A 57,671-nucleotide genomic window follows, 5' to 3' on the forward strand; every position below is an offset into this window, starting at 1 on the left:
TACAAAGACGCGCTTCGATGACCGCCCGTCTTTCCCACCATCTCAATAGCCAGACGCAAAAGCGGGCGTGGCAAGGGGAAGGCATAACAAAAACAACCAGCTAGGCGATGGGCGCTTGCGTTGGCAGGACACAGTCACTAATCTGGCCTTGCTCTAACGGGGTGCCTGCATCAACAGGCTGAGAGACTGGAACCAATCCAGTCAACCCGCGGAACCTGATCCGGTTTGTACCGGCGGAGGGATTAGATGCGGCTTCACAAGCCGGCGCACCTATCCTTTTGAAATTCAACTTTAGGAGGCGCCTATGCAGCCACTCGAATTTATGAAATTTGCCCTTGTTTCCAGCGCATTGGCATTTGGCCTTTCCAGCCCAGCAAATGCGGATGGCAAGCTGACAGTCTACACCTATGAAAGCTTTACCTCTGAATGGGGGCCAGGGCCAAAAGTCAAAGAAGCCTTTGAGAAGCAATGCACCTGTACTGTTGACTTTGTAGCAGTCGCCGATGGCGTTGCGCTGCTTAACCGTCTGAAGCTTGAAGGCGCATCGACAAAGGCGGATATTGTTCTCGGTCTGGATACGAACCTGACTTTTGAAGCTCAGCAAACCGGACTTTTTGCGCCGCATGGCATAGATACAACTGCTATCGACATTCCTGGCGGCTTCAAGGACAGCATTTTCGTTCCCTATGATTATGGCTACTTCGCTGTCATTTATGACACAGAGAAAGTCAAAGACGCACCGGTTAGTCTGAAGGATTTGGTTGATGGCGATCCGAAGCAGAAGATCGTTATTGAAGATCCTCGCACGTCTACACCGGGCCTTGGTCTCGTATTGTGGATGAAATCAGTTTACGGGGACAAGGCCAGTGAAGCCTGGGCCAAACTCAAGGATCGCGTTTTAACCGTCACGCCCGGCTGGTCAGAAGCCTATGGGCTTTTTACCAAAGGTGAAGCGCCCATGGTGCTTTCCTATACTACGTCGCCCGCTTATCATCTGATCGCGGACAAAACCGATCGGTACAAGGCAGCATCCTTCGATGAAGGACATTACCTGCAGGTCGAGGTTGCAGCGCAAACTGTAAACGGAGCCAAGAACCCGCTTGCTGCGCAGTTTTTGACATTTGTTACCGGCACGGCATTTCAGGATACTATTCCCGAAAACAATTGGATGTATCCTGCAGCTAAAACCTCAAATCCGCTCAATCCAGCCTTTGACACATTGGTAAAGCCAGCAAAGACACTGACTTTCACATCTGAAGAAGTGGCGAAAAATCGCAAAGCCTGGATCGACGAGTGGCTTGAAGCCATGAGCAAGTAGCACAGATGGCCGCCTCTTCGATGAAACCCTTGGCGGGAGGCCTCGCTCTCGCCTTTCTGGGCATATTGGCGGGCGGCTCTCTCCTCAGTCTCGCCATTGAATCTTTCCGTGGAGGCACGGAGGGCTTTGCTACTTTTGACAGCTACATTTGGCGGATTGCACGCTTCACAATCCTTCAAGCGCTCCTTTCCATGGTGCTTTCTGTCGGCTTTGCCATCCCGCTTGCCCGTGCATTGCATGCGCAGCAGAGCTTTCCGGGACGCGCAATGCTCCTGCGTCTGTTTGCCTTGCCTCTGGCGCTGCCAGCGCTCGTTGCCGTGCTCGGTGTCACCAGCATTTACGGACGAAACAGTTTGCTGGCTGCTATCCTCGGATGGCTGGGGCTTGATTTGGTTCCCGATATTTACGGGCTGACGGGCATTCTTCTCGCCCATGTATTTTTCAATTTGCCATTGGCGACACGGCTCATTCTCTCAGGTCTGGATTCCATTCCCGAAGATTATTGGAAACTCTCCTCACAACTGGGGATGAGCAACTGGACACAGTTCAAATTAATCGAATGGCCGGTCATTTTACGCAGTATATCGGGTGTGGCTGGCTTGATCTTCATGCTGTGCATTACTTCATTCACCGTGGTGCTGACACTCGGCGGAGGGCCTCGCGCCACGACACTCGAAGTTGCAATATACCAGTCGCTTCACTTCGATTTTGATATAGCCAGAGCGGTGTCCTTGACGCTTCTTCAGCTTTGCCTGACAATTATCGTGCTCGGCCTTCTATCACTCGCTGGGCGTCCGACAGAAGAAGGCTTCAGCTTGCGTATCACGACCCGCCGCTTCGACATGCCTTCATTGCCGCAAAGACTATGGAACATTGCTCTGATTATATCCGGTTTTCTGTTCGTAGCCTTGCCCATGGCAGGCACTGTCGTTTCCGGCTTGTCGGCAGATATTACCCGTCTACTGTCCGAAACGGCCGTCTGGCGCGCAATTGCCACCAGTCTTGTTCTTGGCGCAATCGCGGCCGCACTTTCACTGATAATTTCGCTTAGTCTGGTGATTGCGCGGGAGTTTTTGGCAACCCGGCGGCGCTACGCCAGAGCTGGAATATTTGAGCGCTCGCTTGATCTTGGTGCGAGCTTGATCATGGTAGTGCCGCCTATCATCATTGGTGCGGGATGGTTCATTCTTTCCCACCACTTTGTCGATCCATTCAGCCTCGCACCCTTCATGGTAATATGCGTCAATGCCGCTATGGCCATCCCTTTTGCGTTCCGGATTCTTCGACCGTCATGGGATACAGCGGCAAGCCGCCACAACAGACTGTGCGAGCAATTGGGCATTGCGGGTTGGAACCGGCTCCGAATTATCGATTGGCCAATTTTAAAACATCCGCTCGGCATAGCCTTTGCCTTTGCCATGGCTTTGTCCCTTGGTGATCTCGGAACAATTGCCCTGTTTGGCAACGACACCGTTCTGACCCTGCCCTATTTGCTGTTGCAACGCATGGGAAGCTATCGTACCGCCGACGCCGCCGGGTTGGCACTAATTCTTGCTGCGCTGTGCCTCATTCTCATGATCATCGCCGATAGAGGCGCAATTCGACTGGCCAAAAGGGACAGCAGTGCAAATGGCTAAGCCCGCAAAAACAAATGGCGTCTCTGTTCGTCTCAACGCCGTGCGTTTCGACTATGGGGACATGGCAATGCACTTTGATGTGTCCATTCAAGCCTCCACAATAACCGCCGTCATCGGCCCGAGCGGATCGGGAAAATCGACGCTGCTTAATCTCATCGCCGGGTTCGAGAAGCCTGTTGGTGGCTCGGTACTAATCAATGAGGTTGACGTCACCAGTCTTCCGCCATCGCTCCGTCCAGTCTCCATGGTGTTTCAGGACAATAATCTTTTTTCCCATCTGGATGTGATGTCCAATGTCGGATTGGGCCGCCGTTCGGATTTGAGGCTTGATGAAGTCGACAAAGTGGAAATTCAGGCAGCGATTCGGAAAGTCGGGCTTGCCGGAAAAGAGGGAAGGAAGCCCGAGGCTCTTTCCGGGGGAGAACGACAGCGCGTGGCAATCGCCCGCGCATTGGTGCGCAACCGTCCCGTATTGCTTCTGGATGAAGCTTTCGCTTCCCTTGGCCCTGCTTTGCGTCACGAAATGCTGGAACTTATTGAGAATCTTCAAAAAGAAACCGGAATGACAATTATCATGGTTACGCATCATCCGGACGACGCTTTGCGGCTGGCATCGACGCTGCTCTTCGTTGATAATGGGCACATTGCTGCTTCCGGCCCGGCCAAGGATCTGCTGTCAGACGATGGCCCTGCCCTGTTGCGAAATTACCTCGGTAGCAAAGAGTCTGGTCTTTGACATATTTTCGACGCCTTGCCCCGGTCAGGAAAACAATGAAATTCTTGCTCCGGGCCGCACATCGGGCTAGCAAGAACAAAGACATACGAGTCTCCTGGCACTTAATACAAAAAGGATATGATTCTGGGTTCGCACACGTCTCCCTTGAATACAGGATGGTTTCAAGCAGCTAAGCAGGGCAGAAAGCCGGCGCAGCTCATGCTGATGCTTGCCTTTCTCTCAGGTTGCCAAGTGCTGAATATTAGCAAGGAAGATGCGGCGCTTGGCCCGTCATCGAACCCGGTCACGGTAGACAATGTTAATAAGAACGACCGACTCGCCAAACTTAGCGCTGAGCAGCATCCCCGTATTCTCGCGACCTATGGCGGCGAGTATAAGGATGCAAAACTGGAGCGCATGGTCGCCAAAGTCGTTGGCAATCTGACAACGGTTTCGGACAACCCGACCCACACCTATCGCATAACGATTCTCAACTCGCCCAACATCAATGCCTTTGCCTTGCCGGGCGGGTATCTTTATGTCACCCGCGGCCTCCTCGCCCTTGCCAATGACAGCGCGGAACTGTCCGCCGTGATTGCTCACGAAATGGGCCACGTAATCGCCAATCACGGTATAGAGCGCCAGCAGCGCGAACAGGAAGCCGTTATTGCCGGACGCGTCGTATCGGAAGTTCTGCAGGGCGACACAGCCGGACAGGAAGCCTTGATCCGCGGCAAGCTGCGGATGGCGCAGTTTTCACGCAATCAGGAACTTCAGGCCGACGCGATCGGCATCAAGATGATTGGCGAAGCGGGTTATGATCCATTTGCTGCGCCACGTTTCCTGCAATCCATGGCTTCCTATGCTGATTTCCGAAACGTGTCCGGCGCTACCGATGCCAGCCTCGATTTCCTTGCCAGCCACCCCTCGGCACCGCAGCGAATTGAACTTGCGCGTGGGCATGCCCGCCGTATCGGTGCCCCCGGCGTTGGCACGACCGACCGCGAATCGTTCCTGCAGGGTATAGACGGCATCCTATATGGCGATACGCCGGAAGAAGGCTATGTGCGGGGCCGCAATTTCGTCCATCCACTTCTGGGCGTGAGCTTCACTGTTCCTGAAGGCTTCACCATCGACAACAGCGCCGATGCCGTTATGGCGACGGGCCCGGGAGAAGTAGCCGTCCGGTTTGATGGGACACAAATATCCGGCAATCCGTCAATGACCGACTACATGCGCAGCGGCTGGGTGACCGGGCTTGTCGACGCCAGCGTTACCGCTACGACCTTTAACGGCATGCCTGCGGCCAGCGCCAAGGCAAAGGCCGATCGCTGGGAGTTTGATATTTTTGTGATCAATGCCGGTAATCGCATTTATCGCTTCCTGACTGCGGCTCCAGCACGAAGCTCAGCGCTAATACCCGCCTCGCAAACGGTTGTTCAGAGCTTCAAGCTCCTGACGCCTGAAGAGAAAGCCGCCATAAAGCCTTTACGCATCCGCGTTGTGACAGTAAAGCCCGGCGATACTCTTTCATCACTTTCAAGTAAAATCCTGGGTACAGACCGCAAGCTTGACCTCTTTCGCCTGATCAACGCCATGCCGCCCGGCGGAACCGTATCCGTCGGCGACAAGGTGAAGCTTATCAGCGAATAATAAAAAGCCCGGCATCGCTGCCGGGCTGTGTTTTGGCGAGAAAGACAGCTCTTATGCTGCCTCTTCCTGCTCGTCTTCAGCAACTACATCTGCTTCAACTTCTGCCTCAGCATCATCGGCCTTAGCACCGCGCTTAGGACCCTTAGCGAGATTTACCTCGATAAGACGGACAGCTTCGGTTTCTGACATCTTGTTGACGGCAGAAATTTCACGAGCCATGCGATCAAGTGCTGCCTCGTAAAGCTGGCGTTCTGAATAAGACTGTTCCGGCTGATTGTCGGCACGGAATAGATCACGCACAACTTCCGAAATCGAAATCAAATCGCCTGAATTGATTTTCGCATCATATTCCTGCGCGCGGCGAGACCACATGGTGCGCTTGATACGGGCCCGTCCCTGGACGACCTTCAATGCGCGCTCTACATAATCTGTTTCAGAAAGTTTCCGCATGCCGATGGCTGTTGCTTTGGCAACTGGCACTTTCAGACGCATCTTGTCTTTCTGGAAATCAATAACAAACAGTTCAAGCTTGTGGCCCGCAACTTCCTGTTCTTCAATATTGACAATTTGACCAACGCCGTGTGCCGGATATACAATAAATTCGCCCGTTTTAAATCCAATACGCTGGGCGGCTTTTTTCTGCGGAACTACTGTCATGCGCTTCATTACTCCCTGCTGCGCCCGGCAAAACGCACCGGTTAAACCAACCACTGGAAACCGGAACCCGGTTTGTCGGTCGTCAATAGTGTCGCGCAAAAGCAATCCGGACGGATCAGTTGGGCTGAATGACAAACAAGCATACCCTGAACTGTTGCGTCCGAAAAAAATCTAGCCAAGTGGTGATTTATACTTTAGCGCCACGAAATTGACGTCCAATGATCAACATATTTCAGCACCATAACATGAAAACCGCGTAGAATCAAATTTTTGCTGCAATTGCTCAAAAAATGGGGCTCAAAGCCTTGCTTATTGCACCAACTCCAGTTTAGCCAAGTCTGATTCCTAGGCTATTAATCGCCTTCGCCAGGCTCCGGAGAAAAGAATTTCTCGAATTTGCCTGCCACACCGTCCATTTCCTTGGCATCCGACGGGGCGTCGCCCTTTGTAGAGATATTCGGCCACTTCTCGGAATACTCGGCATTCAGCTGCAACCAGCTGTCCAAACCTGGCTCAGTGTCCGGCTTGATGGCTTCCGCTGGACATTCAGGTTCACAAACACCGCAGTCAATACATTCGTCCGGGTGAATGACGAGCATGTTTTCACCTTCATAAAAACAGTCGACCGGACAGACCTCAACGCAATCCATATATTTGCAGCGGATGCAATTGTCGGTCACAACATAAGTCATTTACTGGCTCCAGAAGACACCACGATCAGCGGGGTACAATCGTGAGGTAACGATTTGCTGCCAAACTGACAAGAGGTAAGAACAAGACTGCGGCACCAGAACGCGGGCGTTGGTTTACCGGCGAGCCTTTGATCGCATTGTTCGCACCTTCAACAAGCGCAAACAAGCAATTCATTCCCGGCTAATGGTGTATTATCGGTATAGTGTACTCTACTTAGGTCAAAATCGAGCAAATTTATTTCGATTAAACGTCGGCGACATTATGAGTTGGAATCATCGTTTTTGCCCTGCATCAAACGATCAACTTGCCGGCGCTCCCTTTTTGTTGGTCGGCCGCTGCCGGCATCACGCTTTGGCAAAGCGTCCAGACGGCTAATTTCTTTCGGCATGGGCGGCGGAGACAGATCCCTGTAGAGTTTCTTCGCTTCTTCAGCTGGCCCGCGCCTTTCTCCACCCGCAACAACTTCATAAACCAGGACACGACGGTCCAAGGAAATTGTCAGCACATCGCTTACTTTGACATTCTGCGATGGCTGATCAATTTTCACTTTGTTTAGACGGACATTCCCGCTGGATACCAGCTTGGCCGCAAGTGAGCGGGATTTTACCACCCGCGCAAAGAACAGCCATTTATCAATGCGCCGTCCTTTCTTTCCTTCGTTATCGGCCTCTGCCATCATTTTATTTTTTCATTTGTTCCTTCAAAGCGAGCAGCTTGGCAAAAGGCGAGTCCATGTCGATTTTAACTGGACGTTCCTCACGCTCGGGACGCTTGGTTGGAGCCTTATGTTGTCCCTGTGGTTTTCCGCCATGTTTCGCGCCATCCTGTTTAAAGCGCTCATTGCCTGCGGGCTTGCCTTTGCCCCGGAAATGTTCCTTGCGTTCACCACGTTCATTCTGCGGCGCAGCCGGGCGGTTGGGCTGGGCAGCTCTCTGCTCAGATTGGCCGTTCCGTGCTTGCCCACCGCGCTGATGATCGCGTTTCTCGTGATTTCCACGATTATTGCGATTATCGAAACGTGCCTGACGCCACAAGAGAATTGGCTTTGGTGCTTCTTCCGGCACCGCTGGCGTTGCTGTTTCAGCAGTCGGCTGGGATGGTTTGGCTACAGCTTGCACCACTGGTGCATTTGCAAACCCTGGACCAACCGGTTCTGCAGCAGGCACTGCAGTGTCTTTCGTTGGTGCAGCACTTGCGACCGCTTCTAGCTCCGCCAATTTGGCAGCAACAATCGCAGGTTCAACGGCCTCCTGACGATAGCCAAGATTTTTGAGGATCTCCTCCATATCATCGGCAGTTGCACCGAGGATCGACATCATGGCTGGGATTACCAGAAAGCGTGATCCGTCATAGGCGCCATCGGGACGAGTGCCCGTGCCGGGCTTCCAGGCCAGCGCAGGACGGATGAGATCCGCCAGACGTTCAAGGATGTCGATGCGGACAGCTCTGCGACCAAGCAATCTATATCCTGCCAGACGATAGAATGCGGGATCAAAGCTTGCATCGGTCACCACAGAGGTTCTGCCTGCGGACAATACCTGAACGACGTCGCCATACCCGGGACGGTCCTTGGCATCTTCTTTGAGCGCCCAGAGCAGCGTCAAGAGACCGGCGGGGGCCGGTTTCAGCAGAGCCGGCAAGAATACGTGATACGCGCCGAAGCGCACGCCGAGACGGCGCAGGGCTGCTCGGGAGTCCTGATCCAACCCGCGAACTTCTTCTGCAACATCCCGGCGCTGCAAAACACCGAAGTTTTCGACCAGCCGGAAGGCAAGACCTTTCGTGATTCCAACCAGCGCATCCGCATTGGCAAGATCAACAAGCGGCTTTAACACCGTGTCTATATGGTGGTTGAGAAAGCGATCAACCCGCGCGGCAACCTTGTCGCGAGCCGGGCCAGTGAGCTGCTCATCAGCCAGCAATACGGCGCGCGGCTTGAGCGCTTGCTCTCCGGATACAACGGAAGCAATAGTCGCACCGATCCAGCGCAGCGTCCCATCTGACGCCAAAGCAAAATCGCCATTGGCGGATGCCGAAAACCGCTCAGCGCGATTTTCGAACTCTGCCGCCAGCGCTTTTTGCGCTGCAGCTTTGATCGCCTTGGCGTCCGCTCCATCATCTTGAGCATCCGCAGTGAAACGGAACCCGTCTAATCGTCCAACATGGTGCCCCTCGACAACAACGTCCCCGGCAGGGCTAATTTCGGCTTCTAGCATTGTATTCTCTCTCAGGCGCCTCATAAGCACGCTTGTCCTGCGGTCTACGAAGCGTTTCGTCAACCGTTCATGCAGTGCATCGGATAATCTGTCCTCAATTTCACGCGTCTTTTCTTGCCAATGTGCCTGATCTGCCAGCCAACCGGGTCGATGAGACACAAATGTCCACGTTCTGATCTGGGCTATACGCCGCGAAAGAGCGTCGATATCGCCATCAATGGAATCAGCCCGCCGAACCTCTTCTGCCATATAATTTTCGTTCACATGACCTTTTTCAACAAGATCAGTATATACGGACGCAATGATGTCAGCGTGTTGCGCCGGTGCAATCTTGCGATAATCCGGCAAGGCGCAGGCGTCCCATAAAAGTGCTACACGTTCGGGCGTATTTGCGAGTGGAGCAATATCGGGATCACGCGAAAGAAACTCCAAAGCTTGCTGGTCAACCGCCGGAAGAGCTCTGGTCAGACCATCAATCGGTGCCGGAGTGTCAATGGAGCGCTTCAGCGCATCGAGGCTGGAATAGTCAAAACGAGCACTCCGCCACTGCAAAATCTTCACTGCATCGAAAGCATGGGATTCAACACGTTGAACAAGCGCTTCGGAGAAACCTGACACATGGCCCGTCACGCCAAATGTTCCGTCACGCAAATGGCGTCCGGCTCGCCCGGCTATCTGACCGATTTCTGCCGGTGAAAGATCGCGGAACTGATATCCATCAAATTTCCGGTCCTGTGCAAACGCAACGTGGTCCACGTCGAGATTGAGCCCCATGCCAATGGCATCGGTTGCCACCAGATAGTCCACATCCCCGGACTGATAAAGCTCCACCTGCTTGTTTCTCGTTCGTGGGCTTAGCGTTCCCATGACCACCGCAGCGCCACCATTCTGCCGCCGGATCAATTCCGCGATTGAATAGACTTCTTCCGCCGCGAAAGCCACAATCGCCGTGCGCGGTGGCAGGCGGGTAATCTTTTTCGAACCGGAATAGGCGAGATTGGACAATCTTGGCCGTGTAACCACGGATATGCCCGGCAAAAGCTTCTCTAGAATGCCACGCATCGTTGCAGCGCCCAGGAGGATTGTTTCCTGACGCCCGCGGAGATGCAGAATGCGATCCGTGAAAATGTGGCCACGCTCAAGATCGTTGGCAAGCTGAACTTCGTCAATGGCAACAAAATCCATATCCGTATGGCGCGGCATGGCCTCTACGGTGCAAACTGAATAACGGGCGCCAGGCGGACTGATTTTTTCTTCGCCGGTAATCAGCGCGACATTGGCAATGCCTGCTCGCTCCACGACACGATTATAAACCTCGCGCGCCAAAAGCCGCAGCGGCAAACCGATCATACCGGATCGGTGCGCGAGCAGGCGCTCAATCGCAAGATGAGTCTTGCCAGTGTTTGTGGGCCCCAAAACTGCCGTAACATCGCGGCCAGTCAGTGTGAGAGGCAGTTCGGTCTTGGGCATAAGGTTCATCAACTACAATCCAGTACCGCCCAAATGAGCAAACCAAAGTTTGGCGTTCATCCAAACAGCATTCTCAGCATCTACAGAACGTAAGTGGCTCAATCCAGATAAACAATCATTAATCGATTCACGGAATATACCGTTAAGAAATAGAACGCGAGCAGAACGAATCGGCTACGAATCAGCTTTAGGCTCATATTCCCGATTTGTTCACGGCGATATATAGATTTTTTCCAAGCATAATCACTACATGCTGAATCACTCAACTTGTTGGAGGCCCACATCGCGCAAAAAAATTAACTTTTGCGCATCGCCGCGAATTATCAGTTTTTACCAAGAGTCAAGCACCTCTGCCGACTGGATTCTCCAGCCGGCAGCGCGCTTGCAGTAAAAACGGTCTTAGCTCAGATATTGTCCGCCATTGGCTGAGAGCGTTGAGCCGGTTATGAAACCGGATTCGTCTGAGGCCAGGAAAACGACACAGCGCGCCACCTCTTCAGGCTCGCCAAGACGACCGACCGGAATTTGCGGGATGATGCGCTCGTTTAAAACCTTTTCATCAATTGCACGCACCATTTCCGTTCCGATGTAACCGGGACAGATCGCATTGACAGTAATGCCAGCCCGTGCACCCTCTTGTGCCAGTGCCTTTGTAAATCCTATATCGCCCGCCTTGGCAGCCGAATAATTGACCTGTCCAGCCTGACCCTTTTGCCCGTTGATCGACGATATGTTGATGATGCGTCCAAATTTGCGGTCTCTCATCCCCGTCCAGAGCGGATGAGTCATATTAAACAGGCCATTCAGATTGGTATTGATGACATCCGTCCACTGCCCTGGTGTGAGCTTGTGAAACATAGCGTCGCGCGTGATACCGGCGTTATTTACAAGCACCGAAATGGGTCCCAGATCGGCCTCCACCTTGGCAATACCGGCTGTACATTCTTCGTAACTCGACACATCCCATTTATAGGTCGCTATACCGGTTTCATCACTGAATTTTTTTGCCGCTTCATCATTGCCTGCATAGCTTGCTGCGACTTTGTAGCCTGCATCTTTCAAAGCGATGCTGATTGCAGCACCAATACCGCGCGTACCACCGGTTACGATAGCTGTTTTTGTCATGTTTCCCCTCCCTGAAATAATCTCTCGTAAATGCAGTCAATAAATCACAAGTGTGAAGTGCACGACGCACCGCAGAAACGCCGGCCCCGCTAAGCGCAGAGCCGGCAAAATTTGGTTTAATCCTTGATGCGTTCGACGCAGAGAGCAACGCCCATACCGCCGCCAATGCAAAGTGTGGCAAGACCCTTGGTCCCGTTGCGCCGCTTCAATTCAAAAAGCAATGTATTCAACACGCGCGCACCGGAGGCACCAATTGGATGGCCTATAGCGATCGCCCCACCATTGACGTTGACGATATCCGGGTTGAAACCCAGATCCTTATTGACCGCGCAGGCTTGGGCCGCAAAGGCTTCGTTTGCTTCTACAAGATCAAGGTCTTCTGCCTTCCAGCCAGCCTTTTCCAGTGCTTTGCGTGAGGCCGGAATTGGCCCTGTTCCCATAATGGCCGGATCAACACCTGCCGTTGCCCAAGAAACAATGCGCGCCAATGGCGTGATGCCACGGCGCTTTGCCTCGTCCTCGCTCATGAGGACAACAGCCGCGGCGCCATCATTCAGCCCCGATGCATTACCGGCGGTGACTGTTCCCTCTTTATCGAAGGCCGGGCGCAGCTTCGACAGCGACTCCAGCGTTGCGCCGTGACGAATATACTCATCATCGGCAACGACCACATCGCCCTTGCGGGTCTTGATGGTGAAGGGCACGATTTCATCCTTGAATCGTCCGGCTTTTTGCGCAGCCTCAGCCTTGTGTTGAGAGGCCAAGGCGAAATTATCCTGCTCCTCCCGCGTCAACTGCCATTTCCGGGCGATGTTTTCCGCAGTAATGCCCATGTGATAGCCATGAAACGCGTCAGTCAAACCGTCCTTGATCATGGTGTCGATCATCTTGAAGTCGCCCATTTTGACGCCTCCGCGCAAATGGGCGCAATGGGGCGCCATCGACATGGATTCCTGTCCGCCAGCGACAATGATGTTGGCATCGCCGGTGGCGATTTGCTGCATGCCCAAGGCGACAGCCCGCAAACCGGAGCCACAAAGCTGGTTCAACCCCCAAGCTGTAGCCTCCTGCGGGATTCCTGCTTCCATCGCAGCCTGCCGCGCCGGATTTTGCCCTTCGCCCGCGCCAAGAACCTGACCCATGATCACTTCATCCACGTCTGCACCATCAACCCCAGCGCGGCTGAGCACCTCTTTGATAACCGCTGCCCCCAGCTCATGCGCGGGCACATTGGCAAATGCACCATTGAAAGAGCCTACCGGGGTGCGCGCTGCACTGGCGATAACGATGGATTGGGTCATAAACGTTTCCTCATTTTTTAATGCTCAATTCAAAATACTTCTGCCGAACAGAATTCCCTCCCTTCGTACATTTGACAAGGCCCAATCCAGCTAGAAGTAGATTTATCCTTCCCGCAGTGCAGCATAAGTTTGGGTGTAACCGGTTGTATGCAGTGCACAAAACACTTTGAAATGATGCGCTTTGCCCCTATCCTTTATTTCTACCGTCAAGCTGGCGCGTGAGTTCGGCAATGGGATATGCTTGGGGAGTTAAGTAATGGCAGCGAAGACCGGCGAAATCATCATCAAGAAATACGCTAATCGACGTCTCTACAACACCGGCACAAGCACTTACGTGACGCTTGAGGACCTGGCTGGCATGGTTAAGCGTAATGAGGATTTCACGGTTCAAGACGCCAAGACAGGTGAGGACATTACTCATTCTGTCCTGACCCAGATCATTTTTGAATTGGAAAACAAGGATGGGCAGAACATGCTTCCCATCCCTTTTCTTCGCCAGCTGATTGCATACTATGGCGACCAGATGCAGGTCGTACTTCCAACTTTCCTCGAACAATCCATGTCTGCCTTTGCCAAGGAACAGGAGCGCATGCGGGAACAGCTGACAACCGCTTTTGGCAAGTCGCCGATTGATATGATGAATGTCAGCACGCCGATTAAACTGGTCGAGGAGCAGGTGCGCCGGAACACTGAGATGCTGCAGCACGCGATGAAGATGTTCACCCCGTTTCCGCTCAACAAGTCCACGAATGCGGCTGAGGCGGACGAAAGTTCCGCCACTGAGAAACCGGCCGATACATCCGGGTTGAATGAACTAAAAGAGCAGATCGCAGCGATGCAGCGCAAACTGGATTCTCTCGACAAATAATTTTCAAAGCACGTGCGGGAGGAAGAATGACCGGGTCAGCCAAAGCAACCGTTTTCATCGATAATGAAAAAGTCATTGTAACCGAATATCGGTTTGACATTGGGGATAATACCGGCTGGCATCGTCATGGCCATGACTACGTTGTCGTGCCATTGATGGACGGAAAAGTGAAACTCCTCACCAAAGACGGAGAATCAATAGCCGAGATGAAGAAGGGCGTTCCCTATTTTCGATCCGAGGGCGTGGAACACGATGTTGTAAACGCCAATGAAGGCGAATACGCCTTCATTGAAATAGAGCTGAAGTAGCCGCTTCTAGCGAAAATTCACGTCGCGGCCCGCTGACCGAAGAGATACGGTGAAGCCCGCAAGAATATCAAAAAACGCCATCGCCATGAGAATGAAGAAGAGTGAGTGCGAAGCGCTTGGCACGAGCAAAAACTCTACGAGAAAAGCTACAAACACAAATGTAGAGAGCAGATGATCGACAACTGAGGCATTGCTCGTGCGCGTTGACTTCATGATCTCAAAGAACAGAAGCGCGAGCGACAAAACGATCATCAGGTCTCCGAGCGTCATGACCCAATTGCCACCTGACAGCATCTGCATTGAATAAAGCTGGGTAGCCCAAGGATCAGCGCCACCAATGCCAGCCAATCCGGCAATAACCAGATTGAAGACAATGAGCGGCACGATCATCAACGGTATATTTGAAATCACGAAGCAATCTCCCACAAAAGCCGCTGGCCCCAAAATAAAAGGACCGGCACATGGCCGGTCCTTTTAGCATGCTTTCGAAGGAAAGATCAGCCTTCTTTAGGCGTCAAAACCTGACGGCCACGATACATGCCGGTCTTTAGATCGACGTGATGCGGGCGACGCAGTTCGCCTGAATTCTTGTCTTCGACGTAAGTCGGTGCCTTCAACGCGTCAGCGGAACGGCGCATGCCGCGCTTCGACGGAGAAGTTTTTCGTTTAGGTACAGCCATTGTTCCAGCTCCAGTAATCAGTCAAAATCCGGCACTGGCCCAACTGAGCCTGTCACAATGGACAAAAATCCGGAAAGTTCGGCTGGGCTATACACCGCCAAAGAGCTTTTGACCAGCATGAGTCTCATATTTTTTGTCATGAAGCTGTTAAACGAGGCATTTGACCGCTATTGGCGCCTAACCGATGCATCCGACATAGGCTCCTGCGGCCCGCGCGCGCCGCTCATTCACCCTTGCCAGCATTTGCAAGCCACGGCCAGGTTTAGCCGGGTTTCGCATAATAGGATTAGGAAGCGTGACCGCGAGATAGGCGGCCTGACGTGCAGATAGTTTTGCGGCGCTGGTATTGAAATGGTGCTGTGCCGCAGCCTCTATTCCGTAAATCCCCGGCCCCCACTCTGCAATATTGAGGTAAATCTCCATCAAGCGCCGTTTAGGCAGTATCAGATCTGTCATGACTGCCAGCGGAACTTCCAGCCCTTTGCGAATAAATGAGCGGCTGTTCCACAAGAACAGGTTTTTCGCAGTTTGCATTGGAATGGTAGAAGCGCCTCGCGTTTGCTCCCCATCGATTGTATCGGACACGACCGAATTTAATGCGTCCCAATCAACACCGGCATGCGAGCAGAACTTGGCATCCTCGGACATCATGACTGAATTGACGAGGGTTGGCGATATATCGTCAATGGAAACCCACTGACGGTCATAACCGGAGAACGTCACGAGGTCCTTGACCATCAAGGTGGAAATCGGATGGACAAAGGGCAATCTGTACAAACACAGCAGAATTAAAGGCAGCATCACCAATACAATGCCGATCAGAATCACATAGCGCATGATGCGCCCTAAAGGCGAGCGTCCCGGATCGACAAGATATCCCCTGCCCCGCTTGTTTCTGACCAAAACCCTTGCCACGTAGACCTTCCGCTTGAATTGCCACCACGGACATAGAGCATCGGGAAGAAGAAGGGAATTCTTTCTGCAAGAATCTGCATAGCATTTGCCAATTGAGCAGAAAATTTATCTCATGCTTGACCAAAAGACCATTTATTGGTCATTGGGCAACCATGCACGATAATGATTTCTCACTTTTTCAGCTAAGTTTGCAGCAACGGGCAGCATCTGTGGAGATGTTGCTGTCAGAGCTCTTATCCGACCGTCCGCGGAGCGGTGAGATTACGCGGCCACCAAGATTGCTCGCGGCAATGAGACATGGGGTTCTCAACGGCGGAAAACGGCTTCGGCCCTTTCTGGTCATGGAAAGCGCAGCATTGTTTGGCGCCGACAATTCGGCGGCTTTGCGGGTTGCAGCAGCGCTGGAATGCATCCACAGCTATTCGCTCGTTCACGACGATCTGCCTGCTATGGACAATGATGATTTGCGCCGGGGACAGCCCACTGTTCATCGTAAATTTGATGAAGCCGCAGCGATACTTGCGGGTGACAGCCTTCTGACTTATGCCTTTGAACTCGTCGCAAGCGAGGCAACCGAAATCAGCGCTCAGGCGCGCCTCTCGCTCATAACAGAGCTGGCGCGTTCCGCAGGAATTGGCGGCATGACAGGCGGTCAGACGCTTGATTTGGAAGCTGAAAAAGTGAAGCCTGATGAGCAGGGTATCATTCGGCTTCAAGCAATGAAAACGGGAGCCCTTATCAGGTTTGCGTGTGAAGCGGGTGCCATTATTGGCAATGCTGACCAGCGCGAGCGCGAACGCCTTGCCGAATATGGCTCTGCTATCGGTCTGGCATTCCAACTTGCCGACGACCTGCTGGACGTGACTTCTGATGCTGGCAATATGGGTAAGGCGACAGGGAAGGATGTGGCAGCCGGCAAAGCCACACTTGTTTCCATTCATGGGATCGAATGGACGAAGCGCCAGCTATCAGGTCTTGTCGAGCAAGCGCAGCTTTTGCTTGAACCTTTCGGCGAGAAGGCCGGGCTTTTAAAGGAAGCGGCGCGCTTTATTGCCGAGCGGAAGAATTAGCAGCCTTGCTATTCGGCAGCCTGGCTGCTCTGTCCAAATCGATTTTCGATATAATCTGCAACCATTTTCTGGAATTCTTGAGCGATGCCTGCACCACGTAGTGTCGCAACTTTCTTGCCATCGACAAACACTGGTGCGGATGGTGTTTCACCGGTTCCGGGCAACGATATTCCAATATCAGCCATTTTGGATTCGCCAGGACCATTGACGATGCAGCCCATGACGGCCACGTTCAAAGATTCAACGCCGGGATATTTCTCGCGCCAGATCGGCATGTTTGTCCGGATATCGCTTTGAATAGACTGCGCCAGCTCCTGAAATACTGTTGACGTTGTGCGGCCGCAGCCGGGACAGGCAGCAACGATGGGAATAAACTGACGAAAACCCATGGTTTGCAGCAGTTCCTGCGCCACCTGTACTTCCCGCGTACGGTCTCCGCCAGGCTCGGGTGTCAATGAAATGCGTATCGTATCGCCAATACCCTGCTGCAAGAGAATGCCCATGGCGGCTGATGAAGCCACTATGCCCTTTGTTCCCATCCCAGCTTCAGTTAGCCCCAAATGCAATGCATGGTCACATCGGCGTGCCAGCTCAGCGTAGACAGCAATCAAATCCTGGACCTGGCTCACCTTCGCCGAAAGAATGATTTTTGAGCGCGGCAAACCAATTTCTTCCGCCAATTGCGATGAGATCAAGGCAGACTGGACAATCGCCTCGCGCACAACGGCTTCGGCTGTCAGCGGCGAACCTGCCTCACTGTTTTTATCCATCAGGACTGTGAGCAGTTCCTGATCGAGCGATCCCCAATTAACGCCAATACGCACAGGCTTGTCATAGCGGACTGCCATTTCGATAATGGCACCGAATTGCGCATCTTTCTTATCTTTAAAGCCCACATTTCCGGGATTGATCCGGTATTTTGCCAATGCTTCGGCGCACGCCGGATGATCGGCCAGTAATTTATGCCCGATATAATGAAAATCCCCGACAAGTGGCACATTCAAGCCAAGCCGATCGAGTCTCTCCCGAATACGTGGAACAGCCGCAGCGGATTCATCACGATCTACCGTAATGCGCACAATCTGCGAACCCGCACGTGATAGCGCGGCAACCTGTGCAACAGTTCCATCCACATCCGCTGTATCGGTGTTTGTCATGGACTGAACGACAACCGGGGCACCGCCGCCAACCATAACGCCGCCCACATCGACACCAATCGACGAGCGCCGGGCAAAAGGTTGCGAAATATAGTCGGACATCATCAAGCTCCAAAGATGCTGTTCAGGTGGCGCAGACACGGCCATTTGTCAACACCAAGCAACATTAGCCTATTGCCCCAATGGCTGGCAAAAAAACCGCATGACAAAGTGTTCATGATCGCAATCTAGTAATTTTGCTGCAATGCAATATATTCCCCGCACGGGTCGCAGAAACCTATTGCAGTTCAGGAAGCTTAAATCATGGCCAAAAAGACAGCTATTATTACCGGTTCGAATTCAGGCATTGGCCTTGGGGCAGCACATGCGCTTGCGGCGGCGGGTTATAATGTCGTGATAAATTCGTTTACCGACCGGCCAGAAGACCATGCACTCGCCCAAGAACTTGCTGAAAGATACTCAACTGGTGTTGTTTATATCAAGGCCGACATGTCCAATGGAGCCGACTGCCGCGCGCTGGTCGAAAAATCAGCCGAGAAATTTGGCACTGTCGATGTGCTGGTAAATAATGCTGGTATTCAGTTTGTTGCCCCGGTCGATGAATTCCCCGTTGAAAAATGGGATGCAATCATTGCGATCAATCTGACATCTGCCTTCCACACCACTGCCGCCGCCTTACCCCATATGAAGAAGGCTGGCTGGGGCCGGATCATCAATATCGCATCCGCTCACGGGCTGCGTGCCTCGCCTTTCAAATCCGCCTATGTTGCTGCCAAACATGGTGTCATCGGCTTTACCAAGACTGTCGCGCTCGAAGTTGCTGAACAGCATATCACCAGCAATGCGATTTGCCCCGGTTATGTACTTACTCCTTTAGTCGAAGCGCAGATTCCCGATCAAATGAAAGCGCATAACATGGATCGTGAAACCGTTATTCGCGACGTTATGCTTGAGAAACAGGCAACCAAGGAGTTTGCGACGGTAGACCAGATCGGTGCTACAGTCGTGTTTCTGGCCAGTGATGCCGCCGCACAGATTACAGGAACATCTATATCTGTCGATGGCGGTTGGACTGCTGCATAATGGCCAAGCCCAAAACCATCAATGTTGCCTTACAGGGTGGCGGTTCTCACGGGGCCTTCACCTGGGGCGTTCTTGATCGCATTCTTGAAGACGGCCGGCTGACTATCGAAGGCATCTCCGGCACCAGCGCCGGTGCCATGAATGCCGTAGCACTTGCCGACGGATGGTCACAAAATGGTCCCGAAGGCGCGCGGGCCAAGCTTCACGAGTTCTGGCGGGCGGTTGGTCGTAGCGGGCGCTTCAGCCCTGTGCAACGCACGCCATGGGATGTCTTCTTCGGCAATTGGTCTGTCGAAAACGGCATTGGTTACAATATTTTCGAGAATATCACCCGGATGTTCTCGCCTTATGAATACAATCCGCTCAATCTGAACCCGCTTCGCGATCTGGTGGAGAAAGAAATAGACTTCGAACGGGTGAAAGCCTGTTCGGCGCTTAAGCTTTTCATTTCTGCGACGAATGTCGAAAGCGGACGATTGCGGGTTTTCTCACAGAGTGAGCTCAATGCCGATGTCATCATGGCATCCGCATGTCTTCCCTATATTTTCCAGGCTGTGGAAATTGACGGCCAACCCTATTGGGATGGTGGTTATGGTGGCAACCCAGCCTTGTTTCCGTTTTTCTATTCCGGCGCCAGTGAAGATGTACTCCTGATCCAGATCAATCCTATCGAGCGCAGAGGAACACCGCAGACGGCCCGCGATATTACCGATCGCATTGACGAGATTACCTTCAATGCCGCGCTTCTACGGGAGTTCCGCTCAATTGCCTTTGTCAACTCGCTGATCAAAGCGGGCAGAATCGAGCATGGAGAATACCGCAACATTCGCATGCACAGGATTGATGCGGACGAAGCATTGGCAGGCCTTTCGGCCTCATCCAAAATCAACGCGGAATGGGCTTTTCTCGAATATCTTCGCGATCTTGGCCGGGCAGCGGCCGAAGACTGGCTTGAAGAACATTTCGACGCAATCGGCGAACACGAAACACTCGACCTTTCAGATGAACTTGCGCCGGAAATGAATATTGGCTTGAAGAAGAAGCCTGGCAGACGGGTGACCGACTTCCTCATTCAGCGCAAAAAACCAGCCGCCTAGAGCAGTTTTTGGCGAGGTTTCATAAACAAACTTGCTCTAATTCTTTGCCCGATCGGCGGTAGCGGCAAGGTTAGCCATCAGAAAAACGACAATGAGCAGCGCGGCAAGCACCATATAGATAGGGCCGAAACCTGTGCGTCCACCGACGAATCCGATCGCTGAAGGCGCTACCAATATTCCCGAATAGCCCATCAGCGTTACCATGCTAAGCGCTATGCCGGATGATGTGCCCGGTTGATTGCCTGCGGCGGAAAAGGCGATCGGTACCATATTTGCAATGCCGAGGCCCGAAAATGCAAAGGCGAGAATTGCTATCCATGGCGTCGGTGCAATGCTCGCGACCAAAAGTCCGGAAGCGCCAATGAGAGCGGAGATGCGCAAGGTTCTCACAGCGCCAAAACGGTTACGCACGCCATCGCCAAGGAACCTCATAATTGACATTGTGCCCGAGAATGCAGCGAATGCGAGTCCGGCGGTTGCTATATCCGCCCCTTTTTCCTGCTGCAGATAGAGGGCGGCCCAGTCGAGAACCGATCCCTCAGGGACCATGGAGAACAAGGCCATCAGTCCAATAAGATAAATCAGCGGATTGGTGGGGAAGGAGAGCTTCTGCTTTTCATGAACGACCGGTTTATCTTCAGTGATCATATGCCGGAACGCCACCAGTCCCAGAACAATTGCAATCGCCGTCACCACAATTGCGTGGATCAAATGTCCCTGCGCTTCGATGAGGAAGCCGCCGAGAGCACCTCCCGCAAAACCGCCAAGACTCCAAAAGCCATGCGAGGATGACATGACGGCACGCGATAGTTGTTTTTCGACCTCAACTGCATTGGCATTCATCGCAACATCCATGGCGCCAATGACGGCACCAAAAAGGAAGAGCGCCGGTGCTGCGGTGATGAGATTCGGCGCCAGGGCAACCAGAAGAAGCGAAAACGAACAAAAGAAGGCAAAGCCTTTAACCACGGCACGCGAACCAAACCTGCCTATCAGATAGCCGCACCAAGGCATGGCAACGAGCGCGCCAACTCCGAAAATCAATATCATCAGACCGAGCGTAAATTCACTAATATTCAAACGCGTCATGAATACTGGTATTTGTGGTGCCCAACTGCCGACGAGGAAACCATTGAAGAAAAACGCGCAGGCAACAGCCCAACGGCCATATACGGCACGTTTGCGATAAACAGAAGCATCCATTGATTTCACTGCCATACGAAAATTGCGGTCGCCCGAACTTTTAAATCGATTTAATTTCCTGTCAAATCACTCTTTTTGATCATATATGAACAAAATTGAGATGAATTCTGCGCAAACCGACTCATTCATAGACGATCATTAGGTCCTTTGCATCGATTTGATCGCCTGAACGAACAAGCACTTCTGCGACCACGCCGTCACGCTCCGCACGCAGTGCAGTTTCCATCTTCATCGCTTCAATCGATAGAAGAACGTCACCCGCATTAACTTTCTGGCCTGCCGAGACGCCAACAGTCGATACAATGCCCGGCATTGGCGCGCCAACATGCTTCTCATTGGTAAGCTCTGCCTTACGTCTTACGCCGGCACCGCTAGCCCCGTGGGTTCTGTCAGGAACTTTGACGCGCCGCGGTTGGCCATTCATCTCAAAGAAGACCGTGCGCATGCCCTTTTCATCCGTCTCGCCCACGGCTTGATTGCGCACAACCAGGGTCTTCCCACGTTCAATGGTAAGAAAGACTTCCTCTTCCTGTCCCAGACCATAAAAATAGACAGGCGTTGGCAAGACGCTGGTTGGACCATATGTATTGTGCGTCACAGCAAAATCAGTGAACACTTTGGGATACATCAGATAGGATGCAAATTCCTGATCGCTGATTTTGCGCTCCAGCTTCTCTTCGATTTCCTTGCGTTCCGCAGCAAGATCCGCAGCCGCCAGCAACGCGCCGGGACGCTCGGTAAAAGGCTTCTCGTCCTTCAATATCTTTTTCTGGATTTCCTTTGGCCAGCCTTGTGGCGGTTGGCCCAGATCACCGCGCATCATCGAGACAACGGAGTCGGGAAAAGAAATATCCTTCTCCGGATTCTTCACGTCTTCGACCGAAAGATCCTGGCTCACCATCATCAGAGCCATATCACCAACAACCTTCGATGACGGCGTCACTTTGACGATATCGCCAAACATCTGGTTGACGTCCGCATAGGCTTGCGCGACTTCGTGCCAGCGCGTTTCCAAGCCAAGCGAGCGGGCCTGTTCTTTGAGATTGGTAAACTGGCCACCCGGCATTTCGTGCAGATAGACTTCCGAGGCAGGCCCCTTCAAGTCACTCTCAAATGCGGCATATTGCGTGCGCACAGCTTCCCAATAGAACGAAATCCGGCGAATCCATTCTGGATCAAGACCGGGATCACGTTCCGTTCCTTTCAGCGCTTCCACAATGGAGCCAAGGCAAGGCTGCGAAGTATTACCTGAAAGCGCATCCATAGCGGCATCGACCACATCGACGCCAGCATCCACCGCCGCCAGAACAGTGGCCGCGGCAATGCCGGACGTGTCATGGGTATGGAAGTGTAATGGCAAGTCCGTAGCTTCTCGCAAAGCCTTGAAAAGCACCTTGGCAGCGCCTGGCTTCAATAGACCAGCCATGTCCTTGACCGCTATGATATGCGCTCCGGCCTTCTCCACCTGCTGTGCCAGATCAACATAATATTTGAGATCATATTTCGGTCGGGCGGAGTTTAGAATATCGCCCGTGTAGCAGATCGCGGCCTCACAAAGCTTGTTCTCCTCCAGCACTGCATCCATGCTCACGCGCATGTTTTCGACCCAGTTCAAACTGTCGAAAACGCGGAATACATCAATTCCACCGCGTGCGGCCTGTTGGACAAAATACTTTACAACATTATCCGGGTAACTTTTATAGCCAACCCCATTGGCTCCCCGCAGCAACATCTGGAGCAGGATGTTTGGCGCCTGCTCACGGATTTCCGCCAGCCGCTCCCAAGGATCTTCCGTCAAAAACCGCATTGACACATCAAACGTCGCGCCGCCCCAACATTCCAGTGAGAAAAGTTGTGGCAGAGCGCGCGCATAAGTGCCTGCAACACGCGCAATATCATAGGTGCGCATACGTGTAGCAAGCAACGACTGATGGCCGTCGCGCATGGTGGTATCGGTGAACAAGACGCGTTTTTCGTTGCGCATCCATTCCGCGAATTTTTTCGGCCCTAACTGATCAAGAAGCTGTTTTGTCCCATCCGGAATAGGCGTTTCGATAAATGGAACGCGCGGCAATGCTGCCTCGGCAGGCGGGACTGCCCGTCCCTTGGTTTCTGGATGGCCGTTCACAGTCACATCAGCAAGGTAGGTCAGAAGTTTGGTCGCACGGTCCTGACGTTTAACTTGCTCAAACAGTTCTGGCGTCGTGTCGATAAACTTCGTTGTGTAAGTATTATCCGTGAACTTGGGGTGGGTAATGATTGCTTCTAGAAATGTCAGGTTCGTTGCAACACCGCGAATGCGGAATTCCCGCAAGGCACGATGCATGCGGTGGATGGTTTCCTCAGCGGTTGGAGACCAGGCGGTGATCTTCTCGAGCAGCGGGTCATAGAAGCGTGTGATGACCGCGCCGGAATAGGCAGTTCCACCATCAAGACGTATGCCGAAGCCTGTTGCCCCGCGATAGGCAGTGATACGGCCATAGTCAGGGATGAAATTCTGCTCTGGATCTTCCGTTGTGATGCGGCATTGCAAGGCATGACCATTTAGCCGGATATCTTTTTGGGCAGGAACCCCGGATTCCGGCGTACCAATCGTTGCGCCCTCAAGAATACGGATCTGCGCTTTGACAATATCAATACCGGTTACTTCTTCAGTAACCGTGTGTTCGACCTGAATACGCGGATTCACTTCGATGAAATAGAATTCATTGGTGTCTGCATCCATCAGAAATTCGATGGTTCCAGCACCGATATAGGCCGTCTCCTTGGCGATCTTCAGGCCGTAATCGGCGATCTCCTTGCGCTGTTCCTCACTAAGATAAGGCGCTGGGGCACGTTCAACCACTTTCTGGTTACGTCTCTGAATCGAGCAGTCGCGTTCGAACAGATGAACCGCATTTCCATGCGTGTCGCCCAATATCTGTACTTCAACGTGTCTGGCGCGCTGGACCAGTTTTTCCAGATAAACTTCGTCTTTGCCAAAGGCTGCTTTGGCCTCGCGTTTGCCTTCGGTGACTTCACGGGCAATATCCTCCGGCTTGAAGATGGCCCGCATGCCGCGACCGCCGCCGCCCCAAGAAGCTTTGAGCATCACCGGATAGCCGATCTTCTCCGCCATCTCCTTGATGGTATCCATGTCATCCGGCAAAGGTTCCGTTGCAGGCACAACCGGGACACCAATTTCAATTGCCAGATTGCGTGCAGCAACCTTATTGCCAAGGCGGCGCATGGTTTCAGGCTTTGGGCCGATAAATGTTATGCCGGCTTCTGCGCACGCATCAGCAAATTCCGGGCTTTCTGACAAAAGTCCGTAGCCAGGGTGGATTGCATCAGCACCCGACAGCCGCGCCACCCGAATTATTTCTTCAATCGACAGATAACTCTCGATTGGTCCCATATCCTTTGCCAGATGCGGACCACGACCAACCTGATAGGATTCATCAGCCTTGAATCGATGCAAGGCAAGTTTGTCCTCTTCCGCCCATATCGCCACGGTTTTCATGCCAAGCTCATTGGCCGCACGGAATACGCGGATGGCAATTTCTGATCGATTGGCGACGAGGATTTTCTTGATGGGCAAAATGAAAACTCCGGACGAGAAGCAAATCAAAATTGATTTGAGGTTTTTAAGACGGCTGAAAGATTGCTGCAGTGCAAACAATACATATTGATCACAGGAACAGGAAATTTCCAATAGCAAAATGCCCGGTACAAGACCGGGCATTCGCTAATGTCAAAGGCAGGAAAATTACTGCTGTGTATAGGTATACTTGCCGTCTTCGCCCTTCTTCCATTCGTACATGACGTAGCCTGGAAGCTTTGGATCGCCCTTTTCGTCGAAAGCAATATCACCGAGCACAGTCTTGAATGGCCCTTTTTCCTTCATCGTCTTGGCGACGGTTTCAGGATCATTGGACTTGGCAAGTGTTGCTGCTGCGGCAATAACCTGCGTCGCTGCGTAGGAATACAGCGTGTAAGCTTCTGGTTCGAAGCCCTGTGCGCGGAATTTCTCAACGAGTTCCTTGTTTGCAGGATCCTTGCTTGGATCTGGACCGAACGTATTCAACGTGCCTGCAACTGCATCACCAGCAATTGAAGCCAATTCGTTCGATACGATGCCGTCACCGGAAATGAATGTAACTTTCAGGCCCTGATCGGCGAGCTGGCGAATGATCAGACCAGCTTCCGTGTGCAGACCGCCCCAATAAAGAACAGTTACACCAGCTTGTTTCGCCTTGGCGATAAGCGCGGAGAAATCCTTGTCGCCAACATTGACACCTTCATAAAGGGCTTCGGTTACACCCTTTGCATTCAGTGTCTTCTTGGTTTCGTCAGCAAGACCCTGGCCATATGGTGTCTTGTCATGAACGACAGCGATTTTGGCATCCTTGAACTTTTCGGCAATGTAACCGCCGGCAACGACGCCCTGCTGGTCATCACGGCCGCATGTACGGAATGTGTTCCACAGACCGCGTTCAGTGAATACCGGGTTGGTCGCAGCTGGTGTGATTTCCAGAATGCCGTTTTCCGCGTAAACTTCAGAAGCCGGGATTGAAACGCCGGAGTTGAAGTGACCGACAACAAACTTCACGCCGTCTGCAACAAATTTATTGGCAACCGAAATACCCTGCTTTGGATCGGAAACGTCATCGCCGAGCGAAAGCTTGATCTGCTCGCCATTTACGCCGCCAGCGGCATTGATTGCCGCAACGGCTGCCTCTGCGCCCTTCTGTAGCTGCGCACCAAATGCAGCATTCGGGCCGGTCATTGGGCCACCAACACCGATTAGAAGGTCAGCATAGGCGTTGCTGCTCAGAGCGAGCATCGCAGCGAATGCAACGCCTGAAAACAGTGACTTCTTCATTTGAAAACTCCCATTTTTCTAGGTACTTACCAAACCCCTCGCGACGATTTTTGGCATCGCTTAAGACTACATTTGCCGATTTTCCGGCGGTTGTCACGCTGATTCATTTCGCATCAGCGGGATAGATCAGGCTCCTGTTCTTTCCTTCCAATTGAAAGGAGAAACTTTTTCGTAGAGCCAGTGATATTGCCTCACCATCTGGTTTGTTCTTGTGTACTTATACCCCAGTGTTCCGATGATGATGAGAACGATAGTGTCGATGATGTAATAGTGCAGCGTGACCATTGTGCCGCCGAAAAGGGCAAAATGGATGAAGCGTACACCGACGCCCAGCAGCAGCATGTAGAAGACAAGGATAGCGATTGGCCGCCACGTCTTGGCGCAAGCCCGTCCAGCCATCCATGCGGCCCAGCCACCCATGACGCAGGTGACCAGAATGAACAGCCAGATGGAAGGTTCTTCGTATAATATGCCCTGCATGGCGAAGTTCTCCTTGCGGCCCTTTTGAGCCGTCTTGTCTTGTCAGTGACGCCCGCCTTCGAGATAGGCCGCCCGCACTTCCGGATTGGCCAGAAGGTCCTTGCTCGCGCCGCTCATCGTGACAATGCCGTTGACCATCACATAACCGCGATCGGCCAGCTTCAACGCACCAAAAGCATTCTGCTCGACCAGAAACACGGTCAGGCCGGTTGTCTTGTTGAGTTCCTTGATCGCCTCGAAAATATGCTTGATGATCAGGGGAGCCAAGCCAAGCGAAGGTTCATCCAACAGCAGCAGCCGGGGCCGGGCCATCAGCGCGCGGCCAATGGCGAGCATCTGCTGCTCACCACCCGAAAGCGTTCCGCCACGTTGATTGATACGTTCCTTGAGACGCGGAAACAGGTCGAAGACCTTGCGCACGTCCTCGTCGAAATATTCCAGCTTGTCGAGGCTGGCACCCATCTGCAGATTTTCCTGCACGGTCATGCGTGGGAAAATCCGTCTGCCTTCGGGAGATTGTGCAATGCGCAGCCTTGCGATCTCATGCGTCGGCAACTGCGTGATATCCTTGCCATCGAACATGATGCGGCCCGAGCGCGCGCGGGGCATGCCGAAAATCGTCATCATCAGTGTTGATTTGCCTGCGCCATTGGCGCCGATCAGCGTGACGATCTCACCCGCATCCGCATGAACGGTCACACCGCTCAGCGCACGGATATTGCCATAATAGGTCTCGACATTCTCGATGCTGAGAAGAGCTTTATTCTCCGCCATTATTCAGCTCCTCCGCTCTTCTTGGGTGCCGGTTTCTTTTGGCTTGCCTTGGCCATGGCCTTGGCTTGGCCAATCCAGTCTTCGCGAGCAATGCGCCCGTCAAATGCCAGATAGGCCTCGGCCGCAATAACATCCGCTTTCTTCCAGGAAGCAATCTGATCGAAGTGAAATATGCCGTGCTCGTTGAGCTTGCGCTCATTAACCGGCCCAATGCCCTTGATATCGATCAATCTGTCGGCTTTCCCGCCACGTGGTGCCGCCAGCGCATTGGCTGTCGCGCCTGCCTTGATCTGTGAGGCCGAAGCCGCAGCTTTGGCTGGCGCCTTTGGTGCAGGCTTTTTTGCAGCCGCTGGTGCTGCCGCAGCGGGGGCGGCTTTCTTGGGTGCAGCGGGCCTTGTAGCAACTGGTTTTGCTGGTTCAGCTTTGGCTGGTGCAGCTTTCACTGGCGTTTTCTTCGCCGCTGGCTTGGCTTCTGAAGTTCCCGTCGCCGTGGACGCCGTTGTCCGTGCCGGCTTGGCTACAGACTGTTTTTTCGCTGCTGCGGGTTTTGCCGGGCGAGCCGGTCCCGTGGTAACGAGGCTGACAGCCGCCGCATCCGGATGGGTTTCTTCCAATTCATGAATAGCTTCGCTCGACATGAGATCGACGGCAGCAGTCAGGTCGTCAACACCAGCAGCTTCTGCTTGTTCTAGCATCTCGACGATTTCTTCGTCTTCAACGCCGAGATAGGCAGCGATAACCTTTGGATCGTTCTTCACGCTATCCGGCGTGCCGTCAGAAATCTTGGTGCCATATTCGAGCACGACGACATGATCGGAAATTTCCATCACAACCGACATATCGTGCTCGATCAAAAGGATGGATGTGCCTGTCTCGTCGCGAATGTCGAGCAGAAGCTTGTTAAGCTCGGCCGATTCACGTGCATTGAGGCCAGCAGCTGGTTCATCAAGGCAAAGCAATTCCGGTTCGGTGCACATGGCACGCGCAATTTCCAGACGGCGCTGCGCACCATAGGGAAGATCGCCAGCAGGATCATCGGCTCGATCCACAAGATTGATCTTTTCCAGCCAGAACCTGGCTTTCTCAATCGCGTCAGCCGCGGCCTTTTTGTAGGTCGGAAAGCCGAGCAACCCGAGTATCGTATAGCCCGATGACAGCATCAAAGGATTGTGCTGGGCAACGAGCAGATTCTCCAGAACAGTCAGGCCGGAAAACAGCCGGATATTCTGGAAAGTACGCGCCACTTTCGCCTTCTTGGTGATGACAAAATCCGCCATGCGTTCAAGGAGATATTCCTCACCATTCTGGCGGGTCATGGTCAACATGCCTTCAGTCGGCTTGTAGAAGCCGGTGATGCAGTTGAAGACCGTTGTCTTGCCTGCTCCGTTGGGGCCGATCAGTGCGGTGATGGCACCGCGCTTTGCCTCGAAGTTCAGATCGTTGATGGCGATCAGGCCACCAAACTTCATTGACAGGCGCTCTACACGCAAAATTGCGTTGTTATTTTTTTGCACTTCCGAAACCATCAGCCGTGCCCTTCTTTGGTGAATTCGCTCGATACCAGTTTTCGTTTGTGCAGGAATGCACTTGGTTCACGGTTACCCACGAAACCTCGCGGCTTCCACACCATGACCACAATCATGGCCAAACCGAACAACAGCATGCGGTAGAGCTCCGGCGTAAAATCATTGCCGAAAATGTGCTTGAGGAATTCAAGCTCGCGCAATAGTTCCGTACCGCCGATCATGACAGCAGCAGCAATCGCAATACCGACGAGCGAACCCATGCCGCCCAGAACCACAATCGCAAGAATAATTGCAGATTCGAGGAAGACGAAACTTTCCGGGCTGACAAAGCCCTGACGCGCGGCGAAGAACGATCCGGCAAAACCGCCGAACATCGCGCCTGTGGCAAAGGCCGTCAGCTTGGTGGTCGTGGTATTGATACCGAGCGAGCGGCAGGCGATTTCGTCCTCGCGCAAAGCTTCCCATGCGCGACCGATCGGCATGCGGCGCAGGCGTATGGTCACCCAGGCCGTCAAAAGTGCCAGAAGCAGGATCAGGTAATAGAGGAATATTTTGTAATAGACGCCGGAATTGGGCAGGCCGAGCAAATTGGCGAAGCCGCCGGGTCCGGGCGTGAACGGAATGCCGAACAATGTTGCCTTGGCGATACCGGAAATACCGAATGTACCCTTGGTAACGACGGTCCAGTTGATCAGCACAAGGCGAATGATTTCACCGAAGGCCAGGGTTACGATGGCAAGATAGTCGCCGCGCAGACGCAGGACCGGAAAGCCCAGCACGATACCCCACAATGCAGCGAAGATACCTGCCATGGGCAAGAGAAGCCAGAATGACAGACCAAAATGCGACGACAGCAACGCGTAGGAATACGCCCCGACCGCATAGAAGGCGACATAGCCAAGATCCAGCAGCCCGGCCAGTCCGATAACAATGTTCAGACCCCATGCCAGCATGACATAGATGAGAATCTGGATACCGAAATTGTCGACATATTTGAGCGAGCCCTGCAGTCCGCCCATCATCGAGCCATTATAGAGCGCAAGCGTTCCGATCACCAAAAATGGATAGACAAACAGCAGCGCAAGACCGATTTTGGGAAAGCTCTTGCGAAAGGCAGACTGTTCTTTTGCCTCTTTTGCCGCAACGGTTCGCTTGCTCAGCGCGCGTGCTGCATTCCAGGGCGTGACATATGCCGTCAGCAGAAACCGGCCGACACCAGCAACCAGAACAAATATCGCAAGCAGACCCCAACGCTGGTTTAGCACAAGCTCATTGCGAATATTCTGATCCGTGCGAAAGCCGACAATGAGAAGGAACAATCCCAAGGCAAGGGCGGCAGCGACCAGTCCTTCTTTCACCGCTTTGGCGAAATTAGATTCCGGGTTAGACGTTTGTACATCGGCCATATGCTTAAACCTTTTCGACTTCGGGCCGGCCGAGAATACCCGACGGCAGGAAGATCAGAACGATCGCCAGGATCGAGAATGCCGCAACATCCTTGTAGTCGATAGAAAAATAGGCCGACCAGAGAGCTTCAATCAGGCCAATCAGCAGTCCGCCGATCACCGCGCCCGGCAAAGAGCCGATACCGCCAAGAACAGCCGCCGTAAAAGCCTTTACACCGGGCGTAAAGCCATCCGTGAAGGAAATAACGCCATAGAACATCAGGTATAGCGTACCAGCGACAGCTGCGAGCATCGCGCCCATCACGAATGTCATGGAAATTGTTTTATCAACGTCAATGCCAAGCAAGGCGGCCATCTTGCGGTCCTGCTCACAGGAGCGCTGGGCTCTGCCTAGCGTCGTCTTGTTAACGAGGTACCAGAAGGCAACCAAAAGGATTGCGGTAACAATGATGATCACCATCTGCTTGTAAGCAATGCTTATATCGGTACCAGGAATTATAATGCCGCCATTGACCAGCGGTGGAATTGGCTTGTTGCGAGGGCCCTGTGTAACCTGCACAAAATTGGACAGCGCAATCGACATGCCGATAGCGGTGATCAATGGTGCCAGCCGGAAGGAACCGCGCAAGGGCCGATAAGCCAATCGCTCGATTGTCCAGCTCCAAAGGCCGGTCAACAGCATGGCGACAAGCATCATCAATAACAGCGCCAGCACAACCGGAACGCCACCGATAAATGTTGTTAATGCAAGAAAAACAATCATCGCCATAAAGGCGCCAAGCATGAATACATCGCCATGGGCGAAATTAATCATACCGATGATCCCATAGACCATCGTGTAACCAATGGCGATCAGGCCGTAAATTGAACCAAGCGTCAACCCATTGATCGATTGCTGGATGAAATACTCCATTGCAACGATACCCCTCGTTTTATTGGGAAGTTTCTTGTCCGGTTTTTTTATCCGGTTACTGTTGCCCCAACATTATTACACCTAGCGCGTGCAATACAGAAAGCAAATGCTTTTTTGCGACCCGCCACACACTTTATATTTGCTGGCACAGATTCTCCAGAATTTTGCACCAAATTTGCCCCAATCCTTGGCGTTTTTTACAGCGTATCCGTCCATTTTAGCAGAAATCACCACCTAAGCCATAATTTTGCAATGCAGCGAAAAGCGTTACTTCACCACAAAACCGTGGGCAAACGGGTCCCGGTCATCTATAAAAATTGTATTGTAGCCGGTCATGCGCGCCCATCCCGCCACGGACGGAACAATCGCTGGCTTTTCTCCCACTGTCACCGCCTCTTCAACCCGCCCATGAAACAATGAGCCTATGATCGATTCGTGCACAAAATCATCGCCCGGCTTGAGCTTTCCCTTGGCCGCAAGCTGCGCCATGCGCGCTGATGTGCCCGTGCCGCAGGGTGAGCGATCAATCGCTTTGTCGCCGTAAAAAACAGCATTCCGCGCATGAGCCTCCGGATGAATCGGGGCTCCGGTCCACAGGATGTGGCTGAGTGTATTGATCCCGGGATTCTGCGGATGAACGAATGTGTAACGCTCATTCAAGCGCTCCCGCAACACAGGACTCCACCCGATCAGATCCAGCGCCCTGTAATCAGCCATATCCCTATAATTGGCCTGAGGTTCTACGATAGCGTAAAAGTTTCCTCCATAAGCCACATCGACAAGGAGCGTCCCCAGATCCGGACACTCGACTTCCAAACCCTCCTCATAAAGGAAGGCAGGTACGTTGGTGATTCGCACGCTCGTTACATATTGCCCCTCTTGTGTATATTCGGCGACGACAAGCCCGGCTGGCGTGTCCAGCCGCAAAATACCCGGCACTTTTGGAGTAACCAGTCCATGCTCGATCGCCATGGTCACGGTCCCGATCGTTCCGTGACCGCACATGGGAAGGCATCCGGATGTTTCGATAAACAGTATAGCGATATCGCAATCATCCCGTGTTGGAGGATAGAGTATCGAGCCCGACATCATGTCGTGTCCGCGAGGCTCAAACATCAAACCGGTTCTGATCCAGTCAAATTCGCTGAGAAAATGCGCGCGCTTTTCCATCATTGATGCGCCCGTCAGGTTTGGGCCACCGCCAGCCACCAGCCGAACTGGATTTCCGCAAGTATGGCCATCTATACAGAAGAATGAATGACGTGCCATCTGAGCTAACTCCTGAAGCGTTTGGGACTGTAAGGGTCAATCGATATAGAGGAAGCATGACCACCAATCAGATCGCTGATCAGCCGGGCTGTTACCCCAGATTGGGTAAGTCCGAGATGGCCATGCCCAAAAGCGTAGAGAACATCATCCGTCAATCGGGAAGTACCTATAACAGGAAGTGAATCTGGCGTCGAAGGCCGGTATCCCATCCATTGACGCCCACCCTTTGATTGCAATCCCGGCATGAATTGCTCAGCTTTACTCAACATGATTTCAGCGCGCTTGTAATTGGGTGGCAATTTCAAGCCGCCCAGCTCCACAGCACCGCCAACACGCACACCTGTTTCCAGCGGAGTAACCACAAACCCATGCCCGGAAAAGATCAATTGCCGTTTCAGATCGAAGGCGCCAACGGGCAGCGTCGTATTGTACCCACGCTCCGTTTCCAGCGGAATCCGATCACCAAGATTTTGGGCCAGATGATGTGACCAGGCTCCTGCAGCAACCACGATCTTGGCAGCATTGATTGTGCGCCCATCGGCAAAATGCGCAATTGCGCCCTGCTCTCCTGCACTTATTGAGGCAACTTCCCCTTGGTAAAAAATCGCACCATTCCGCTGCGCATAATTCCACAGACCTTCACCGACATGTTTTGGGTCGCTGACGGTCTTCCACCCAGGCACAAACGTTCCGGCAATGAACCGGGGGGAAAGGCCCGGCTGACACTCTCGCAACTGACTGCCCCGCAAATGCTCAAAGGCAATCCCGGCAGCGCGTCTCGCATTCCATCCGGATAACGACGCATTCAGTTCATCTTCACTCTCGTAAAGCTCCAATGAACCATCTTCACGGATCATCCGGCCGAGACCGGCGCGCTGCATCAGCCCGAGCATTTCAGGCTCAGCGAGACGCATCATCGCCCCTTGCGCCCGTACTGTATGCTCAAGCATGTCGGCGCTGCTGGCCCGCCAGAATCGATACAACCAGGGCAAAAGTTTTGGGAGGTATGACGGGCGGATAGTAAATGGACCAAGCGGGTCCATAAGCCAGCCAGGGACTTTTGCAAGCACGCCCTTCGAGGCCATCGGCAATATATCCGAAAAAGCCAAAGCTCCGGCATTGCCGGAGCTTGTTCCTTCGCAAATACCCTGACGGTCGACGACGAGTACTTTGCGACCACTCTCTGCAAGAATAGCTGCTGTCGCTACACCGACAATACCGGCGCCGATAATCAGAATATCGATATTGTCTCTTGGCATGATCAATAAAGTGACACGAAACTCAAAGCGACGGCAACGCTGGACGTGAAGCTATTGCATCTCTCACTGTCTTTTCAACGGATGCTCGGCGTTCTCCGCGCAGAGGTTGACGCGGCAAGCGTACACGATCATTCGTTCCAATCTCCAGCACTTCTGCCAGCTTGATATTCTGCACAAGATAGGTTGAAACATCGAGATCCAGAAGCGGGCGGAACCAACGATAGATTTCCAGCGCCTCAGCGTAACGCCCCGCGAGCACAAGCTTGTAGATGGCTACTGTTTCTTTCGGGAAGGCCGTTACGAGACCTGCAACCCAGCCAACAGCACCAGCAGTCAATGCCTCAAAAGCAAGATTATCGACACCCGTGAACAGATCGAAACGTGTGCCGAACTCATTGATAATGTCCGTCGTGCGGCGAATGTCGTCTGATGACTCTTTGATCGCAACAAAATGATCATCCGAAGCAAGCTCGGACAAGATCGCGCTGGTAACGTCGACGCGATAGGCGATACGATTTGAATAAATCATCACTGGAAGATCGCCCGCAGCCGCAACGGCTTTCAATGTGGTGACCGTCTCTTCCGGGTCGGTATGATAGATGGGGCTTGGAACAAGCATCAACCCGTCTGCACCTGCCTTGGCAGCGCGTTTTGCAAGAGCTGCCCCGTCGCGGGTCGCGGCCTCATTGATTGTGAGTAGAACCGGCTTACCCTTGGCTACACCTTGCGCTATTTTCAGAACTTCAAGTTTTTCATCATGGCTAAGCATAGGGCCTTCGCCAAGCGAACCGGCAACAATCAGACCATCGCAGCCAGCCTCCATCAACAGGGAGAAGCAACGTTCCATTTCGCCCTGATCAAGCCTATCATCATCGGTGAATTTGCTGGTAACTGCGGGAAGAACACCTGACCACATGATCGAACTCCTTGTTGATATATCAGAAATATATCTGTAGGATGCATTACTGTCAATCGTTTCATTGAAAGATCCTTGAACATGTTTCAAACCACTGCACATACACCCGTCCAATCAGGTGAAAGCCTCGCAGAACTGGCGTACCGGCAGATTGAAGAAATGATCGTCAAGCTCAGCCTTGAGCCCGGCGCGATCGTCAATGAACGTGCGCTAACCGATATAACGGGAATGGGGCGCACACCTGTTCGGGAAGCGGTGCAGAAGCTTGCATGGGAAGGGTTGATGGAAATCAGACCCCGCTCAGGGATAGCAATTGCCGAACTGAATCCGCAGGATTTTTCCAAAGTTCTCGATGCCCGTGAAGGGATAGAACGCGTGTTGGCACGCGGTGCAGCGCAATTTGGTGCGCAGTTGCATCACCGCAGGTTAAGAGAAGCCTCCGATGCGATGAGCAAAGCGGTGAGTTCGGAGGATGTTGCCGGGTTTTTGACAGCCGATAAGACGTTCGACACTGTATTGGGTCAGGCCGCTGGAAATCCATTTGCAGCCCGCCTTGCCTCGCCCTTGCAAACCCATAGCCGGCGTTTCTGGTTTCGCCTGCAACGACCCGGCGGACTGCAACAGTCAGTCGCAGCGCATAAAGCGCTGATTGAAGCGATCATCAACCGCAATCCGGAACGTGCCGAAGATGCGGCAAGCAAGCTGATCGAACATCTCAGGGTACTTGCACCATAAAAAAAAGCCGCCGGCAAAATTGCAGGCGGCTTGATACTATTCCAGCAGAACAGCTTAATTCATTGTTGGAATAACAAATTCCGCGCCATCCTTGACGCCCGAAGGCCAACGAGATGTGACCGTCTTTGTCTTGGTATAGAACCGGAATGCGTCCGGACCATGCTGGTTCAAATCACCAAAGCCTGAACCTTTCCAGCCACCGAATGTATAATAGGCAATTGGAACCGGGATCGGCACATTAATACCGACCATGCCGACTTGCACACGTGATGCAAAATCACGCGCCGCATCGCCATCGCGGGTGAAGATAGCGACGCCATTGCCATATTCATGCTCGTTAGGCAGACGAAGTGCATCTTCGTAAGTGTCGGCGCGGACAATACCGAGCACCGGCCCAAAGATTTCCTCCTTGTAGATGCGCATGTCAGGCGTCACATTGTCGAAGAGGCAGCCACCCATATAGTAGCCATTTTCATAACCCTGCATCTTGAAGCCGCGCCCATCAACGACGAGGTTCGCGCCTTCTTTCACGCCGAGATCAACATAGCCCTGGATACGCTCAAGCGCCTGTTTCGTTACAACTGGACCGTAATCTGCCGTCAGGTCAGTAGACGGCCCGACCTTCAGAGCCTCAACGCGTGGAATAAGCTTTGCAACGAGACGGTCTGCTGTTTCCTTGCCTACTGGAACCGCAACCGAAATCGCCATGCAGCGCTCGCCAGCCGAGCCATAACCCGCACCGATCAGCGCATCCACTGTCTGATCCATATCAGCATCGGGCATGATGATCATATGGTTCTTGGCGCCGCCGAAGCACTGTGCACGCTTACCATTTGCCGTGGCACGGCTGTAAATATATTGAGCAATCGGCGTGGATCCGACAAAGCCAACTGCCTTGATGTCCGGGTCGTCGAGCAGCGTGTCCACGGCTTCCTTGTCGCCATTGACAACGTTGAAAATGCCTGCGGGCAATCCAGCTTCGATAAAGAGTTCGGCAAGGCGCATTGGCACGCCGGGATCACGCTCTGAAGGCTTCAGGACGAACGCGTTACCCGAGACAATGGCGGGGCCAGCTTTCCACAGCGGGATCATCGCCGGGAAGTTGAAGGGTGTTATGCCTGCAACGACGCCAAGCGGTTGACGCATCGAATATACATCAATGCCCGTGCCTGCACTGTCGGAAAATTCGCCCTTGAGCATGTGAGCCGCACCCAGGCAAACTTCAACAACTTCCAGACCGCGCTGGATATCGCCTTTGGCATCAGGGATGGTCTTGCCATGTTCGCGGGCAAGGAGTTCAGCCAATGAGTCGTATTCCGCTTCAACAAGTTCAAGAAACTTGCGCATGACACGAACGCGGCGCTGCGGATTGGTTGCTGCCCATGCAGGCTGAGCTGCTTTGGCGTTTTCGACGGCTACGCGTACTTCGGCCGGAGTGGCCAGCGCAACCGTTCCCTGAATTGTACCATCCATGGGCTGAAAAATTTCGGTCGTGCGACCGCTTGTGCCAGCGACATGCTTGCCACCGATAAAATGTCCAACTTCGCGCATTGCGAGCAACCTCCCTTTGATGATCTTCGTATGCGGCATCATAGGCGCTTCAAAATGTTAAATGCAAGACGTGCAAAAGCGCATCCGTTGTGCAAAAAACAATGTAAGATACATTAGGAGGTGGTTGATGAACTGGGATGATGTCCGCATTTTCCTGAGCGTAGCACGTTCAGGCCAGATACTCGGCGCAGCGAAAAGGCTGGGCGTCAACCACGCGACGGTAGCAAGGCGACTAACGGCTCTGGAGACAGCGCTCAACACCAAGCTGCTGACCAGACGCACAAATGGTTGCGAACTGACGCGCGCGGGAGAAGAGTTTCTTCTTTCAGGCGAGCGTATGGAAGCGGAAATGCTGGCTGCGCGCTCTTCCCTCGGAGATGCTGACGTGGCCATATCCGGTTCAGTTCGCATCGGCGCGCCGGACGGATTTGGCGTAACTTTCCTGGCACCGCGGCTTGCCCGGCTAACGGCGAATTATCCGGATCTCAAGATTCAGCTTGTTCCGGTTCCACGTTCTTTCTCACTGTCACGGCGGGAAGCCGATATTGCAATTACCGTGGACCGTCCCGACCAGGGTCGTCTGGTCGCAAGAAAACTCGTCGATTACAGTCTGTGCCTCTATGCCAGCCGCGCTTATCTAGCCGCTCATCCCGCACCCCAATCAATCGAAGAACTACCCCAGCACCGACTGGTCGGCTATGTCGATGATCTGGTGATCAGCCAGTCACTGAATTATGCGCCGGAAATTACCCGCGAATGGCACCCCGGTTTTGAGATATCGAGTGCTTTGGGGCAGGTCGAAGCGGTCAAGGCTGGCGCTGGGATCGGCATTCTTCATACTTTTATCGCGCGCGAGCATGAGGAACTGGTAGCCATTATGCCAGAACGCAAAATCCGCCGCTCCTATTGGCTTTCCTATCACGAGTCAGTGCGTACGCTTCGCCGCATAACCGCAGTATCAGGTTTTATTTCCGATCTGGTTCACAGTGAAGCGAGCCGCTTTTCCTGATCTATTCTGAACTCAAGGCAACCGCCGGCTGTAGCTTGGAGGCGTTTCTGGCCGGCAGATAACCAAAGACCAGACCCGTTAGAAACGAACAGGCAAAGGCCAGCGCAACTGGCCCAACGGTGAAGCTGATGGGCGCGCCCATCAGCTTTGCCAGAACTCCTGTGCCAAGACCCGCTACAACGCCAATGGCTCCGCCTACCGCCGAAACGACCAGCGCCTCTATGATGAACTGCAGCAGAATATCGCGCTGTCGCGCGCCCGTAGCCATACGCACCCCAATCTCGCGCGTCCGCTCACTGACGCTGACGAGCATGATGTTCATCACGCCAATTCCGCCTACCAGAAGCGAAATGGCCGCCACGGCGCCAAGAAACAATTTCAGCGTATTCGAAGTCTCTGTCACAGCCTCACGAATTGAAGCCATATTGGTAATTTGCGTGTCCTGCTTTTTGTGCCGCTCATCCAGCAATTGCTGGATAGTCGTTTGCGTGGCGTCTATGAGCGACCCATCTTTAACCTGCACAGTGATAGAGCGCACATTCCGTTGGCCGAATAGCCGCGTGCTACCCGTCGTCAGCGGCACGATAATCGTATCATCCTGATCATTTCCGCCCGGCCCTGCTCCCATTTCACTCATGACACCAATTATCTGGAAAGGGATTTTGCTGACGAGGACATATTTTCCGAGCGGGCTTTCACCGTCCGGAAAGAGCGTCTTGGCGACCGTTTGGCCAAGTACGGCCACCGGCGCATAATTGGTCATATCCTGTTGATTGATGAACTCCCCCGCTCCGACTTTCCATGATTTGGCATCGGTAAATTGCGGAACTGTCCCATTGGCTGAGGTCTGATAATCAACATTCCCATAACGAACAGTCACTGTACTGGTCATTTCAGGAACGGCGAATGACACATTTGGAACGTCCAGAATTGCATCGGCATCGGCCGGAACCAGCGTTACAATGCTGCCGCCCTGCCCCCCGCGAAAATTCGCCATGTTCGGTCGCACAACCAGCAGGTTTGAACCCATTGATGAAATGCGGTCCAGAACCGAGTTTTGGGCCCCCGTGCCAATCGCCAGCATTGCCACCACTGAGCCGACTCCGATCACAATGCCCAGCAGGGTGAGAATTGTGCGAAACAGATTTGCGCGCAAAGCGCGAACCGCCATCTTGATTGCTTCGGATACGTCTGCGATCGCGGCAACCCCATCAACCGCCTTCTGCTTCAAACCAAAAGCCGCTTCAGGATTGCTGCGTCCTTTTTTGGTACGATCAGAGACGACGTGTCCGTCACGCAGTTCGATTAAACGATCCGCCTGCTCGGCCACTTCTCGCGAATGGGTAATAACAATAATCGTGTGGCCGCTCTCGTTCATTTTTCGCAACAGCGCCATGACTTCTTCACCACTTTGGCTATCCAAAGCGCCGGTTGGCTCATCTGCCAGAATGATCCTCCCGCCATTCATCAAAGCCCGTGCAATCGAAACGCGCTGCTGCTGTCCACCGGACAGTTGGTTCGGCCTGTGATCCAACCGATCACCCAGGTTGAGTGTGTTCAGCAGCGCTTCCGCCCTATCGTGCCGGTCTTGTGCCGAAGCACCGGCATAGACTGCGGGCACCTCAACGTTTTCTTGCGCACTGGCAGTGGGAATCAAATTATAGCTTTGGAAAACGAAGCCAAAGGTTCGTCGCCGCAATCCGGCCAGTTCATCTGGCTCAAACCCTGAAACACTCTCTCCATCCAGCTGATAACTGCCACTGGTCGGCTGATCCAAACAGCCCAGAATATTCATCAGCGTTGATTTGCCCGACCCGGACTGCCCGATAATGGCAACGAACTCACCCGCCTCTATATCGAGTGAGATGCCATGCAGAACCTCGACTGAAAGGTCGCCATTATAGTAGGTTTTGCTGATATCCTTGAGCGATATGAGCGCTGTCATATCTAGAACATCCGTGGCATGCGTTGGCCGCGCTGCGAGCGATTGCCGGAACCGTTTGCGGCATTGGTGGAATCGCTTGCCTGACCGACAACAACAAGATCGCCTTCCTTCAGGCCGCTCTTGATCTCCACATTCACGCGATTGCGAATGCCAACCTCAACATCGCGTGTGGATGTTTTTCCAGAGGCATCGACAACACTGACTTCGAACTGGCGTTTGTCATCCGCAGCCGCGCCGGAACTTTTTTTCATGCGAATTGCCGAGCTCGGAACCACCAGCACATCTTTCGCCGCTGATTGCAGGAAGAAGACCTGTGCGCTCATTGAAATCATAAGGTCGCCATCAATATTGGGTACGTCGAATAGCGCATAGTAAAGCACGACGTTGTTTTCAATGTCAGGCGTAGGCTGTATCTGGCGAAGCTTGCCGGTATATCGTTTGCCCGGTTGCCCGAGCAGCGTGAAATATGCGTCCATTCCCAGCTTGAGTTTGCTGACATCGGCTTCTGAAACCTGTGCCTTGACCGTCATCGTAGAGAGATCGGCGATTGTCACAATAGTCGGCGCTGTCTGGCTAGCGTTTAGCGTCTGCCCTTCCTTGACCGGCACGGCTGCGATGGTTCCAGCCATTGGCGCATAGATCTTGGTATAGCCAAGATCGACCTGATCACCGTCCAGGGTCGCCTGTTGCTTTCGGATTTGCGCTTCGAGCGCATTCACATCAGCCTCCGCCGTCGCCAGATCAGCAACGGCCTGATCGAGCGTCGATTGCGAGACTGAGCGGGTTGCCACCAAGTTACGCTGCCGTTCGATATTTGCCTGTTTCAGCACAAGCTGAGCCTTTTTTGACACGAGTTGCGCTTGTAGGTTGGCAAGCTCCGCCTGATCGATCTCAATCCGGTTTTGAATGGTTGCCGGATCAATCTCACCAATCAGTTCATTCTGGGTTACCTTGTCACCGATTTCGACATGCAGAGCTTTCAACTGACCAGAAACCTGCGCACCAGCATCGACGGACTTAATCGAATCCAGCGTGCCAACAGCAGTGACTGCGTTCTCGATGTCGGCTCTCACAACGGGTTGGGTGATCACAGCGGTTGTTGATGTGGAAGCACTGTAAGACGTCCATGCATAGTAACCGGCGCCTGTTGCAAGGATAGCGACAGGCAACCACAGCCAAAGACGCGAGTGCTTTTTCTTGCGTCCTGGAGGAACCGCGCCTGGGATAAACGTTACGTTTGAGTCTTCCAGCGTTGGCTTCTCATGACCGGTCACCTTGGCAATTTTAGTCATCGACCCATTCCACCTTCTTCGCAGATGAAGCACTCCACCTCGATTGATACTATCAAGAAATGGACAAGAGTGGTTCGTTCGAAAAGCTTTGAGATCATTATATTTTTGTAATGATCAAGAGCGCCTATTATAAAGTGCTCAGATGAATGATGGCTGAATTACTTATTTGTAATGTTTTTACTCGAAATCTCGCGTCTAAACGCGGTGATACGGGTGACCTGAAAGTATTGTTGTGGCCCGATAAAGTTGTTCGGCGACAAGAATACGGACGATTTGGTGCGGCCAAGTCATGGCACCAAGCGCGAGAACGAGGTCCGCACGCTCCCTCAACGCAGCATCATGACCATCCGGCCCGCCAATCGCCAACAGCAGCTGCCGTTTCCCTTCATCGCGAAATTTGGCGATGCTGGATGCAAATACATCAGACGCCATGGTTTTTCCGCGTTCGTCGAGAAGCACCAACACACCACCAGCATCAAGAGCTTTCAATAGCTGGGCGGACTCTTCTTGTTTTCGCAGGTCTGCCTGCTGCGCACGGCTTTCCACTATTTCCGTCACAGACGAAAATTCGAGGCCCAATGAAGCGCCTGTCTTTTTGAACCGGTCGAGATAGCGGTCCGCCAGCTCACGTTCCGGACCGGACTTCATGCGGCCCACGGCAAACACACTGATACGCATGATACTCCAGTCCGGCAGACCTAAACCTGCTCAACCGGACCTTTCGCCGGCTAAAAAAACACCAGAGCTATTCGGCGCTAGTGTACGGTTTCACCGTCAAGTTCCGGAGCCTGCCACATCTTTTCGATGTTGTAGAACTCCCGCACTTCGGGGCGGAAAATATGGATGATGATATCGCCCGTGTCGATCAGCACCCAATCACCGCTGGTAAGACCTTCAACCTTGGCATTATTGCCATATCCGTTCTCTTTCAGAGTCCGAAGGAGCTGATCCGCAACCGCCGTGACATGGCGATGCGAACGTCCGGACGCAATGACCATATGGTCAGCGATGACAGATTTGCCGCGAAGGTCGATGGGGACAATTTGTTCAGCCTTGGAGTCATCGAGACTATCAAGCACTGATTTGAGGGCGCGAGCGACGGTATTGATACCGCTGATCTCTGCCGTTGAAGGAGCCAAAGCTTCCTTCTTTTGAATTGCTGTTCTCAGTGTAATTCCTTTCCCTTTAAGAACAACGCGCCGCAGCTACTAAACTCACTGCACACGTATAAGATAGGCAGAGTCGCATGGCAGTTTCAAGACGTCATCTTGATCTAACCCGCAACAGGTTCTTTTAGCCGCCTGTTTTCATATTCCCATTGCGTATTTCAGTGGATGAAAGCAATGACCTTGGCCCATGAATGAACGTCCACGCCGGCGCTTGAGCTCGCGCGAGAATGGGCGCATCATCCTCGTCGATACGGGCGTAATCAAATGTCTTGGCCATGCGCGACGACAGAAATGCCAGCGTTGATCCGGGGCGATCAATAACGGCAATCGGAAATGTCGTGGCAATTTGCTGCCATCGCTGCCAATGATGAAAGTCCGCCAGACTATCCGCACCCATTATCCATACGAAATGCACGCCGGGATTCCGCAGTTTTATCAAAGCCAGCGTATCCGCCGTGTAACGAATGTGGTGAGCCGCTTCAAATGCCGTGACCTTCACCCGGGGATCATGAATCAACGCTTCACATTTTTCCAGGCGATCGGAGAGCGGCGCTAGTTCCCGCTTGTCCTTCAGGGGATTTCCCGGCGTGACAATCCACCAGAGCTGATCGAGTTTGAGCTTGCGCATCGCGATTTCTGCAACAAGCGCGTGACCCGCATGCGGGGGATTGAACGATCCACCGAACAAGCCGACAGCCATACCCTTTTCAACAAATGGCATACGCAGATGCGCATCGCTAATGCCGGGGATACTCGCCGGTGTAAATATCACGGACGTATCTGACCCGTGCCGCGGACGAGATATTTGAATGAAGTCAGTTGTTCAACTCCAACAGGACCCCGCGCATGCATCTTGCCGGTGGCGATACCGATTTCTGCACCCATGCCGAACTCACCGCCATCGGCAAATTGCGTCGATGCATTGTGCAACAGAATCGCTGAGTCGATTTCATTGAAGAACCGCTCCACGACACTTTCATCTTCGGCGATGACCGCTTCCGTGTGATGCGATGAATAGCGATTTATATGATCCAGCGCACCCTCAATACCATCGACCAGTTTCACGGAAATGATCGCATCCAGATATTCAGTTGACCAATCCGCTTCCGTCGCAACTTTCGCTTTGCCGTAAAGCTTGGTCACCTGCTCGTCTCCGCGAATTTCGCAGCCCGCTTCAACAAGATCATTCAATAGCGGCGTGAGATAAGTCGGTGCAATAAGCCGGTCGACCAGAAGCGTCTCCGCGGATCCGCAAACGCCTGTCCGGCGCATTTTAGCATTCACAACAATCTTGCGCGCCAGATTAAGGTCGGCCGATCCATCAATATAGACGTGGCAGAGCCCCTCCAGATGCGCAAAAACCGGAACACGTGCCTCTGCCTGCACTCTTGCAACAAGGCTCTTTCCGCCACGTGGGATGATCACGTCGAGATTGCCATCAAGCCCTTTGAGCATCTCTCCAACGGCGCTACGATCGGTTGTCGATACGAGTTGGATTGCGTCTGGCGGCAAACCCGTCATCTCCAACCCCTCTGAAAGGGCTGCATGGATCGCCCGTGAGGAATGCACTGAATCCGAGCCGCCACGCAATATTACGGCATTGCCGGACTTTAAACACAGCGCTCCAGCATCCGCTGTAACATTCGGTCTGCTTTCATAGATGACGCCGATAACGCCGAGCGGAGTACGGACACGCTCGATATGCAAACCATTCGGGCGGTCCCACTCTGCAATAACCTGACCGACAGGATCAGCCAAGTCGGCAATGACACGGATACTGTCGGCGATACCACTGATCCGTTTGTCATCAAGCTTGAGCCGGTCAAGCAGCGCAGGCGTCATTCCCGCAGCTGCGCCATTGGTCATATCCTGCTCGTTGGCTTGAAGAATTTCCGCTTTGCGGCGTTCAATGCAATCCGCCATTGCCAAGAGCGCAGCCGTTTTGACTTCCGGCGATGCTATAGCCAATGGACGCGCGGCCGCTCGTGCCTTGCGGCCTGTCTCTGCCATCAATTCAACTATGGCTTCAGCCTCTGGAGTGTTTGCACCTGTACGTGTCAACATGTTCTACTCCTTCGCAACAGCAAGCTGTTTTGCTGCGCGCACCACCAGATCATCGCGGTGTATCATCGCTGAGCGGGCATCATAACCCAATATTTCCGCAATCTCGCTCGTCTTGCGGCCAGCAATTTTTACGGCATCTGCCGCATCATAGGCAATCAGCCCCCGTGCCGCCTCTTTGCCATCGGGCCCCACGACGGCAACAGTATCACCGCGCATGAATTGTCCGTAAACCTCGCGAACCCCTGCCGACAGCAGCGATTTGCCTGATTTCAATGCCACCAGAGCCCCATCGTCGATCACCAGTCGGCCTGATGGTTCCAGATTGCCGGAAATCCATGTTTTCCAGGCATTTACCGGTGAAGTGCTTGCCCGGAATAAAGTCGAGCGTTCGCCACCGTCAATGGCCGCAAGCGGGTTCAACCGCGTGCCCGAAGCGATGATCATCGCCGTGCCCGCAGCATTTGCAATCTTGCCCGCATCAAGCTTGGTTTTCATGCCGCCACGCGAATATTCAGAAGCTGCGGCTCCCGCCATGGCTTCGATATCGGGCGTAATCGCCTCAACCATTGGTATGAATTGCGCGTCAGGGTTCTGATGCGGCGGAGCCGTATAGAGCCCATCAATATCCGAAAGCAGGATCAGCAAATCTGCGCTCATCATCGTTGCAACACGCGCCGCAAGCCGGTCATTGTCGCCATAACGGATTTCCGTTGTGGCAACCGTGTCATTCTCATTGATCACAGGCACGGCCTTCAATCGTAACAATGTGCTGAGAGTCGCACGTGCATTAAGATAGCGGCGCCGCTCTTCCGTATCAGCTAGCGTAAGAAGGATTTGCCCTGCCCGCAAACTGTGACCACTCAGGACCTCGGCATAGGCCTTGGCAAGTTCGATCTGTCCGGCTGCTGCGGCGGCTTGACTTTCTTCCAGCCGCAACGCGCCTTTTGGCAAACCCAGCACATTCCGTCCAAGAGCGATGGCACCCGATGAGACGATCATCACTTCCACGCCTGAAGCGGCAAGCGCGGCAACATCCGCACCCAGGCTTTCCAGCCACTGCCTCTTCAATCCGCTGGTCCGGTCGACAAGCAATGCCGAACCGATTTTCACAACAATACGCCGATAGTTCCGCAGCGTTGGCGAAGCGCTTGCTGCGCCATGCTCATTATCACTGCGGTGTTGTGTGGATTTCACAGACATTGCGATACTCAATATTTGTAGCGGTTATCGACCTCTACAGGCGCTTCTGATTTTCGCGATTCAAGAATAATCGCTGACAATGCCCGCAAGACTTGCTCGACGCCCTCGCGGCTGACTGAAGACAAGAGCATCGGCTCAACACCGGATGCTTTCTTCAGCGCGGCAATCTTCTTTTTGCGTGCTGCGGCGTCCAATGTATCGATTTGGCTCAAGGCAACGATTTCCAGCTTTTCCGCCAGTCCTCCGCCATAAGCTTTCAATTCATTGCGCACAGTCTTGTAGGCCTCGGCAACATTTTCTTCCTGAGCTGAGACCAGGTGCAAAAGGACACGTGTCCTCTCCACGTGACCAAGGAACCGGTCGCCGATCCCTACGCCTTCATGAGCGCCTTCGATCAAACCGGGAATATCGGCAATAACAAACTCGCGAGCGTCAACACGCGCGACCCCCAAATTGGGATGAAGCGTCGTAAATGGATAGTCAGCGATCTTGGGCTTGGCAGCCGTGACACTGGCAAGAAATGTCGACTTACCGGCATTGGGCTTTCCAAGAAGTCCGGCATCCGCAATCAATTTCAGACGAAGCCAAAGATTACGCTCCTCACCCTCTAGACCGGGATTGGCACGTCGTGGAGCCTGATTGGTCGAGGTTTTGAAATGCGCATTGCCAAAGCCGCCATTACCGCCCTTGGCCAGACGATAGCGCTGCCCCACCACCGTGAAATCGACGATCAGCGTTTCATTGTCATTTTCGAAAATCTGCGTACCGACCGGCACTTTCAAAACGACATCCGCGCCCTTGCCGCCGGTCATGTCCCGGCCCATGCCGTGCATGCCTGTCTTGGCCTTGAAATGCTGCTGATAGCGATAGTCGATCAATGTATTCAAGCCATCGACGGCTTCGGCCCATACATCGCCACCGCGACCTCCATCCCCGCCATCAGGACCACCAAATTCCAGGAATTTTTCACGGCGAAAAGATACCGAACCGGCACCACCGTCGCCGGAGCGGATATAGACTTTCGCCTGATCGAGAAACTTCATGGAAATTCAGTCCTTTTGTGTCGCTTGCAGGCAATACAGCAATTCCAGCGAGAATAAAACTGGCCAGTTCCCGTCAGTTTGAGCATTCGGAAACTAGCGCGTTGAGTTTTTATTGTCAGCGCTGGAGGTCGAAAATACCTCCAGCACCATCTTACTTCATCCAGGGCGTTAGGAAGTCCAACTCCGAAGACCAATCCAGGTACGTCTGTCGAGCATATAGCGCTCCACTGGAACATTGCCCGCATTGATGGAATCCATCATACCCGTATTCGTATACTGGAATCCGCTCTTATAGAGCACCCGGCGCGATGCAATGTTCGACACACGGCACGAAGCGTAAAGCTTTTCGACCTGCGTTGCGCGGAACACCAGATCCACCAGCGCATGAGCAGCTTCGGTCGCATAACCCTTGCCCCAATGCGGCTCACCAAGCCAGTAGCCTATTTCCAGTTCATCCTTGCCGGCGCCACGTCGATAATTGATTCCGCAACAACCAACGAAGGTTCCATTTTGAGCAAGGGTAATGGCATAGACGCATTTGCCAATCTCGCCCGCATTGGCGCGGCGCACGAAATCAACCGCATGGGCTTTCGTGTAGGGGTGCGGCATGCGTGACAGCATTTCTGCCACGCGCAGATTATCGGCAAGATTGGCAATTGCGTCCACGTCCTCAATATGAGGCGCCCGCAAGATAAGGCGGTCCGTAACGAGAACCGGACAGTCTATCAGATCCAGCCGTTCATCTTCTTCTTCAAGTATATCAGCAACCATTTTTCATTCCTCCAGATACGAAAAGGGAGACGGGTAGTGCCCCATCTCCCTTTGATCTTTTGGCGGTTGCCATTTTTTCACCGGGTCCGATGGGACGCCGGTGCTTCAAGCATGACCGGCTATTCTGCTGCTTCGGCGATCGGGGTGACGATCGACACGAAGCTACGGCCGTTGGCTTTGGTACGGAAAGAAACTGTGCCTGCTTCAAGCGCAAACAGAGTATGGTCCTTACCAAGACCAACATTGACACCGGGGTGCCATTTGGTGCCGCGTTGACGAACGAGAATGTTGCCAGCAAGCACGCGCTCGCCGCCGAACTTCTTTACGCCAAGGCGCTTTGATTCTGAATCACGACCGTTGCGTGACGAACCACCAGCTTTTTTGTGTGCCATGGGATTGCTCCTTTAAACCTGTTCTTATTCGCCCGAAGCGGGCTTCTCAGCCTTGGCAGCAGCCTTCTTGGGCGCAGCTTTGGCCTTTGGGGCGGCTTTGGTCTCTGTCGCGTCAGCAGCAGCAACTTCAGCCTTTGCAGGCTTCTTGTTGGCCGGCTTTTCAGCGGCAGTCTTCGAAGGCTTGGCACCACCGGTAAGAATCTCAGCGATACGGATCGTTGTCAATTCCTGACGATGACCGCGTGTACGCTTCGAATTCTGGCGACGGCGCTTCTTGAAGGCAATAACCTTGCGTGCGCGGCCCTGTTCAACGACTTCGGCTGTGACCAGCGCGCCGCTGACTACAGGAGCGCCGATTGTTGCGTCAGCACCGACGCCAACCATCAGAACTTCTGCGAACTGTACGATATCGCCGGCATTGCCGGAAACTTTTTCGACCTTGAGTAGGTCATTGGCGGCAACGCGATACTGCTTACCACCGGTCTTGATGACTGCGAACATTTTGTGCCCTTTCGGCGTTCGGTTCGGTTTTCTGCCAGTTTCCCGGCAATAACCGTCTTTTTGTCAGTCGTGACAGATTGATCGAAAGGCACTTTTATCCATAAGAACGAAGGCACCCGAATTCAAAAACAAACGGCGCGGAGAATCCCCCACGCCAGTCGTTGGGCGCTTATAAGATCAGGAGCGAGGCGGAGTCAAGAAATTTAACGCAAAATTGCTCTTGTATCTGCGCGCTTTGCCCGCTATCTAGCGCGTCGCACGCTCAAGCCAAGCCCTTTGGGGCATCGCAGCACTAAAAATACGGGTCTTTACGTGGATCCGATATGCGGAGAGGTGGCTGAGTGGTTGAAAGCACCGCACTCGAAATGCGGCATGGGGGCAACTCCATCGGGGGTTCAAATCCCTCCCTCTCCGCCATTTACATTGCGCCAGCAGGCGCGTTCAGAGAGCTCGCTTATCACTTGCCTGAGACGTAGTCGGATCGGTCAATCCCGTGACGCTGCAGCTTGTCGTAGAAGGTTTTGCGCGGGATACCGAGCGCCTGGATCGTGGAGCGCACATCCCCGCCATTTGCTGCCAATGCTTGCTGGATAAGCCGCGCCTCATATCGTTCCATGGCTTGCGGCAAACTCGAACCGTCGCTTTCAACATCTGATTTTGTTGTTTCAATACCATCAAGACCAAGTGCAGCACGTTCGGCAAAATGCACCAGCTCGCGCACATTTCCGGGCCAGTCATGCTGCATGAGATAGGAGCGCTGCGCGGCTGTGATCTCTGGCACATCTGTTTTGAATCTTGCCGAAGCGCGATGCAGAAAATGGGTAAACAGAAGCATGATATCATCGCGCCGCTCACGCAGCGGAGGAATTGAAACAGTCACGACATTGAGCCTGTAGAACAAATCCTCGCGAAAATTGACGCGCTGGTCGGCGCTCCCAAGGTCAACCTTGGCCGCGGCCACCACGCGCAAATCGACGGGCCGGTGTTCGTTGGTGCCAAGCGGTGTAATTTCCCGGCTTTCCAAAACGCGTAGAAGTTTTACCTGCGTTGAAAGAGGCATGCTCTCAATCTCATCGAGAAACAAGGTTCCGCCGCTAGAGTGCTCGATGCGGCCAACACGCTTCTTTTGAGCCCCCGTGAAAGCTCCGGCTTCGTGGCCAAACAATTCGCTTTCTATGACTGTTTCCGGCAAAGCCCCGCAGTTCAGCGCAACGAAGTTCCCCTGTTTGCGCCTGCTCCATTCATGCAAAAGTCCGGCAACAACCTCTTTCCCCGTCCCTGTTTCACCGGCGATCAATACGTCGACATCGGCACCTGCCACATGGCGCAGGGTCTTTCGAAGGTTTTGCATAACGGGCGTTTGACCGATCAGCGGCAGTGATTCATTGGTGTTTTCCACCGCCAAACGCAATTCGCGGTTCTCCATGACGAGCCGGCGTTTCTCCAATGCTCGCATTATGCTTTGCACAAGGCGATCGGCTGGATAGGGCTTGGCGATAAAATCATAGGCGCCCTTATGGATCGCCTCGACAGCCATATCGATATCACCATGTCCGGTTATAAGGATGACGGGCAGATCGGAGTCCATTTCACGCAAACGGCGAAACAATTCAAGCCCGTCAATGTGAGGCATCCTCACATCGGTCACGACAACACCCGGAAAGTCCGGCGTCAGGAATCGCAAAGCGAGCATTGCATTGGGAAATGGCTGCACGTTGAAGCCTGCCAGTTCAAGCGTCTGGCAATTTGCAGCACGCAGGGCGTCATCATCTTCAACAAAGGCAATTTGATTTGAATCCATGGTCAGACCACCTTTTTCAGATGCACGGTAAACTCGGTCCCGGTAGAGCTGCTTTCAACCTCGATGCGCCCCCCATACTCCGCAACAATGTCATGGCAGATCACCAGACCAAGCCCCAGGCCCCGATCCTTGGACGTGTTGAAGGGTGTAAAGAGCATCTGCATGATTGAAGCGGGTATTCCAGGACCATTATCAGCAACAATCAATCGCAGTTCCTCTTGGTCAACGGAACAGCGCACGCTGATCTTGCTGGCGGGTCCACCTTCCGTCGCTTCAAGCGCATTTTGCATGAGATTGATCAGAACTTGTTCGAGGCGGATGCGGTTGCCATAGACCTTCACTTCGGGAGGGGGCATTTCAGTCAGGATTTGTCCGGCACGCTGGCGAAATCTGCTTCCGAGAAGCAGCATTGCACCTTCGATGATATCACTGACACTGACAGGCCCAGAATCTCCCGTGCCTTTGCGGGAAAAGGTCCTGAGTTCGTCGGTGATACTTCCGATGCGTTCCGTCAGCCCGGCAATAGTCTTCAAATTGTCTTTGGCGGAATCGACCTGATTGCGCCCCAAAAACGTTGCCGCATTATCAGCATAGGATCGAATGGCTGCCACAGGCTGGTTAATCTCGTGCGCGACACCTGCGGTCACCTGACCTAGAATGGCCAGGCGGTTCGCCTGCACAAGTTCCAATTGGACAGACTGGAGTTTTGTTTCCGTCTTTTGACGTTCTTCCGCCTGCATGACCAGCTCGGCATGCGCCGCACTCAAATCCGCAGTGCGGGCAGCAACACGGCGCTCAAGTTCAACCCTCGCCACTTCCTGTTCCTGCGCCCGGCGCAATGCCAGCCCGCGCCGGCGAAGAATAAAAGCAGTGAGACCCAGCAAGGGAGCAAGAAAGAGCAGTGTAATCAACTGAGCGGTACGGACAGACTCGGTCACCGTTGGTGCGGCAGGCGTCAATGATTGCAATTTCCAACTCGTGGTCGGAACCGAGGTTTGAACCCGTACGAATTCTCTTCGGGACGGGGCGCCCGGCAACCTGGCTTGAACAATATCCGGCTGCACCGTTGGCATGGGCGGAGAAATATCCAGCGGCTCCAATGGCGCGCCGCCAAATTGCAGGCTCTCGCGAAGCGGCCCCATTCGCTCGGCGGGGATGACACTTTCTGTCATAAAACGCCAGTCGGGAAAGCTTGTGACCAGCACGATACCGCGTTGATCAACCACCAAGGTCGGATCGCTGTTGCGGCGCCAGTCCGCTTCGATTTCATCAAACTCCAGTTTGACAACAATGACGCCTAGTGGTCCAGCCGGGCTATCAATGCGCTTTGAAATATAAAGTCCCGGCCGCTTGCTGACAGTGCCAAGGGCGTAATGTTCTGCGCTGCCATTTCTGATGGCGCGTGTGTAATAGGGCCGAAAACTGTAATTGGTTCCGACGAAACTGATCGGCTCGTTCCAGTTGCTCGCAGCGATTGCCAGTCCATTTGCATCAAGCAGGTAAATTACAGCAGATCCGGTGCCACCGATAAGGCTTTCAAATTTATGATTGAGACGTTGGAGCTGGCTCTCGCTGCGAGTGGAAAGCGCACTCATAACATCCCTGTCTTGGGACAGGACAAAAGGGACCGCTCTTTGCTTTTCGAGCACGGTGCGCAGGAGAACTGCATTTAATTCAGCTGTGCTTTTCGCACGGTCCATCACGATCTGATACCCGCGTTCGCGGCCAATATTGCCCGCCACGAAAAGCGCCACAAAAATTATGATTACAGCAAAGGTGGTTAGAACAGCCTTGCTGGCCCAACCAGATCGCGCTGTCGAGGTGAGGATTTCAGAGGCCTTTTGTGGATGATCATCCATGAACATAGGTGTGCATATATCCGCACAAAATACAATGAATCTGTGCGGCATACCACACAATTTGAGGCGGAGTCGAAGCTTATGAATAAAAAAATGCATTAATTTCAAATAGTTATAGAATTAAAAATAACTGGCACGCCATTTGCATTCCATGGCTGCAGACGGCCGGTCCGTCTGTAATTGAGCCTGGGAGGCTAGCAGGTTGGTCCTGTCAGACGAGGCTCGCATCATGGAGGAAGTCATGAGTCCGGTGACACTAACCACGGCCAATGCTGGCCTGCAGCTATCAAAAAAGGCTCCGATCTATAGCCATTTATATTTTCAGGTACTTGTCGCAATCGCCATCGGCATCGCGCTTGGGCATTATTATCCTGACCTTGGAACCAGTATGAAACCGCTTGGCGATGCTTTCATCAAGCTGGTAAAAATGATCATCGCCCCTGTCATTTTTCTGACCGTATCCACCGGCATTGCCGGGATGAGCGATCTTAAGAAAGTCGGCCGCGTTGCTGGCAAGGCCATGATCTACTTTCTGACGTTTTCGACGCTTGCCCTGATCGTCGGACTGGTCGTTGCCAATGTTGTTCAACCCGGTGCAGGCATGAACATTGATCCTACCTCGCTTGATCCAAAAGCGGTTGCAACCTACACGCAGCAGGCGCATGAGCAGAGCATCATTGGATTCCTGAACAATATCATTCCGACCACGATCGTCGGCGCTTTCGCATCCGGCGATATTCTGCAGGTGCTTTTCTTCTCGGTGCTGTTTGGTCTTTCGCTCGCCATGGTCGGTGAGAAAGCCGAGCCGGTCACCAACTTTCTTTTGACGCTTTCGGCACCGATCTTCAAACTCGTTGCCATCTTGATGAAGGCAGCCCCCATTGGCGCATTCGGAGCAATGGCGTTCACCATCGGGAAATATGGCATCGGGTCTGTCGCCAATTTGATCATGTTGATCGGCACATTCTATTTGACATCACTCCTGTTCGTGCTTGTCATTCTCGGCGCGGTTGCCTGGTATAATGGTTTTTCCATTTTGGCTCTGATCCGCTACATCAAGGAAGAGCTCTTGCTGGTGCTTGGTACCAGCTCTTCGGAAGCAGCGCTGCCAACCCTTATGGCCAAGATGGAAAAGGCGGGTTGCAAGAAGTCTGTGGTCGGCCTCGTTATCCCGACCGGCTATTCTTTCAATCTGGACGGCACAAACATTTATATGACCCTGGCCGCCCTGTTCATTGCTCAAGCAACAAACATCCATTTGAGCATGTCGGATCAAATTCTGCTTTTGCTTGTCGCCATGCTGAGTTCCAAAGGCGCTGCCGGTATAACCGGTGCCGGCTTTATTACCCTTGCGGCGACGCTTTCTGTTGTGCCGGCGGTTCCCGTTGCGGGCATGGCGCTAATCCTGGGTATTGATCGCTTCATGTCAGAATGCCGTGCCTTGACCAACCTTGTTGGCAATGCCGTTGCAACGATTGTCGTAGCGCGTTGGGAAGGCGAGCTCGACAAAGACAAACTGGCCCAGGCGCTTAACGGCGAACTGGCCGAAGAAGAAGCACTGGTCTTGGCAAACTGATTATTCAGTTTGATCTCTTGTCCATGTAATAAAAGTCCTGCGGTGTGCCATTTCCTTTGGTGTCGCCGCAGGCGTTGGGAGGCATCATGAAAACACTTCTTTATGCACTTACATTGGTTGCAAGTGTTCATAGCGGCGTTGCAATCGCTGCAGAACAACCACCGAGGGACGAATTCTTCTGGTTGGGCATGATCAACAAGGCGACGATCATTATCAATTCCGACGAAGGATTGCTCGACAAAGACCTCACGCCAAAGATCGCCGCCGGGCTGAAGAAGGTCCTTGCAGATGGGGCTCAACCTGGAGCAAAGCGGCCCTCAACCGTAATCTCATTTGAGCCTTTGCTCATTGAAGCAGCAGGCCCGGAGGTCACGTTAATCCATGCCGGGCGTTCGAGCCAGGATATGCATTCGACCTACAGGGCCGCCATCATGCGGGATGATCTACTAAGACTTGCACATCAGCTGGATAAAACAACAAGCGCCCTCGTTGATCTTGCAGAGCGCCATGTCGATACGATCGTACCCAACTATACCAACGGCGTCGCGGCGCAACCCAATAGTTTCGGACACTACCTGCTTGGCCATGCAGCAGGTCTGGAGCGAGATGCTCAGCGTATCAGGGAAGCCTATGCCCGTGTTGACAGAAGCCCGATGGGAACCACTGTACTGAACGGCACAAGCTGGCCACTCAATCGAACTCGAATGGCGGATTATCTCGGCTTCAGTGGCGTCGTTGACAATGCATATGACGCCTCACAAATATCCCCGGTAGATGAACCGGTCGAAGTCGGAGCGATCGTTACGAGTATCGCACTCCATACCGGACAGTTCATTGAAGATATCATGACGCAATATGCGCAGCCCCGCCCGTGGATATTGCTGCAAACAGGGGGAGGCAACACATATGTGTCCAGCGCGATGCCCCAGAAGCGCAATCCTGGAATTCTCAACTCCACAAGGCAAGCTGCTTCCACGGCAGTGACATTGGCTATGGGACCCATTATCCAGGCGCACAACATTACGCCCGGCATGCCGGATGCAAAAGACGAGGATGCCAACACAGAAATTGTCGAAAGCGCGATCAAAGCGCTGGAAGGCTGGGAAAAAATAATCGGCTCACTCGTGATCGACCCGAACCGTTCCCTTGAAGAGCTGAACAGCGACTGGACTGCTTCGCAAGAACTCGCGGATGTTTTGATGCGCAAATATAAACTGCCTTTCCGCGTCGGGCATCACTTTGCGTCCGAGATCGTGGATTTTGCCAAATCACAAAATATCAAGCCACTCGACTTCCCCTATGCCGATGCGCAGCGAATCTACAAGGAAGCTGTCAAGGGATCGAGCTTTTCAGACCAGCTCCCTATGAACGAGGAAGAGTTTCGAGCAACGCTCGACCCAGTCGCAATCGTTAGGAATCGAGCCACTAGCGGCGGGCCGCAGCCCAAGGAAATGGCGCGGATGATCAAAACGGCCAAAGAAAAAATCGCCTCGCAAGAAGCTTGGGTCGCAGACAGACGGCGCGTCGTAACCACAGCGCTTAAACGGCTGGATGAGGATTTCGACAAGCTTTCCACAAGCCCAAATTAACAGCATTGGCTGACAGATAGAGCCCGGCGAGTTTGGAATGCTCGCCCGGGTGCAAACGGGCTATTCATCATCGTTGATACTAAGATTTTCCAGATCTTTCTGGCCAGCAGCGAGAGCTTGGTCTTCGGTATCGTGCGGCCCCATCAAGGCACCTGTCTCACCATCGATAACGACGACATAATACCATTTGCCGTCGCTTTTCTTGTCGGTGTGCACATAGCATCTCTGTTCGCTTGTCATGCAGCATTTTCATGTATTGCAAGGCCAAAAGCAAATTGTATAGCGCCTTGGGACGGGCGCACCTTGTCAATAAACGGAGCGGTCTCCATAAATGCCGCTTGGATCGTACATCTGGAACATTTCCAGCTCCACCGCGCTGAAAAACGCCCCAACTTCTTCATCCTGCTCGTCTTCGGAAAGGCCGATCCGAGCCAGATGTTCGAACAGGCCATCAGCGACCTTGTTTCGATAGGCTTCAGCTTGGCGACCGTTTTTTTCCTTCAGCGTGGCCGCAACTTCGCGAACCGTAGCTAGTCTCTTCGTCATCGGAAAAGGGATTATCTGGCAATTCGTAGCAGGGTTAACTTTTTGCATGCTCGCTTATTCCCGGACGGCATTTGCCGCGTTTGCATTGATTCGTGAGCAAGAATACGAGCAAGGTTCCTAACAATTTGTTCAGCATAAATTTTCAGCAAAAAATTCAATGTTTTCAAACGTTACGTAACATTTAACCACACTTTATTGGGCAACAGATTTGTGCGTAACACCTCCTGAATCTTGCCCGTTACGGCATGCAGGCCTATCACAGGTGGGGTAAGTGATTCGTTTGTTAACGGCGTAGACATTCATACATGGCACTGAGCAACGCAGAACGACAGAGACGGCACCGCGAACGGCAGAAGCAAAAACTGGCCGCGGTAGCTCCCGATATCGCCATGCAGTATGAAAATGTGGGAGCCGATCTGCGAGAAAAACTTTATGCTCTGATCGATAAAGAGAATGCTGCACGGCAGCGCGCAGCCGCAGGAAAACCGATCGAGCTTACAGATTTCCGGCGCGTTATACTCGACATCGCCCTCAATGAAAATCAGTCGTCGATAGTCGACGAAGCGCGAATGATCCTTTTGAAAGCACTTTCAATGGGAGAGAGTTCGGAAAGAGAAATCATTGAGGCCCGGCGTCTGAAATCTGCAAAGGCAGTTATCAAGCCTGAGACGCGGGTGTCGCCAGAAAGCCGCCTGCCCAAGGAACAAATAACCCCGCTTCCTCATTATCTGCGTGTGCCCAATTTCGGCTGATGGCCTCGTAAGTTCAACGCCTTGAAAAGCTCCTTCATTTCGCAACGCATTTGAGGACGACTGTCATGAACCATCCCGCTTTATCCCCGTCCTGTGTTGCCGTAATTACTGGAGGGGCCTCGGGTATCGGTCTGGCGGCGGCAAAGCGTTTTGCCGGTTTGGGGATGAAGGTTGCCATTGCCGATCTGGGCGGAAAGAGGTTGGAGCAGGCGTGTCGGGAAGTTGCAGATTTGCAGCCAGCTCATCCGGATGCCGTCATCGCAGTTGCTACAGACGTGACACGCCCCGATGATCTGCGGAATTTGAAACAGATTGTCGATGAAAAATTCGGCCAGACCGACATTTTAATGAACAATGCCGGCATCCAACCTGGAAGCAGCGTCTTCGACGGCAGCAATTGGGATCGCATTATTGCAACCAATTTGATGGCCGTGGTTCACGGCTGTCAGATATTCGGCCCGTCAATGATCAAGCGTCAGACACCGGGTTTGATTATCAACACAGGATCGAAACAAGGCATAACCACTCCACCGGGTGACCCCGCCTATAACGTTTCCAAATCAGGGGTAAAGACCTTTACGGAGGCGTTGCAACACGAGTTACGTAACATGAAAGACTGTCACGTAACCGCACATCTGTTCATTCCGGGCTTTGTTTATACGGCCCTTACAAAGGGCGACCGTGTTGAGAAACCCGCTGGCGCGTGGACACCGGAACAGACAGTTGATTTCATGCTGGAGAGCGTGGCGGCTGGCGACTTTTACATTCTGTGCCCGGATAATGACGTTACTCGCGCTTTGGACGAGAAGCGAATTCTCTGGGCAGCAAATGATATTATCCAAAACCGTCCGCCGCTTTCGCGGTGGCATCCGGATTTTGAATCCCGGTTTGCCAATTTTCTCAAACAAAATGCCTGAGAAATCAGTCCGGCGTGTGGGCTGAATAAATCCACATTACCGACTTGAAGAGGGCGGTAAACCCGCTTTATGTTGACGCAAACTTTTTAACCGCATGGGTATATTATGAATTCATCTCAAAAGATCCCTTCCATCGACCCAGTCAAACTCGATCGGCTGGGCGAGGTTGCCGTGAAAATCGGTTTGCAATTGCAGCCGGGACAGGACCTTTTGATCACAGCACCGCTTGCCGCCCTTCCTCTTGTTCGCCGCATCACTGAGCATGCCTATAAGGCAGGCGCGGGATTGGTCACAACCTTTTACAATGACGAAGAAACAACGCTGATGCGTTATCGCAATGCGCCAGAGGATAGTTTCGACCGTTCCGCAGGCTGGCTTTACGAAGG

The 57,671-nt window shown here is 53.1% G+C and carries 53 protein-coding genes, 1 tRNA gene and 1 riboswitch (1 of these 55 running past the window's edge); of the genes, 17 read left to right on the forward strand and 37 right to left on the reverse strand.

What is annotated here, in order from left to right; translation table 11 throughout:
• Positions 1 to 147 precede the first annotated feature (147 nt).
• Positions 148 to 259: riboswitch (TPP riboswitch) on the forward strand.
• A gap of 45 nt (positions 260 to 304) precedes the next feature.
• The 4 genes from thiB to V9K95_RS05765 all read left to right on the forward strand — a co-directional run bounded on the left by thiB (position 305) and on the right by V9K95_RS05765 (position 5,323).
• Positions 305 to 1,318, forward strand: coding sequence for a thiamine ABC transporter substrate binding subunit (gene thiB / locus V9K95_RS05750; RefSeq protein ID WP_336440442.1), 1,014 nt, complete (start codon positions 305 to 307; stop codon positions 1,316 to 1,318).
• A 5-nt stretch (positions 1,319 to 1,323) separates the two neighbouring features.
• Positions 1,324 to 2,955 carry a thiamine/thiamine pyrophosphate ABC transporter permease gene (gene thiP / locus V9K95_RS05755; protein ID WP_336440441.1) on the forward strand — a complete coding sequence of 544 codons (1,632 nt, stop codon included), beginning with the start codon at positions 1,324 to 1,326 and terminating at the stop codon, positions 2,953 to 2,955.
• Complete coding sequence (gene thiQ / locus V9K95_RS05760; protein ID WP_115054281.1) at positions 2,948 to 3,691, forward strand: thiamine ABC transporter ATP-binding protein; 744 nt, start codon at positions 2,948 to 2,950, stop codon at positions 3,689 to 3,691. The genes thiP and thiQ overlap by 8 nt, the downstream gene beginning before the upstream one ends.
• Before the next feature lie 198 nt (positions 3,692 to 3,889).
• On the forward strand, positions 3,890 to 5,323 hold the full coding sequence (locus tag V9K95_RS05765) for a M48 family metalloprotease (RefSeq protein WP_336440440.1): 1,434 nt from the start codon (positions 3,890 to 3,892) through the stop codon (positions 5,321 to 5,323).
• A 51-nt stretch (positions 5,324 to 5,374) separates the two neighbouring features.
• Here the strand turns inward: V9K95_RS05765 and V9K95_RS05770 are convergent, their stop codons facing one another.
• From V9K95_RS05770 to V9K95_RS05795, 6 genes are all read right to left on the reverse strand, one after another.
• Positions 5,375 to 5,989: a CarD family transcriptional regulator gene (locus tag V9K95_RS05770; RefSeq protein ID WP_336440439.1), complete on the reverse strand. Its 615-nt coding sequence runs from the start codon at positions 5,987 to 5,989 to the stop codon at positions 5,375 to 5,377.
• A gap of 344 nt (positions 5,990 to 6,333) precedes the next feature.
• On the reverse strand, positions 6,334 to 6,672 hold the full coding sequence (fdxA, locus tag V9K95_RS05775) for a ferredoxin FdxA (RefSeq protein WP_115054282.1): 339 nt from the start codon (positions 6,670 to 6,672) through the stop codon (positions 6,334 to 6,336).
• A gap of 260 nt (positions 6,673 to 6,932) precedes the next feature.
• Positions 6,933 to 7,349, reverse strand: coding sequence for an RNA-binding S4 domain-containing protein (locus V9K95_RS05780; protein ID WP_115054759.1), 417 nt, complete (start codon positions 7,347 to 7,349; stop codon positions 6,933 to 6,935).
• A gap of 4 nt (positions 7,350 to 7,353) precedes the next feature.
• Entirely contained in the window at positions 7,354 to 10,368 is a 3,015-nt protein-coding gene (locus V9K95_RS05785) for a helicase-related protein (protein ID WP_115054283.1), read from the reverse strand.
• A gap of 390 nt (positions 10,369 to 10,758) precedes the next feature.
• The gene (locus V9K95_RS05790) at positions 10,759 to 11,484 is read right to left on the reverse strand and encodes a beta-ketoacyl-ACP reductase (RefSeq protein ID WP_115054284.1); all 726 of its coding nucleotides are present in this window, start codon (positions 11,482 to 11,484) and stop codon (positions 10,759 to 10,761) included.
• Between the two features lie 116 nt (positions 11,485 to 11,600).
• Positions 11,601 to 12,785 carry an acetyl-CoA C-acetyltransferase gene (locus V9K95_RS05795; protein WP_336440438.1) on the reverse strand — a complete coding sequence of 395 codons (1,185 nt, stop codon included), beginning with the start codon at positions 12,783 to 12,785 and terminating at the stop codon, positions 11,601 to 11,603.
• A 256-nt stretch (positions 12,786 to 13,041) separates the two neighbouring features.
• Here V9K95_RS05795 and phaR point away from each other — a divergent pair, with 256 nt between their 5' ends.
• Both phaR and V9K95_RS05805 read left to right on the forward strand, forming a co-directional pair.
• The gene (gene phaR / locus V9K95_RS05800; protein WP_115054286.1) at positions 13,042 to 13,653 is read left to right on the forward strand and encodes a polyhydroxyalkanoate synthesis repressor PhaR; all 612 of its coding nucleotides are present in this window, start codon (positions 13,042 to 13,044) and stop codon (positions 13,651 to 13,653) included.
• A 26-nt stretch (positions 13,654 to 13,679) separates the two neighbouring features.
• Positions 13,680 to 13,961, forward strand: a complete 282-nt coding sequence (locus V9K95_RS05805; RefSeq protein WP_336440437.1) for a cupin domain-containing protein — start codon at positions 13,680 to 13,682, stop codon at positions 13,959 to 13,961.
• Between the two features lie 6 nt (positions 13,962 to 13,967).
• Here V9K95_RS05805 and V9K95_RS05810 read toward each other — a convergent pair whose 3' ends face one another.
• The 3 genes from V9K95_RS05810 to mtgA form a co-directional block, all read right to left on the reverse strand.
• On the reverse strand, positions 13,968 to 14,372 hold the full coding sequence (locus V9K95_RS05810; RefSeq protein WP_115054288.1) for a hypothetical protein: 405 nt from the start codon (positions 14,370 to 14,372) through the stop codon (positions 13,968 to 13,970).
• 86 nt (positions 14,373 to 14,458) lie between these two features.
• Complete coding sequence (gene rpmF / locus V9K95_RS05815) at positions 14,459 to 14,641, reverse strand: 50S ribosomal protein L32 (protein ID WP_008121851.1); 183 nt, start codon at positions 14,639 to 14,641, stop codon at positions 14,459 to 14,461.
• A 177-nt stretch (positions 14,642 to 14,818) separates the two neighbouring features.
• Positions 14,819 to 15,478, reverse strand: a complete 660-nt coding sequence (gene mtgA, locus V9K95_RS05820) for a monofunctional biosynthetic peptidoglycan transglycosylase (RefSeq protein WP_162802612.1) — start codon at positions 15,476 to 15,478, stop codon at positions 14,819 to 14,821.
• A gap of 230 nt (positions 15,479 to 15,708) precedes the next feature.
• Here mtgA and V9K95_RS05825 point away from each other — a divergent pair, with 230 nt between their 5' ends.
• Entirely contained in the window at positions 15,709 to 16,626 is a 918-nt protein-coding gene (locus V9K95_RS05825) for a farnesyl diphosphate synthase (protein ID WP_115054761.1), read from the forward strand.
• An 8-nt stretch (positions 16,627 to 16,634) separates the two neighbouring features.
• Here V9K95_RS05825 and ispG read toward each other — a convergent pair whose 3' ends face one another.
• Positions 16,635 to 17,885, reverse strand: coding sequence for a flavodoxin-dependent (E)-4-hydroxy-3-methylbut-2-enyl-diphosphate synthase (gene ispG / locus V9K95_RS05830; RefSeq protein WP_435530125.1), 1,251 nt, complete (start codon positions 17,883 to 17,885; stop codon positions 16,635 to 16,637).
• Positions 17,886 to 18,086: 201 nt separating this feature from the next.
• On the opposite strand from ispG, the gene V9K95_RS05835 reads away from it, so the two are divergent.
• Both V9K95_RS05835 and V9K95_RS05840 read left to right on the forward strand, forming a co-directional pair.
• A complete protein-coding gene (locus V9K95_RS05835) occupies positions 18,087 to 18,866 on the forward strand; it encodes a 3-hydroxybutyrate dehydrogenase (protein WP_336440436.1) in 780 nt (259 codons plus the stop codon).
• Positions 18,866 to 19,963, forward strand: a complete 1,098-nt coding sequence (locus tag V9K95_RS05840; RefSeq protein ID WP_336440435.1) for a patatin-like phospholipase family protein — start codon at positions 18,866 to 18,868, stop codon at positions 19,961 to 19,963. Before V9K95_RS05835 ends, V9K95_RS05840 begins: the two co-directional genes overlap by 1 nt.
• Before the next feature lie 36 nt (positions 19,964 to 19,999).
• On the opposite strand, the gene V9K95_RS05845 is transcribed toward V9K95_RS05840, so the two are convergent.
• The 11 genes from V9K95_RS05845 to V9K95_RS05895 form a co-directional block, all read right to left on the reverse strand.
• Positions 20,000 to 21,181: an MFS transporter gene (locus tag V9K95_RS05845; protein ID WP_115054763.1), complete on the reverse strand. Its 1,182-nt coding sequence runs from the start codon at positions 21,179 to 21,181 to the stop codon at positions 20,000 to 20,002.
• Between the two features lie 106 nt (positions 21,182 to 21,287).
• Entirely contained in the window at positions 21,288 to 24,746 is a 3,459-nt protein-coding gene (pyc, locus tag V9K95_RS05850; RefSeq protein ID WP_336440434.1) for a pyruvate carboxylase, read from the reverse strand.
• 168 nt (positions 24,747 to 24,914) lie between these two features.
• The gene (locus tag V9K95_RS05855; RefSeq protein ID WP_115054291.1) at positions 24,915 to 26,030 is read right to left on the reverse strand and encodes a branched-chain amino acid ABC transporter substrate-binding protein; all 1,116 of its coding nucleotides are present in this window, start codon (positions 26,028 to 26,030) and stop codon (positions 24,915 to 24,917) included.
• Between the two features lie 126 nt (positions 26,031 to 26,156).
• Positions 26,157 to 26,510 (reverse strand): DUF6867 family protein, encoded by a 354-nt coding sequence (locus tag V9K95_RS05860; protein ID WP_115054292.1) that lies wholly within the window; start codon positions 26,508 to 26,510, stop codon positions 26,157 to 26,159.
• 42 nt (positions 26,511 to 26,552) lie between these two features.
• The gene (locus tag V9K95_RS05865) at positions 26,553 to 27,284 is read right to left on the reverse strand and encodes an ABC transporter ATP-binding protein (RefSeq protein ID WP_115054293.1); all 732 of its coding nucleotides are present in this window, start codon (positions 27,282 to 27,284) and stop codon (positions 26,553 to 26,555) included.
• A complete protein-coding gene (locus tag V9K95_RS05870) occupies positions 27,284 to 28,753 on the reverse strand; it encodes an ATP-binding cassette domain-containing protein (RefSeq protein ID WP_336440433.1) in 1,470 nt (489 codons plus the stop codon). The genes V9K95_RS05865 and V9K95_RS05870 overlap by 1 nt, the downstream gene beginning before the upstream one ends.
• A 56-nt stretch (positions 28,754 to 28,809) precedes the next feature.
• Entirely contained in the window at positions 28,810 to 30,216 is a 1,407-nt protein-coding gene (gene livM / locus V9K95_RS05875; RefSeq protein WP_307281012.1) for a high-affinity branched-chain amino acid ABC transporter permease LivM, read from the reverse strand.
• 4 nt (positions 30,217 to 30,220) lie between these two features.
• Positions 30,221 to 31,129: a branched-chain amino acid ABC transporter permease gene (locus V9K95_RS05880; protein WP_115054296.1), complete on the reverse strand. Its 909-nt coding sequence runs from the start codon at positions 31,127 to 31,129 to the stop codon at positions 30,221 to 30,223.
• Positions 31,130 to 31,396: 267 nt separating this feature from the next.
• Positions 31,397 to 32,398, reverse strand: a complete 1,002-nt coding sequence (locus V9K95_RS05885; protein ID WP_115054297.1) for a 4-hydroxyproline epimerase — start codon at positions 32,396 to 32,398, stop codon at positions 31,397 to 31,399.
• Between the two features lie 5 nt (positions 32,399 to 32,403).
• Positions 32,404 to 33,657, reverse strand: a complete 1,254-nt coding sequence (locus V9K95_RS05890; RefSeq protein ID WP_336440432.1) for an NAD(P)/FAD-dependent oxidoreductase — start codon at positions 33,655 to 33,657, stop codon at positions 32,404 to 32,406.
• 22 nt (positions 33,658 to 33,679) lie between these two features.
• Complete coding sequence (locus tag V9K95_RS05895; RefSeq protein WP_336440431.1) at positions 33,680 to 34,573, reverse strand: dihydrodipicolinate synthase family protein; 894 nt, start codon at positions 34,571 to 34,573, stop codon at positions 33,680 to 33,682.
• Positions 34,574 to 34,654: 81 nt separating this feature from the next.
• Here V9K95_RS05895 and V9K95_RS05900 point away from each other — a divergent pair, with 81 nt between their 5' ends.
• Positions 34,655 to 35,308, forward strand: a complete 654-nt coding sequence (locus V9K95_RS05900; RefSeq protein ID WP_336440430.1) for a GntR family transcriptional regulator — start codon at positions 34,655 to 34,657, stop codon at positions 35,306 to 35,308.
• Positions 35,309 to 35,362: 54 nt separating this feature from the next.
• On the opposite strand, the gene V9K95_RS05905 is transcribed toward V9K95_RS05900, so the two are convergent.
• Positions 35,363 to 36,859, reverse strand: coding sequence for a CoA-acylating methylmalonate-semialdehyde dehydrogenase (locus tag V9K95_RS05905; protein WP_336440429.1), 1,497 nt, complete (start codon positions 36,857 to 36,859; stop codon positions 35,363 to 35,365).
• Positions 36,860 to 36,986: 127 nt separating this feature from the next.
• On the opposite strand from V9K95_RS05905, the gene V9K95_RS05910 reads away from it, so the two are divergent.
• A complete protein-coding gene (locus tag V9K95_RS05910; RefSeq protein WP_115054301.1) occupies positions 36,987 to 37,868 on the forward strand; it encodes a LysR substrate-binding domain-containing protein in 882 nt (293 codons plus the stop codon).
• A 1-nt stretch (position 37,869) separates the two neighbouring features.
• Here the strand turns inward: V9K95_RS05910 and V9K95_RS05915 are convergent, their stop codons facing one another.
• From V9K95_RS05915 to rplU, 11 genes are all read right to left on the reverse strand, one after another.
• Positions 37,870 to 39,813, reverse strand: a complete 1,944-nt coding sequence (locus V9K95_RS05915) for a MacB family efflux pump subunit (protein ID WP_115054302.1) — start codon at positions 39,811 to 39,813, stop codon at positions 37,870 to 37,872.
• 2 nt (positions 39,814 to 39,815) lie between these two features.
• Entirely contained in the window at positions 39,816 to 41,105 is a 1,290-nt protein-coding gene (gene macA, locus V9K95_RS05920) for a macrolide transporter subunit MacA (RefSeq protein ID WP_336440428.1), read from the reverse strand.
• Positions 41,106 to 41,300: 195 nt separating this feature from the next.
• A complete protein-coding gene (gene rlmH, locus V9K95_RS05925) occupies positions 41,301 to 41,783 on the reverse strand; it encodes a 23S rRNA (pseudouridine(1915)-N(3))-methyltransferase RlmH (RefSeq protein WP_307281028.1) in 483 nt (160 codons plus the stop codon).
• Between the two features lie 77 nt (positions 41,784 to 41,860).
• A complete protein-coding gene (gene rsfS, locus V9K95_RS05930; protein WP_115054305.1) occupies positions 41,861 to 42,244 on the reverse strand; it encodes a ribosome silencing factor in 384 nt (127 codons plus the stop codon).
• 154 nt (positions 42,245 to 42,398) lie between these two features.
• Positions 42,399 to 42,995, reverse strand: a complete 597-nt coding sequence (locus V9K95_RS05935; protein ID WP_336440501.1) for a nicotinate-nucleotide adenylyltransferase — start codon at positions 42,993 to 42,995, stop codon at positions 42,399 to 42,401.
• A gap of 47 nt (positions 42,996 to 43,042) precedes the next feature.
• Complete coding sequence (locus V9K95_RS05940; protein WP_336440427.1) at positions 43,043 to 44,338, reverse strand: glutamate-5-semialdehyde dehydrogenase; 1,296 nt, start codon at positions 44,336 to 44,338, stop codon at positions 43,043 to 43,045.
• 3 nt (positions 44,339 to 44,341) lie between these two features.
• Positions 44,342 to 45,538: a glutamate 5-kinase gene (gene proB, locus V9K95_RS05945; RefSeq protein WP_336440426.1), complete on the reverse strand. Its 1,197-nt coding sequence runs from the start codon at positions 45,536 to 45,538 to the stop codon at positions 44,342 to 44,344.
• Positions 45,539 to 45,546: 8 nt separating this feature from the next.
• Positions 45,547 to 46,581 (reverse strand): GTPase ObgE, encoded by a 1,035-nt coding sequence (obgE, locus tag V9K95_RS05950; RefSeq protein ID WP_115054307.1) that lies wholly within the window; start codon positions 46,579 to 46,581, stop codon positions 45,547 to 45,549.
• A 168-nt stretch (positions 46,582 to 46,749) separates the two neighbouring features.
• Positions 46,750 to 47,352, reverse strand: a complete 603-nt coding sequence (locus V9K95_RS05955) for a GNAT family N-acetyltransferase (RefSeq protein ID WP_115054308.1) — start codon at positions 47,350 to 47,352, stop codon at positions 46,750 to 46,752.
• Positions 47,353 to 47,471: 119 nt separating this feature from the next.
• Entirely contained in the window at positions 47,472 to 47,744 is a 273-nt protein-coding gene (rpmA, locus tag V9K95_RS05960; protein ID WP_115054309.1) for a 50S ribosomal protein L27, read from the reverse strand.
• A 24-nt stretch (positions 47,745 to 47,768) separates the two neighbouring features.
• Positions 47,769 to 48,245 (reverse strand): 50S ribosomal protein L21, encoded by a 477-nt coding sequence (gene rplU / locus V9K95_RS05965; RefSeq protein WP_008121909.1) that lies wholly within the window; start codon positions 48,243 to 48,245, stop codon positions 47,769 to 47,771.
• Positions 48,246 to 48,572: 327 nt separating this feature from the next.
• Here rplU and V9K95_RS05970 point away from each other — a divergent pair.
• Positions 48,573 to 48,662, forward strand: a tRNA-Ser gene (locus V9K95_RS05970).
• A 40-nt stretch (positions 48,663 to 48,702) separates the two neighbouring features.
• On the opposite strand, the gene V9K95_RS05975 is transcribed toward V9K95_RS05970, so the two are convergent.
• On the reverse strand, positions 48,703 to 50,046 hold the full coding sequence (locus V9K95_RS05975) for a sigma-54-dependent transcriptional regulator (protein WP_336440424.1): 1,344 nt from the start codon (positions 50,044 to 50,046) through the stop codon (positions 48,703 to 48,705).
• 2 nt (positions 50,047 to 50,048) lie between these two features.
• Entirely contained in the window at positions 50,049 to 51,905 is a 1,857-nt protein-coding gene (locus V9K95_RS05980; protein ID WP_336440423.1) for a sensor histidine kinase, read from the reverse strand.
• A 241-nt stretch (positions 51,906 to 52,146) separates the two neighbouring features.
• On the opposite strand from V9K95_RS05980, the gene V9K95_RS05985 reads away from it, so the two are divergent.
• The gene (locus tag V9K95_RS05985) at positions 52,147 to 53,481 is read left to right on the forward strand and encodes a dicarboxylate/amino acid:cation symporter (RefSeq protein WP_336440422.1); all 1,335 of its coding nucleotides are present in this window, start codon (positions 52,147 to 52,149) and stop codon (positions 53,479 to 53,481) included.
• Between the two features lie 86 nt (positions 53,482 to 53,567).
• Positions 53,568 to 55,070 carry an argininosuccinate lyase gene (locus V9K95_RS05990; protein WP_336440421.1) on the forward strand — a complete coding sequence of 501 codons (1,503 nt, stop codon included), beginning with the start codon at positions 53,568 to 53,570 and terminating at the stop codon, positions 55,068 to 55,070.
• Positions 55,071 to 55,130: 60 nt separating this feature from the next.
• Here V9K95_RS05990 and V9K95_RS05995 read toward each other — a convergent pair whose 3' ends face one another.
• Together V9K95_RS05995 and V9K95_RS06000 are read right to left on the reverse strand one after the other, a co-directional pair.
• Positions 55,131 to 55,310, reverse strand: a complete 180-nt coding sequence (locus V9K95_RS05995; RefSeq protein WP_115054313.1) for a hypothetical protein — start codon at positions 55,308 to 55,310, stop codon at positions 55,131 to 55,133.
• Between the two features lie 66 nt (positions 55,311 to 55,376).
• On the reverse strand, positions 55,377 to 55,664 hold the full coding sequence (locus V9K95_RS06000; RefSeq protein WP_115054314.1) for a DUF6074 family protein: 288 nt from the start codon (positions 55,662 to 55,664) through the stop codon (positions 55,377 to 55,379).
• A 257-nt stretch (positions 55,665 to 55,921) separates the two neighbouring features.
• On the opposite strand from V9K95_RS06000, the gene V9K95_RS06005 reads away from it, so the two are divergent.
• The 3 genes from V9K95_RS06005 to V9K95_RS06015 form a co-directional block, all read left to right on the forward strand.
• Entirely contained in the window at positions 55,922 to 56,368 is a 447-nt protein-coding gene (locus tag V9K95_RS06005) for a hypothetical protein (RefSeq protein ID WP_307281050.1), read from the forward strand.
• Positions 56,369 to 56,433: 65 nt separating this feature from the next.
• Positions 56,434 to 57,285, forward strand: coding sequence for an SDR family NAD(P)-dependent oxidoreductase (locus V9K95_RS06010; RefSeq protein ID WP_336440420.1), 852 nt, complete (start codon positions 56,434 to 56,436; stop codon positions 57,283 to 57,285).
• Between the two features lie 105 nt (positions 57,286 to 57,390).
• Positions 57,391 to 57,671, forward strand: partial view of an aminopeptidase gene (locus tag V9K95_RS06015; protein ID WP_336440419.1) — the 5' portion only. Its footprint extends 970 nt past the window's final position; the window shows 281 of its 1,251 coding nt (coding positions 1–281); its start codon is at positions 57,391 to 57,393; its stop codon lies beyond the right edge, outside the window.

It is taken from the genome of Phyllobacterium sp. CCNWLW183, assembly GCF_037203775.1.
GTDB lineage: Bacteria > Pseudomonadota > Alphaproteobacteria > Rhizobiales > Rhizobiaceae > Phyllobacterium > Phyllobacterium ifriqiyense.

Bases quoted from the DNA above. Each gene is read 5' to 3' on its own strand.
- thiB (WP_336440442.1), top strand. From the start codon at position 305: ATGCAGCCACTCGAATTTATGAAATTTGCCCTTGTTTCCAGCGCATTG.
- thiP (WP_336440441.1), top strand. From the start codon at position 1,324: ATGGCCGCCTCTTCGATGAAACCCTTGGCGGGAGGCCTCGCTCTCGCC.
- thiQ (WP_115054281.1), top strand. From the start codon at position 2,948: ATGGCTAAGCCCGCAAAAACAAATGGCGTCTCTGTTCGTCTCAACGCC.
- V9K95_RS05765 (WP_336440440.1), top strand. From the start codon at position 3,890: ATGCTGATGCTTGCCTTTCTCTCAGGTTGCCAAGTGCTGAATATTAGC.
- V9K95_RS05770 (WP_336440439.1), bottom strand. From the start codon at position 5,989: ATGAAGCGCATGACAGTAGTTCCGCAGAAAAAAGCCGCCCAGCGTATT.
- fdxA (WP_115054282.1), bottom strand. From the start codon at position 6,672: ATGACTTATGTTGTGACCGACAATTGCATCCGCTGCAAATATATGGAT.
- V9K95_RS05780 (WP_115054759.1), bottom strand. From the start codon at position 7,349: ATGGCAGAGGCCGATAACGAAGGAAAGAAAGGACGGCGCATTGATAAA.
- V9K95_RS05785 (WP_115054283.1), bottom strand. From the start codon at position 10,368: ATGAACCTTATGCCCAAGACCGAACTGCCTCTCACACTGACTGGCCGC.
- V9K95_RS05790 (WP_115054284.1), bottom strand. From the start codon at position 11,484: ATGACAAAAACAGCTATCGTAACCGGTGGTACGCGCGGTATTGGTGCT.
- V9K95_RS05795 (WP_336440438.1), bottom strand. From the start codon at position 12,785: ATGACCCAATCCATCGTTATCGCCAGTGCAGCGCGCACCCCGGTAGGC.
- phaR (WP_115054286.1), top strand. From the start codon at position 13,042: ATGGCAGCGAAGACCGGCGAAATCATCATCAAGAAATACGCTAATCGA.
- V9K95_RS05805 (WP_336440437.1), top strand. From the start codon at position 13,680: ATGACCGGGTCAGCCAAAGCAACCGTTTTCATCGATAATGAAAAAGTC.
- rpmF (WP_008121851.1), bottom strand. From the start codon at position 14,641: ATGGCTGTACCTAAACGAAAAACTTCTCCGTCGAAGCGCGGCATGCGC.
- mtgA (WP_162802612.1), bottom strand. From the start codon at position 15,478: ATGCGCTATGTGATTCTGATCGGCATTGTATTGGTGATGCTGCCTTTA.
- V9K95_RS05825 (WP_115054761.1), top strand. From the start codon at position 15,709: ATGCACGATAATGATTTCTCACTTTTTCAGCTAAGTTTGCAGCAACGG.
- ispG (WP_435530125.1), bottom strand. From the start codon at position 17,885: ATGTCCGACTATATTTCGCAACCTTTTGCCCGGCGCTCGTCGATTGGT.
- V9K95_RS05835 (WP_336440436.1), top strand. From the start codon at position 18,087: ATGGCCAAAAAGACAGCTATTATTACCGGTTCGAATTCAGGCATTGGC.
- V9K95_RS05840 (WP_336440435.1), top strand. From the start codon at position 18,866: ATGGCCAAGCCCAAAACCATCAATGTTGCCTTACAGGGTGGCGGTTCT.
- V9K95_RS05845 (WP_115054763.1), bottom strand. From the start codon at position 21,181: ATGGCAGTGAAATCAATGGATGCTTCTGTTTATCGCAAACGTGCCGTA.
- V9K95_RS05855 (WP_115054291.1), bottom strand. From the start codon at position 26,030: ATGAAGAAGTCACTGTTTTCAGGCGTTGCATTCGCTGCGATGCTCGCT.
- V9K95_RS05860 (WP_115054292.1), bottom strand. From the start codon at position 26,510: ATGCAGGGCATATTATACGAAGAACCTTCCATCTGGCTGTTCATTCTG.
- V9K95_RS05865 (WP_115054293.1), bottom strand. From the start codon at position 27,284: ATGGCGGAGAATAAAGCTCTTCTCAGCATCGAGAATGTCGAGACCTAT.
- V9K95_RS05870 (WP_336440433.1), bottom strand. From the start codon at position 28,753: ATGAAGTTTGGTGGCCTGATCGCCATCAACGATCTGAACTTCGAGGCA.
- livM (WP_307281012.1), bottom strand. From the start codon at position 30,216: ATGGCCGATGTACAAACGTCTAACCCGGAATCTAATTTCGCCAAAGCG.
- V9K95_RS05880 (WP_115054296.1), bottom strand. From the start codon at position 31,129: ATGGAGTATTTCATCCAGCAATCGATCAATGGGTTGACGCTTGGTTCA.
- V9K95_RS05885 (WP_115054297.1), bottom strand. From the start codon at position 32,398: ATGGCACGTCATTCATTCTTCTGTATAGATGGCCATACTTGCGGAAAT.
- V9K95_RS05890 (WP_336440432.1), bottom strand. From the start codon at position 33,657: ATGCCAAGAGACAATATCGATATTCTGATTATCGGCGCCGGTATTGTC.
- V9K95_RS05895 (WP_336440431.1), bottom strand. From the start codon at position 34,573: ATGTGGTCAGGTGTTCTTCCCGCAGTTACCAGCAAATTCACCGATGAT.
- V9K95_RS05900 (WP_336440430.1), top strand. From the start codon at position 34,655: ATGTTTCAAACCACTGCACATACACCCGTCCAATCAGGTGAAAGCCTC.
- V9K95_RS05905 (WP_336440429.1), bottom strand. From the start codon at position 36,859: ATGCGCGAAGTTGGACATTTTATCGGTGGCAAGCATGTCGCTGGCACA.
- V9K95_RS05910 (WP_115054301.1), top strand. From the start codon at position 36,987: ATGAACTGGGATGATGTCCGCATTTTCCTGAGCGTAGCACGTTCAGGC.
- V9K95_RS05915 (WP_115054302.1), bottom strand. From the start codon at position 39,813: ATGACAGCGCTCATATCGCTCAAGGATATCAGCAAAACCTACTATAAT.
- macA (WP_336440428.1), bottom strand. From the start codon at position 41,105: ATGACTAAAATTGCCAAGGTGACCGGTCATGAGAAGCCAACGCTGGAA.
- rlmH (WP_307281028.1), bottom strand. From the start codon at position 41,783: ATGCGTATCAGTGTGTTTGCCGTGGGCCGCATGAAGTCCGGTCCGGAA.
- V9K95_RS05935 (WP_336440501.1), bottom strand. From the start codon at position 42,995: ATGCCATTTGTTGAAAAGGGTATGGCTGTCGGCTTGTTCGGTGGATCG.
- V9K95_RS05940 (WP_336440427.1), bottom strand. From the start codon at position 44,338: ATGTTGACACGTACAGGTGCAAACACTCCAGAGGCTGAAGCCATAGTT.
- proB (WP_336440426.1), bottom strand. From the start codon at position 45,538: ATGTCTGTGAAATCCACACAACACCGCAGTGATAATGAGCATGGCGCA.
- obgE (WP_115054307.1), bottom strand. From the start codon at position 46,581: ATGAAGTTTCTCGATCAGGCGAAAGTCTATATCCGCTCCGGCGACGGT.
- V9K95_RS05955 (WP_115054308.1), bottom strand. From the start codon at position 47,352: ATGGTTGCTGATATACTTGAAGAAGAAGATGAACGGCTGGATCTGATA.
- rpmA (WP_115054309.1), bottom strand. From the start codon at position 47,744: ATGGCACACAAAAAAGCTGGTGGTTCGTCACGCAACGGTCGTGATTCA.
- rplU (WP_008121909.1), bottom strand. From the start codon at position 48,245: ATGTTCGCAGTCATCAAGACCGGTGGTAAGCAGTATCGCGTTGCCGCC.
- V9K95_RS05975 (WP_336440424.1), bottom strand. From the start codon at position 50,046: ATGGATTCAAATCAAATTGCCTTTGTTGAAGATGATGACGCCCTGCGT.
- V9K95_RS05980 (WP_336440423.1), bottom strand. From the start codon at position 51,905: ATGGATGATCATCCACAAAAGGCCTCTGAAATCCTCACCTCGACAGCG.
- V9K95_RS05985 (WP_336440422.1), top strand. From the start codon at position 52,147: ATGAGTCCGGTGACACTAACCACGGCCAATGCTGGCCTGCAGCTATCA.
- V9K95_RS05990 (WP_336440421.1), top strand. From the start codon at position 53,568: ATGAAAACACTTCTTTATGCACTTACATTGGTTGCAAGTGTTCATAGC.
- V9K95_RS05995 (WP_115054313.1), bottom strand. From the start codon at position 55,310: ATGACAAGCGAACAGAGATGCTATGTGCACACCGACAAGAAAAGCGAC.
- V9K95_RS06000 (WP_115054314.1), bottom strand. From the start codon at position 55,664: ATGCAAAAAGTTAACCCTGCTACGAATTGCCAGATAATCCCTTTTCCG.
- V9K95_RS06005 (WP_307281050.1), top strand. From the start codon at position 55,922: ATGGCACTGAGCAACGCAGAACGACAGAGACGGCACCGCGAACGGCAG.
- V9K95_RS06010 (WP_336440420.1), top strand. From the start codon at position 56,434: ATGAACCATCCCGCTTTATCCCCGTCCTGTGTTGCCGTAATTACTGGA.